At 55.7% G+C, this 56,320-nt stretch carries 61 protein-coding genes, 5 tRNA genes and 1 pseudogene (2 of these 67 running past the window's edge); 36 read left to right on the forward strand and 31 right to left on the reverse strand.

Translation table 11 applies throughout. From position 1 onward, the window contains the following. From W02_RS18675 to W02_RS18740, 14 genes are all read left to right on the forward strand, one after another. On the forward strand, positions 1-533 hold the 3' portion of the coding sequence (locus tag W02_RS18675) for an ABC transporter ATP-binding protein (protein ID WP_173050498.1). It extends 172 nt beyond the left edge of the window; the window shows 533 of its 705 coding nt (coding positions 173-705); its start codon lies off the left edge, out of view; its stop codon occupies positions 531-533. Continuing rightward, positions 505-1,674, forward strand: a complete 1,170-nt coding sequence (locus W02_RS18680) for an ABC transporter permease (RefSeq protein WP_173050500.1) — start codon at positions 505-507, stop codon at positions 1,672-1,674. The genes W02_RS18675 and W02_RS18680 overlap by 29 nt, the downstream gene beginning before the upstream one ends. An 11-nt stretch (positions 1,675-1,685) precedes the next feature. Further along, a complete protein-coding gene (locus W02_RS18685) occupies positions 1,686-2,858 on the forward strand; it encodes an ABC transporter permease (RefSeq protein ID WP_173050502.1) in 1,173 nt (390 codons plus the stop codon). Positions 2,859-3,290: 432 nt separating this feature from the next. After that, the gene (locus W02_RS18690; protein ID WP_173050504.1) at positions 3,291-3,521 is read left to right on the forward strand and encodes a hypothetical protein; all 231 of its coding nucleotides are present in this window, start codon (positions 3,291-3,293) and stop codon (positions 3,519-3,521) included. Positions 3,522-3,523: 2 nt separating this feature from the next. Next, on the forward strand, positions 3,524-4,594 hold the full coding sequence (locus W02_RS18695) for an energy transducer TonB (RefSeq protein WP_173050506.1): 1,071 nt from the start codon (positions 3,524-3,526) through the stop codon (positions 4,592-4,594). 17 nt (positions 4,595-4,611) lie between these two features. Further along, on the forward strand, positions 4,612-6,294 hold the full coding sequence (locus W02_RS18700) for a sirohydrochlorin chelatase (RefSeq protein WP_173050508.1): 1,683 nt from the start codon (positions 4,612-4,614) through the stop codon (positions 6,292-6,294). 67 nt (positions 6,295-6,361) lie between these two features. Then, positions 6,362-6,739: a VOC family protein gene (locus W02_RS18705; RefSeq protein ID WP_173050510.1), complete on the forward strand. Its 378-nt coding sequence runs from the start codon at positions 6,362-6,364 to the stop codon at positions 6,737-6,739. A 173-nt stretch (positions 6,740-6,912) separates the two neighbouring features. Beyond that, on the forward strand, positions 6,913-7,131 hold the full coding sequence (locus W02_RS18710; protein ID WP_173050512.1) for a hypothetical protein: 219 nt from the start codon (positions 6,913-6,915) through the stop codon (positions 7,129-7,131). Between the two features lie 131 nt (positions 7,132-7,262). Then, positions 7,263-7,982 carry a VPLPA-CTERM sorting domain-containing protein gene (locus tag W02_RS18715; RefSeq protein WP_173050514.1) on the forward strand — a complete coding sequence of 240 codons (720 nt, stop codon included), beginning with the start codon at positions 7,263-7,265 and terminating at the stop codon, positions 7,980-7,982. A gap of 135 nt (positions 7,983-8,117) precedes the next feature. Next, complete coding sequence (locus tag W02_RS18720) at positions 8,118-8,948, forward strand: VPLPA-CTERM sorting domain-containing protein (RefSeq protein ID WP_173050516.1); 831 nt, start codon at positions 8,118-8,120, stop codon at positions 8,946-8,948. 96 nt (positions 8,949-9,044) lie between these two features. After that, on the forward strand, positions 9,045-11,441 hold the full coding sequence (locus tag W02_RS18725; RefSeq protein WP_173050518.1) for a TonB-dependent receptor domain-containing protein: 2,397 nt from the start codon (positions 9,045-9,047) through the stop codon (positions 11,439-11,441). Positions 11,442-11,445: 4 nt separating this feature from the next. Continuing rightward, positions 11,446-12,774 (forward strand): response regulator transcription factor, encoded by a 1,329-nt coding sequence (locus W02_RS18730; RefSeq protein ID WP_173050520.1) that lies wholly within the window; start codon positions 11,446-11,448, stop codon positions 12,772-12,774. A 37-nt stretch (positions 12,775-12,811) separates the two neighbouring features. Then, positions 12,812-13,750 (forward strand): sirohydrochlorin chelatase, encoded by a 939-nt coding sequence (locus W02_RS18735; RefSeq protein ID WP_173050522.1) that lies wholly within the window; start codon positions 12,812-12,814, stop codon positions 13,748-13,750. A gap of 11 nt (positions 13,751-13,761) precedes the next feature. Continuing rightward, positions 13,762-14,346: a PepSY-associated TM helix domain-containing protein gene (locus W02_RS18740; protein WP_197742068.1), complete on the forward strand. Its 585-nt coding sequence runs from the start codon at positions 13,762-13,764 to the stop codon at positions 14,344-14,346. 469 nt (positions 14,347-14,815) lie between these two features. Here the strand turns inward: W02_RS18740 and W02_RS18745 are convergent. The 9 genes from W02_RS18745 to W02_RS18785 all read right to left on the reverse strand — a co-directional run bounded on the left by W02_RS18745 (position 14,816) and on the right by W02_RS18785 (position 19,105). Beyond that, positions 14,816-14,892, reverse strand: a tRNA-Arg gene (locus tag W02_RS18745). Continuing rightward, positions 14,854-16,002 (reverse strand): site-specific integrase, encoded by a 1,149-nt coding sequence (locus W02_RS22285; RefSeq protein ID WP_173051551.1) that lies wholly within the window; start codon positions 16,000-16,002, stop codon positions 14,854-14,856. The genes W02_RS18745 and W02_RS22285 overlap by 39 nt, the downstream gene beginning before the upstream one ends. Before the next feature lie 2 nt (positions 16,003-16,004). Continuing rightward, positions 16,005-16,265 (reverse strand): helix-turn-helix domain-containing protein, encoded by a 261-nt coding sequence (locus W02_RS18755; protein WP_173050527.1) that lies wholly within the window; start codon positions 16,263-16,265, stop codon positions 16,005-16,007. A gap of 14 nt (positions 16,266-16,279) precedes the next feature. Next, on the reverse strand, positions 16,280-16,546 hold the full coding sequence (locus W02_RS18760) for a hypothetical protein (protein ID WP_173050529.1): 267 nt from the start codon (positions 16,544-16,546) through the stop codon (positions 16,280-16,282). After that, on the reverse strand, positions 16,543-16,752 hold the full coding sequence (locus W02_RS18765) for a helix-turn-helix domain-containing protein (protein WP_173050531.1): 210 nt from the start codon (positions 16,750-16,752) through the stop codon (positions 16,543-16,545). Before W02_RS18765 ends, W02_RS18760 begins: the two co-directional genes overlap by 4 nt. A gap of 157 nt (positions 16,753-16,909) precedes the next feature. After that, positions 16,910-18,364 (reverse strand): tyrosine-type recombinase/integrase, encoded by a 1,455-nt coding sequence (locus W02_RS18770; RefSeq protein WP_173050533.1) that lies wholly within the window; start codon positions 18,362-18,364, stop codon positions 16,910-16,912. Positions 18,365-18,373: 9 nt separating this feature from the next. Continuing rightward, complete coding sequence (locus W02_RS18775) at positions 18,374-18,685, reverse strand: hypothetical protein (RefSeq protein WP_173050535.1); 312 nt, start codon at positions 18,683-18,685, stop codon at positions 18,374-18,376. Positions 18,686-18,687: 2 nt separating this feature from the next. Continuing rightward, entirely contained in the window at positions 18,688-18,948 is a 261-nt protein-coding gene (locus W02_RS18780; RefSeq protein WP_173050537.1) for a hypothetical protein, read from the reverse strand. 16 nt (positions 18,949-18,964) lie between these two features. Then, positions 18,965-19,105 carry a hypothetical protein gene (locus W02_RS18785; RefSeq protein ID WP_173050538.1) on the reverse strand — a complete coding sequence of 47 codons (141 nt, stop codon included), beginning with the start codon at positions 19,103-19,105 and terminating at the stop codon, positions 18,965-18,967. A gap of 95 nt (positions 19,106-19,200) precedes the next feature. Between W02_RS18785 and W02_RS18790 the strand changes: the two genes are divergently transcribed. Together W02_RS18790 and W02_RS18795 are read left to right on the forward strand one after the other, a co-directional pair. Then, complete coding sequence (locus W02_RS18790; protein ID WP_173050540.1) at positions 19,201-19,374, forward strand: hypothetical protein; 174 nt, start codon at positions 19,201-19,203, stop codon at positions 19,372-19,374. Between the two features lies 1 nt (position 19,375). After that, positions 19,376-19,651 (forward strand): hypothetical protein, encoded by a 276-nt coding sequence (locus tag W02_RS18795; protein WP_173050542.1) that lies wholly within the window; start codon positions 19,376-19,378, stop codon positions 19,649-19,651. A gap of 37 nt (positions 19,652-19,688) precedes the next feature. Here W02_RS18795 and W02_RS18800 read toward each other — a convergent pair whose 3' ends face one another. The 18 genes from W02_RS18800 to W02_RS18885 all read right to left on the reverse strand — a co-directional run bounded on the left by W02_RS18800 (position 19,689) and on the right by W02_RS18885 (position 35,041). Then, the gene (locus tag W02_RS18800) at positions 19,689-20,255 is read right to left on the reverse strand and encodes a hypothetical protein (RefSeq protein ID WP_173050544.1); all 567 of its coding nucleotides are present in this window, start codon (positions 20,253-20,255) and stop codon (positions 19,689-19,691) included. Between the two features lie 22 nt (positions 20,256-20,277). Then, a complete protein-coding gene (locus W02_RS18805) occupies positions 20,278-20,784 on the reverse strand; it encodes a hypothetical protein (RefSeq protein WP_173050546.1) in 507 nt (168 codons plus the stop codon). 11 nt (positions 20,785-20,795) lie between these two features. Next, entirely contained in the window at positions 20,796-20,987 is a 192-nt protein-coding gene (locus W02_RS18810) for a hypothetical protein (RefSeq protein WP_173050548.1), read from the reverse strand. A 30-nt stretch (positions 20,988-21,017) separates the two neighbouring features. After that, entirely contained in the window at positions 21,018-21,407 is a 390-nt protein-coding gene (locus W02_RS18815; RefSeq protein ID WP_173050550.1) for a hypothetical protein, read from the reverse strand. Continuing rightward, positions 21,404-21,607 (reverse strand): hypothetical protein, encoded by a 204-nt coding sequence (locus W02_RS18820; protein WP_173050553.1) that lies wholly within the window; start codon positions 21,605-21,607, stop codon positions 21,404-21,406. The genes W02_RS18815 and W02_RS18820 overlap by 4 nt, the downstream gene beginning before the upstream one ends. 12 nt (positions 21,608-21,619) lie before the next feature. Next, on the reverse strand, positions 21,620-23,239 hold the full coding sequence (locus W02_RS18825) for a hypothetical protein (protein WP_173050554.1): 1,620 nt from the start codon (positions 23,237-23,239) through the stop codon (positions 21,620-21,622). Further along, positions 23,229-23,687: a hypothetical protein gene (locus W02_RS18830; protein WP_173050556.1), complete on the reverse strand. Its 459-nt coding sequence runs from the start codon at positions 23,685-23,687 to the stop codon at positions 23,229-23,231. The genes W02_RS18825 and W02_RS18830 overlap by 11 nt, the downstream gene beginning before the upstream one ends. 130 nt (positions 23,688-23,817) lie before the next feature. After that, on the reverse strand, positions 23,818-24,231 hold the full coding sequence (locus W02_RS18835; RefSeq protein WP_173050558.1) for an AlpA family transcriptional regulator: 414 nt from the start codon (positions 24,229-24,231) through the stop codon (positions 23,818-23,820). 185 nt (positions 24,232-24,416) lie between these two features. After that, on the reverse strand, positions 24,417-25,736 hold the full coding sequence (locus W02_RS18840) for an AAA family ATPase (RefSeq protein WP_173050560.1): 1,320 nt from the start codon (positions 25,734-25,736) through the stop codon (positions 24,417-24,419). Further along, on the reverse strand, positions 25,733-26,206 hold the full coding sequence (locus tag W02_RS18845; protein WP_173050563.1) for a hypothetical protein: 474 nt from the start codon (positions 26,204-26,206) through the stop codon (positions 25,733-25,735). The genes W02_RS18840 and W02_RS18845 overlap by 4 nt, the downstream gene beginning before the upstream one ends. Next, positions 26,203-26,412, reverse strand: coding sequence for a hypothetical protein (locus tag W02_RS18850; protein WP_173050565.1), 210 nt, complete (start codon positions 26,410-26,412; stop codon positions 26,203-26,205). Before W02_RS18850 ends, W02_RS18845 begins: the two co-directional genes overlap by 4 nt. A gap of 68 nt (positions 26,413-26,480) precedes the next feature. Then, the gene (locus W02_RS18855; RefSeq protein WP_197742069.1) at positions 26,481-26,684 is read right to left on the reverse strand and encodes a MerR family transcriptional regulator; all 204 of its coding nucleotides are present in this window, start codon (positions 26,682-26,684) and stop codon (positions 26,481-26,483) included. Positions 26,685-27,617: 933 nt separating this feature from the next. Beyond that, a complete protein-coding gene (locus W02_RS18860) occupies positions 27,618-28,358 on the reverse strand; it encodes a hypothetical protein (protein WP_173050568.1) in 741 nt (246 codons plus the stop codon). Beyond that, positions 28,355-30,115: an ATP-dependent endonuclease gene (locus W02_RS18865; protein ID WP_173050570.1), complete on the reverse strand. Its 1,761-nt coding sequence runs from the start codon at positions 30,113-30,115 to the stop codon at positions 28,355-28,357. Before W02_RS18865 ends, W02_RS18860 begins: the two co-directional genes overlap by 4 nt. 260 nt (positions 30,116-30,375) lie before the next feature. Then, positions 30,376-31,749, reverse strand: a complete 1,374-nt coding sequence (locus W02_RS18870; RefSeq protein ID WP_173050572.1) for a DUF4340 domain-containing protein — start codon at positions 31,747-31,749, stop codon at positions 30,376-30,378. Between the two features lie 3 nt (positions 31,750-31,752). After that, positions 31,753-33,276, reverse strand: a complete 1,524-nt coding sequence (locus W02_RS18875; protein ID WP_173050574.1) for a GldG family protein — start codon at positions 33,274-33,276, stop codon at positions 31,753-31,755. Then, the gene (locus W02_RS18880; protein ID WP_173050576.1) at positions 33,273-34,043 is read right to left on the reverse strand and encodes an ABC transporter permease; all 771 of its coding nucleotides are present in this window, start codon (positions 34,041-34,043) and stop codon (positions 33,273-33,275) included. Before W02_RS18880 ends, W02_RS18875 begins: the two co-directional genes overlap by 4 nt. After that, positions 34,040-35,041, reverse strand: coding sequence for an ATP-binding cassette domain-containing protein (locus tag W02_RS18885; RefSeq protein ID WP_173050578.1), 1,002 nt, complete (start codon positions 35,039-35,041; stop codon positions 34,040-34,042). Before W02_RS18885 ends, W02_RS18880 begins: the two co-directional genes overlap by 4 nt. A gap of 281 nt (positions 35,042-35,322) precedes the next feature. On the opposite strand from W02_RS18885, the gene W02_RS18890 reads away from it, so the two are divergent. The 4 genes from W02_RS18890 (at position 35,323) to W02_RS18905 (ending at position 37,635) form a co-directional block, all read left to right on the forward strand. Further along, positions 35,323-35,631, forward strand: coding sequence for a hypothetical protein (locus W02_RS18890; RefSeq protein ID WP_173050581.1), 309 nt, complete (start codon positions 35,323-35,325; stop codon positions 35,629-35,631). Positions 35,632-35,800: 169 nt separating this feature from the next. After that, positions 35,801-36,433: a septal ring lytic transglycosylase RlpA family protein gene (locus W02_RS18895; RefSeq protein ID WP_173050583.1), complete on the forward strand. Its 633-nt coding sequence runs from the start codon at positions 35,801-35,803 to the stop codon at positions 36,431-36,433. Positions 36,434-36,532: 99 nt separating this feature from the next. After that, positions 36,533-36,748: a hypothetical protein gene (locus W02_RS18900; RefSeq protein WP_173050585.1), complete on the forward strand. Its 216-nt coding sequence runs from the start codon at positions 36,533-36,535 to the stop codon at positions 36,746-36,748. A 47-nt stretch (positions 36,749-36,795) separates the two neighbouring features. Beyond that, positions 36,796-37,635, forward strand: a complete 840-nt coding sequence (locus tag W02_RS18905) for a HEAT repeat domain-containing protein (protein ID WP_173050587.1) — start codon at positions 36,796-36,798, stop codon at positions 37,633-37,635. Between the two features lie 2 nt (positions 37,636-37,637). On the opposite strand, the gene W02_RS18910 is transcribed toward W02_RS18905, so the two are convergent. The 4 genes from W02_RS18910 to W02_RS18925 all read right to left on the reverse strand — a co-directional run bounded on the left by W02_RS18910 (position 37,638) and on the right by W02_RS18925 (position 42,586). Beyond that, on the reverse strand, positions 37,638-38,093 hold the full coding sequence (locus W02_RS18910; protein ID WP_173050589.1) for a hypothetical protein: 456 nt from the start codon (positions 38,091-38,093) through the stop codon (positions 37,638-37,640). A gap of 2 nt (positions 38,094-38,095) precedes the next feature. Continuing rightward, positions 38,096-39,457 carry a HEAT repeat domain-containing protein gene (locus W02_RS18915; RefSeq protein WP_173050591.1) on the reverse strand — a complete coding sequence of 454 codons (1,362 nt, stop codon included), beginning with the start codon at positions 39,455-39,457 and terminating at the stop codon, positions 38,096-38,098. 62 nt (positions 39,458-39,519) lie between these two features. Beyond that, a complete protein-coding gene (gene glgP, locus W02_RS18920; protein WP_173050593.1) occupies positions 39,520-41,670 on the reverse strand; it encodes an alpha-glucan family phosphorylase in 2,151 nt (716 codons plus the stop codon). 67 nt (positions 41,671-41,737) lie between these two features. After that, positions 41,738-42,586, reverse strand: a complete 849-nt coding sequence (locus W02_RS18925; protein ID WP_173050595.1) for a hypothetical protein — start codon at positions 42,584-42,586, stop codon at positions 41,738-41,740. Positions 42,587-42,734: 148 nt separating this feature from the next. On the opposite strand from W02_RS18925, the gene W02_RS18930 reads away from it, so the two are divergent. The 16 genes and pseudogenes from W02_RS18930 to rpoC form a co-directional block, all read left to right on the forward strand. Beyond that, the gene (locus W02_RS18930) at positions 42,735-44,759 is read left to right on the forward strand and encodes an ATP-dependent helicase (RefSeq protein ID WP_173050596.1); all 2,025 of its coding nucleotides are present in this window, start codon (positions 42,735-42,737) and stop codon (positions 44,757-44,759) included. An 18-nt stretch (positions 44,760-44,777) separates the two neighbouring features. Next, the gene (locus W02_RS18935) at positions 44,778-45,656 is read left to right on the forward strand and encodes a hypothetical protein (protein ID WP_173050599.1); all 879 of its coding nucleotides are present in this window, start codon (positions 44,778-44,780) and stop codon (positions 45,654-45,656) included. Positions 45,657-46,005: 349 nt separating this feature from the next. Then, positions 46,006-46,090 (forward strand) — tRNA-Tyr (locus tag W02_RS18940). Between the two features lie 124 nt (positions 46,091-46,214). Further along, positions 46,215-46,289, forward strand: a tRNA-Gly gene (locus W02_RS18945). 260 nt (positions 46,290-46,549) lie between these two features. Next, a tRNA-Thr gene (locus tag W02_RS18950) sits at positions 46,550-46,625 on the forward strand. Between the two features lie 136 nt (positions 46,626-46,761). After that, positions 46,762-47,967: an elongation factor Tu gene (tuf, locus tag W02_RS18955; RefSeq protein WP_173050601.1), complete on the forward strand. Its 1,206-nt coding sequence runs from the start codon at positions 46,762-46,764 to the stop codon at positions 47,965-47,967. A 73-nt stretch (positions 47,968-48,040) separates the two neighbouring features. Continuing rightward, entirely contained in the window at positions 48,041-48,190 is a 150-nt protein-coding gene (gene rpmG, locus W02_RS18960) for a 50S ribosomal protein L33 (RefSeq protein WP_173050603.1), read from the forward strand. 36 nt (positions 48,191-48,226) lie between these two features. Then, positions 48,227-48,301 (forward strand) — tRNA-Trp (locus W02_RS18965). 81 nt (positions 48,302-48,382) lie between these two features. Continuing rightward, positions 48,383-48,580 carry a preprotein translocase subunit SecE gene (secE, locus tag W02_RS18970; RefSeq protein ID WP_232068593.1) on the forward strand — a complete coding sequence of 66 codons (198 nt, stop codon included), beginning with the start codon at positions 48,383-48,385 and terminating at the stop codon, positions 48,578-48,580. A gap of 35 nt (positions 48,581-48,615) precedes the next feature. Then, a complete protein-coding gene (nusG, locus tag W02_RS18975) occupies positions 48,616-49,152 on the forward strand; it encodes a transcription termination/antitermination protein NusG (protein ID WP_173050605.1) in 537 nt (178 codons plus the stop codon). A gap of 34 nt (positions 49,153-49,186) precedes the next feature. Next, positions 49,187-49,612, forward strand: a complete 426-nt coding sequence (rplK, locus tag W02_RS18980) for a 50S ribosomal protein L11 (RefSeq protein ID WP_173050607.1) — start codon at positions 49,187-49,189, stop codon at positions 49,610-49,612. Positions 49,613-49,637: 25 nt separating this feature from the next. After that, positions 49,638-50,330, forward strand: a complete 693-nt coding sequence (gene rplA, locus W02_RS18985) for a 50S ribosomal protein L1 (protein ID WP_173050609.1) — start codon at positions 49,638-49,640, stop codon at positions 50,328-50,330. 41 nt (positions 50,331-50,371) lie between these two features. Then, positions 50,372-50,878, forward strand: a pseudogene (gene rplJ, locus W02_RS21675) (50S ribosomal protein L10); the annotation flags it as partial. Positions 50,879-50,926: 48 nt separating this feature from the next. Beyond that, positions 50,927-51,307 carry a 50S ribosomal protein L7/L12 gene (gene rplL / locus W02_RS21680; protein ID WP_370467990.1) on the forward strand — a complete coding sequence of 127 codons (381 nt, stop codon included), beginning with the start codon at positions 50,927-50,929 and terminating at the stop codon, positions 51,305-51,307. 74 nt (positions 51,308-51,381) lie between these two features. After that, a complete protein-coding gene (gene rpoB, locus W02_RS18995) occupies positions 51,382-55,338 on the forward strand; it encodes a DNA-directed RNA polymerase subunit beta (protein ID WP_173050613.1) in 3,957 nt (1,318 codons plus the stop codon). 44 nt (positions 55,339-55,382) lie between these two features. Then, positions 55,383-56,320, forward strand: partial view of a DNA-directed RNA polymerase subunit beta' gene (gene rpoC / locus W02_RS19000; protein ID WP_370467948.1) — the start only. Its footprint extends 3,244 nt past the window's final position; only the first 938 of its 4,182 coding nucleotides appear in the window; the start codon lies at positions 55,383-55,385; its stop codon lies off the right edge, out of view.

The following is a 56,320-nucleotide window of genomic DNA, read 5'->3' on the forward strand; positions in this document are numbered from 1 at the left end:
TAGACCGTCCGGATCTGGGGTCGATCCATGCCGCCGGAGTCACGGTTTCGACGCAACGTGAAGCGGACCTCGCCCGATGGCGCGCCCGCCATATCGGATTCGTGTTCCAATTTTACAACCTCATCCCGGTCTTGACGGCCGCGGAAAATGTGGAGCTTCCGCTCCTGCTCAGCAAGCTTTCCACGCGGGACCGGATCACGCACGTGCAGGCCGCGCTGGGGCTCGTCGGGCTGGGTGACCGGATGCATCATTATCCTCGCCAGTTGTCCGGAGGGCAGGAACAGCGTGTGTGTATTGCACGAGCCATCGTGAGCGACCCCACCATCATTCTCGCGGATGAACCGACCGGCAATCTCGACCGCAATTCTGCCGAAACCATCATGGGCCTGCTCACGCGCCTCCATCGAGAGCTGAAGAAAACAATCCTCATGGTCACGCACGATGCTCGCGCAGCCGGCTATGCGCAGGACATTCTCCATTTCGACAAAGGGAAGGAAGTCACGGATGACGCTCGGCACGTTGATCGCGCGTAATCTTCGAAGGCATCTCTCGCGCGTCTTGTTGACGGCTTTCGGCATTGCTACCGTTATTCTGGCGTTTAATCTCATCATCACGACCGTCCGAGCCTGGTATGGCGGCGTTGAAGCCTCTGCTCCCAATAGGTTGATCGTCCGCCATGCCGCGTCGCTCTCCATTCATCTTCCACTCGCCTATCGGGATCGTTTGGCATCAATGGAAGGAGTCACCGGTGTGGCATATGCCAATTGGTTCGGAGGTGTCTATCGGGAGGCCAGAGGATTCTTCCCCCAGTTCGCGATCGATCCGGTATCCTTCCTCGATCTCCATACGGAGATCTTGGTCACACCCGACGAGCAACGGGCATTTTTGAGCGATCGGAGAGGTTGTCTCATCGGCAGTCGTCTGGCGGAACAATACGGATGGCACATCGGGGATGTCATTCCCCTCAAGGGGACCCTCTATCCTGGAGACTGGGAATTTATCGTCCGGGGAATATATCGAGGAAGCGAGCCCACCACCGATGAATCATGGATGTTGGTCCGTTGGGATTATATGAACGAGCGGCGGCAGCAACAGGATCCGGATCGTGCCGGAACCGTAGGGTGGTACGTCATTCGCGTGGCGGATCCGGCGCGTGCCGGATCCATCGCAGGGGCGGTTGACGCCGCATTCGCCAACTCAATGGCCGAGACGAGGACGGAAACCGAGCAGGCCTTCCAGATGGGGTTTGTCGCGATGTCAGGAGCCATCATCAGCGCATTGAAGGTATTGGCGGTCGCGCTAAACGGCATCACGCTCCTGGTCCTGGCCAATACGCTTGTCATGACCGTACGAGAACGGACCAGAGAGCTGGCCGTGTTGCGAACGCTCGGGTTCCGTTCGTCTCATCTTGTGACCCTGGTCGTAGGGGAGGCGCTGTCCATCGCGGGGCTGGGATCAGTCCTTGGCATGGCGCTCACCATCCCGGCCAATCACCTCTATGCGAACTTTGTCGAAGCCAAACTGGGAAATTTGTTTCCACACCTGGACTGGCACCTCGGCGTCTTGATCTTGAGCGCTTCCGTCACATTGTTGGTTGCCGTGTGTGCCTCAACTATTCCCATCACCGCCGTGCTGCGGGCGAACGTGGCGCGAGATCTCCGCCATATCGGATAAGACCCCGATCGATGACTCTCTTATGGACATACAGCATCCGCAACGTGTGGGTTCGCAGCAGCACCACCGTCTTGGCCATCGCCGGATTGGCCCTGGTCAGTCTGGTCCTTCTGGCTGTCCTCATGATGGGAAATGGATTGGACCATGCGCTGATTGAAAGCGGTTCGGAGGACGATGTCCTGCTCATGCGAAAAGGCGCCACGACGGAAATCGCGAGTGGGATCTACCGCGACCAGGCCCACATCGTGCGCACGCTTCCCGGCATCGCGAAGACTCCTGCTGGACAACCGCTTGCCATCCCCGAACTGGTCGTCCTGGTTAGTCTTGCCAAACACGGTGCGGATACTCCCGCGAACGTCACCGTCCGAGGAACCCAACCGGAAGCATTCACCCTACGCCCTCAAGTCAGGCTCACACAGGGGCGTCAATGGCAACCAGGGACGGTCGAGATCGTTGTCGGCGCCCACATTGCCACTCGATTCCTCCCGAACGGGATTGGGTCGCACCTACGAATCGGCAAACGGGAATGGCTCGTCGTCGGCATTCTCGACGCACAGGGTACCGCCTTCGATTCCGAAATTTGGGGGGATGTCGATCAATTGATGGCGGCCTATGGGCGTGACTCCTACTCTTCGCTCACGCTTCAACTGTCTGAACAAGCCGCGTTTCGGCAGATCGAGGAAGCTATAGCGGCCGACACGCGGCTGCTGCTGCAGGTGAAACGCGAACGCGATTACTATCGTGAAAAGTCGGTGACGATGGCCACGTTCATTCGCCTGATCGGCCTGACCGTCACCTTCGTCTTTTCGCTGGGGGCGATTTTGGGAGGTGCAATGACGATGTACGGCGCGGTCGCTTCCCGCATCGGAGAAATCGGCATGCTCCGCACCCTGGGATTTACCCGCCGCACCATCCTCGCTGCGTTTCTTTTCGAATCCGTCCTTCTCGGCACCGTAGCCGGAGTGCTCGCCATCGGAAGCGGCACGGCATTGCAATTCATCACGCTCTCCACCATGAACTGGAGTACGTTCTCCGAACTAGCCTTTCGGCTGACGTTGACGCCTGCCTCCGCCCTCCTCACCATGTGCTTTGCAATCGCCATCAGCCTGCTGGGGGGACTGCCTCCGGCATGTCGGGCCGCCAAGATCACGATTACCTCCGCGCTGCGCGCTCAGGGCCGGTGAGCGCCGACTCCTAAGATCGTTCCCCTCGTCGGCCATCCGGAAACAAAACAAATCGATCGGGTGCACGAACATATACAGGATCGTTCAATGACAGGTATATGATTTTGAGAAGGCATATCAATATAGATTCGGTCAAGCGCAGTCCCGTGATCCGGAACACACTTCGCGCTTTACCGCATGGCAAGTTCGACGGTGTATCGAACGAATGACCACACAATTCATGATCAACGATGTGGCACATGAGGGGCGAGTCATGAACGCGGACAGGCGGTTGAACCTTCGAGTCGTTTCAGAGCTGATATTTATTTTGACGAAATATTTACCTTCCGAAGTCCGGATGCTGCCTGGTGCGTTGCGGCTGTGTTACTCGCTCCCGCGGCTCCGGAAGCGGTCCTCCGCCTTGAGGCCGAGAGGGTCCCGGTGAGAGGCGTCATGTGCGAAATACGCGCGGCTTTTACCATGTTATGGGCTGTCCGGTTTGACGCGCAGCGTATAGCCTCGCAGGCACCCAATGAAACGTCACCTGTTGTCGCGCGCACCGGGCAAGTCGACTATCACAGATCACAGGCCGTAGATACCCTCTCCGGTATCGCCCACGATCTGCCGACGAAACATGCCGATCCGGTCAACTGGTCGTCGCAACAGGTCCAGCGACACGGATAAAGGTGATCGTGAATATCGCGGGCGTACCATCACATCGTTTCCCTCTCAGAGCATGGACCATTTCGTTCTGCATTCATGCTGTAGCCATGGTCTGCGCCATCGTGCTCCTCCGCGACTTACACGCGCATGTCAAACCTCCTCCGCTCCCCCTCGACTTTCTCTTGGTCGAATCGGAGCCGTCTTCTCCCTCCACGTCGGGGCAGGCATCCGAAAACGAATCCCCTGACTCTGAACTGGCCGAACCGGAGTTTTCTTCTCAACTCGCACAGAACAATGCGGCTGAGCAGCCGCTAGACACTCTCATGCCGGCCGTCCAACCGCTCGACGCCAATCCGATAGCCGCGGACCCGCCACAGGAGATCGCCCGGCCGATGACGAGATCCCGAACAGCTGAGATGCCTAAACCGGTGATGCCATCTCAGCCACGCACGGAACCAGATCGCGAAGGTATTTACCCGACGGTCTCGACACCGATTGATACGCAGAGTCCGCCGCCTCCCTATCAAACCGTGCAAGAGCAGACCGTTACCGACACCACCGACGAGCTTACCGGCGATACGCCGGCGAATCCCTCGCCACCCACACTCGAAACTGCAAGCTCCGATCAGGCGGCGACAGAGCAACAGGCTTCTCCAATTCCTCCTCCGTCGACACAATCCAGCGCCCATGCGTCCGATTCAAGCAGTCTTTCGCAAAACGAGGCAGCCGAATCCCTGAATGCACAGAGTGCTACCGCCGCCGGCAATCAACAGTCAGCTATGACACGAACCTCTTCGTCGCGATCGGACTATAGCTGGCTGACCGCTACGCTGCGACGGCGTGTCGAAAGTCTGAAAACCTATCCGCATCTAGCCCGCGTGCAGGGTTGGGGGGGGCGCGTGGTCGTCCGAGCCACGATCAAGGACGATGGCAGCTTGCTGGATGCACGGGTGGTCGAAAGTTCCGGATACGAAATCCTCGATAACGAAGCGATCCAATTGATGCACCGAGCCTTCCCGATTCACCTGCAGCGCGACATCGGGAAGCCCCAAGTGGCGGTGATGGTGCCCATTCAGTATCGATCCGAACGCTGACGAAAGGAAGGTACCTCATGATGCTTCTAGGCTTGCTGTTCACACCGCTGGTGTTCTTTGCCGGCTGGGTTCCAACTGCCGTTGCAGCGCCGGCAAAGGTCGGATTTATCGTGGTCGCGCCCGACCGCGGCTTTCTTGGAAATCAGGAAGTCCGATCGCTCGTGGAAGAATTCAAGCAATCATATCCGGCTGCGCTCGGATTAGTCGGGCGAGAGTACACCGGAGTAGAGGGTGAATATGCCGTCTACCTGACCAGAGCGGTTCAGGAGCTGAAGCAGGCCGGCGCCACCGAGATCATAGCGATCCCTTTGTTTCTCTCCGAGGCCGATCCGCTCCTTAACCGTGTCAAGCCCTTGATGCCCGTCTATGCTGGTGGCCTTCCCATACGGTGGGCTCCGGCCATGGGGCAGGACTACCTCATCGGTCAGATTATCCTGGATCGAGTCGATGCCCTGAGCGAGCATCCCGAGTCGGAGCGGTTGATTCTCGTCGGAACCGGCGCGACAGATGACGCCAACGACAAAGCATTGAAAGCCGATTTGGACAAGCTCCTGGCATATGTCAAGCGCTATAAAAATTTTCGAGAGGCGGAAACGGTCGTGTATTACGACCGTGAAGCGCCGAACGCAGAACACAAAAACAAGGACATCAAAGATCATATGTTCGCCCAGATGGCCAAGCACGGGCGGACCCTCCTTGTTCCTGCCTTTATCGGACCCAAATTCGATCATTCCATGTCGCTCACCACGTGGCTCGATGCCCAGTTCAAGAACACGCATGTCGTCTATAAGCCGGTTGAATTGCTGCCACATCCGAATGCGCTGTTGTGGCTGAAGAAAACTGCGAACAAGGAAACTCCGGCGGCGGCAAACAAGATCGGGGTCGTCATCATGCCGCACGGGTCCACGCAGCCATGGAATGACGCGGTCGAAGCAACGATCAAACCGCTCATGTCCAAATATCCCATCGAAATGGCGTATGGCATGGCCGACCCGCAGATTATTCAGGAAGCCGTCTCACGGCTGGAACAGCGCGGTATGACGCGCATCGTATTCGTCCGGATGTATGCCCTGGATCACCACATGAAATCGCTCACGGACTACATTCTCGGCCTCAGCCACCATCCCCAGTCGGGCGGCCACGGCGGGCACGATCACCACGCCGCCCCTCCGCATCAAGTGAGAACCGCGGCGCTCTTCTCCACCTTCGGCGGATATGAGCAGAACCCGGACATCGCTCTCATCCTCCACAAACGAATCGCCGAGGTGAGCACAGACCCCGCTAAGGAAACCGTGTTGCTCGTGGCGCACGGCGAGGGCACCGACGAAGGTAACGACAAATGGCTCGCCGTGATGAATCAGAACATCGAACGCCTGCGACAGGATCCTCATTGCGCACAACTCAGGGCCGTCAAAGCATTGACCGTCCGTGAGGACTGGCCCAAACAACGGGAGAAAGCGGTCGCTGAAGTACGCGCAGTGATCGAAGAAGCCGGCAAACAGGGGCGGGTCCTCGTCATTGCCAACCGGCTCTACGGATCCGGTCCCTATAAGAAGATGCTCAACGGGTTGACCTACGAAATCAACGAGAAGGGACTAGTCGATCCCATCATGACCCGCTGGCTGGAGGACGGTCTGACACGCGTGACGGCTGAATTGACCCATTCCAAGAATGAACAATCCGCCTCTGCGCAGCCCTAGACGTCATTACTCATGCCGTATCGAAGTTCGCAGGCATGACCGCTGTAAGCGAAGGAAGACACTTGTCATGTTACCAGTAAGCGCAGTGCTGTTCGCGAAGGATCACCGTATTGTCGCCGAGTTCTACACTCGAGTCCTTGACGCGTCTGTAGCGAATCAAGATGCCTGCCACACACATCTGAACTGCGCGGGCTTCAGCGTGGTGATTCATCAGATACCCGCCGAGACGGCCACTTTGATGGCAATCGCCGCTCCTCCGCACCGGAGAGAGTCCGGTGCCATACGTCTGAACTTCGCGGTTCGGAATATTGCAGAGCGTCGGAACGTCGCGAGGCAGCTCGGCGGACAGATCGATGAGCGTCCACCGTCGTGGGCTGGAGAGGATTCAACATTCTTCCTCGGTTATGACCCGGAAGGAAACGTCATTGGATGTAATGCCTGCTGACAGATGGCTCATAAGCCACCGTACACACGTGACTGACCCTTCCTCGCTCAACTCTGCGGAATGAGCGGAGATATGTACGGATGTCGGCGAGGGCAAATGGGGGGCTGCCGGAATACGACTGGCCGTATTGGTCATCAATATTGTTCGAGGCACGCAAGGGATAAAAACAACATATGTCGGCACGCGTAGATAACACAGACGTCAAGGCGCGCCTCTTTGCGCTCTACGACGAGCTCATTACACATGACGGGTACGCGGAGATGCGGGTGGAGATCCGTCTCCTCAAGCGCGGACAGAAGGAGATCATCATTCATTGTGGCAAACAGTATCGCTTCGTGGTCGACTGCCCTGGCGTTCCGGAGGCAGCAATAAATGAGGAAACGATGGTCTAGCAAGCCCGCATGTTCGTGACGTACAGGCAGGCGGTGCGGGACCGCTGCTTGATGCATTGAATAGATACCGGCTTTCTCCGGCCTCTTTGGGTGAGGCGGTGCGGGCTAACCCAGTGAAAGGGGTATTTGCAATGAATCGTATGAAGTCAACATTTACAGGCTGCATGCTCGGCCTGGGGCTCGTGCTGACCGCCGGCCAATCGGCGTATGCCGCGGCGGGCGTGTGGGACAATACCTTCACACCATCGAGCTGGACGCGGCAAAGTACGCCCGGCAGTCTGTACGCCGAGTGGAACACATTTGGTCCGCAGACACCTGCTCCTCTTCCGGCCCTCACCAATCCTGATGTCGCCAATTTCGGCGGCGGCTCCTACAGCCTGCTGGAAACAACCGGTGCCGGGAGCATCTTCAGCAGCGGCAACATCAGCAGGAGTGGGGCTTCCGGCCCCGGGACGGCGTTCGAATGGACCGTCGGCAATGTGGCCGGTGGACCGCGTGACGTCTATATGCGCATCGGATCGCTGGGCGCCTTCGACACCACGCTCAATCAAAGTTTTACCAACTTCACACTGAATGGCGTAACCGGCACCTATCAGGAGCTGTTCAACGGACCCGCCACGGGCGGCGCGGGTAGCAGGGAAGTGGAAGCGCTTATTTCCTGGCTGAACGTCCCGGACGCCTCCTCGTTTCTGTTGACGTGGAATGCCATCGGCGTCAATGCGAGCTTGGACCAACTCTCTCTCGACGTGGGTCCATTGGCTCCAGTGCCATTGCCCGCAGCAGTCTACTTGATGGCATCGGGACTTATGGGGATCGCAGCGATGGCTCGGCGTCAACAGCGAGCCGTCTGAAGTTCCAGGGACGAGCCTGCATCGGCGGCCTCCTCGCCACGAGGGACCATGCCGGAGTGCATATCTATCGGCTGCCCCGGCGTCCGGGGGGCAATAGAGAAAGGAGGAACAGAAGGACTTGTTCACGAGAAACACATGGCAGGCGGTGCGGGACCGCTGCTTGATGCATTGAATAGATACCGGCTTTCTCCGACCTCTTTGGGTGAGGCGGTGCGGGCTAACCCAGTGAAAGGGGTATTTGCAATGAATCGTATGAAGTCAACATTTACAGGCTGCATGCTCGGCCTGGGGCTCGTGCTGACCGCCGGCCAATCGGCGTATGCCGCGGCGGGCGTGTGGGACAATACCTTCACACCATCGAGCTGGACGCGGCAAAGTACGCCCGGCAGTCTGTACGCTGAGTGGAACTCGTTCAGCAACGACGCGGGGACCGCGGCTAACATTGTCGCTACCAATCCTGACGTCGCCAACTTCGGCGGCGGCACCTACAACCTGTCGGAAAATGGTTCAGGTGGCACCGCGTTCATCGTCGGCGGCACGGCGGGCAATATCTACAGCTTTGCCGCGCCGACGGCGTTCGATTTCACCGTCGGTAATGTGGCCGGTGGACCGCGTGACGTCTATATGCGCATTGGATCGGTGGGCAACTTCGACACCACGCTCAATCGCAGTTTCACCAACTTCACACTGAACGGCGTAGCCGGCACCTATCAGGAGCTGTTCAACCAGGCAGCCGGTGGTGCCATGGGTGGAAACGAGGTGGAGGCCGTGGTGTCCTGGCTGAACGTGGCTCCAGCATCATCGTTCCTGCTGAACTGGAACGCCATCGGTTCCAGTGTGAGCCTGGACCAGCTGTCCCTTGATGTGGGTCCGACTCCCGTGCCATTGCCCGCAGCAATCTACCTGATGGGTTCAGGACTGGTGGGAATAGCAGCGATGGCCCGGCGCAGGCTGCAAGGCGCCTAAGATTCAAAGCGCAGTCCGCATTGGCATGGCCCCCTGAAAAGGGCGGCCATGCGCATGCGTGTATGCGGAATGAGCTACAAATCATGGGGACGTGCGATGGTATTCATCGCACTGCTGCCCGTATGGCTGATTCATGAAGGAGCGGGCTGGACGGCGGACCTACGTCCGCTGCCCTCGCCGCAACTTTCGGCTTCACAGAGGCAAGGCATGAACATCGCGGCAAACAGCAGTAGGGCAGACGTTCTGGGAGGATCCGTGACCGGAGAGCAGAATATTGGAGAGCGGCAACCACGCACCGTGGAGGCTCCCGGAACAGGCACGAGGAATCAACCCAGCGATGCACCGGACATGGATCCAGGGGACACGCTGGTGATGGCAGATGTCGAAGTGACGGGAAGATATGAGGGCTTCGAGGTCGATCCAACGCGGTCGCGCACCACGGTGACGGCTAAGGAGCTGGAGCGCCGGCAAGCGGACAACGTCTTCACTGTGTTGCAGGACGTTCCCGGTGTCGCCGTCGATGGCGGGCCGCTCGCCAGCGGCATGAAATTCAACATCCGCGGCTTCAGCGACAATGAAGACGTGCTGATGAAGATCGACGGGGCCATGCGCAATTTCGAGAAGTACCGCTTCGGCAGCGGCGTGTTCGTCGAGCCTGAATTGTTGAAAGCCGTCGAGGTGACGCGCGGGCCGGCGGGTGCGCTGCAAGGCTCCGGCGCCATCGGCGGCGTGGTGGAGATGCGGACCAAGGACGCCGCCGACTTCCTGCGGCCCGGAGAGCGCGTAGGCGCGCGCCTCAAGTCAGGGTGGTCCACCAACAATGAGGAACTCATGGGATCGGCGAGCGCCTATGGTGTGGCGTTCGACTCGATCGACCTGCTCGCCAGCGGCACGTGGCGTGACTCCGGCGACATCACGACAGCGAGTGGCACGAAGTTGCAGAACACCAGAGCCAACCGCCTGAGCGGATTGGGCAAGGTCTCGTACCGCCCGCGGCCCGGCGCCGGCATCACCTTCGGGCATACGTATTTCCAGGAAGACGTCTTGCAGCCCTTCGACGCCACGATCGGTGTACCGGGCGTGTTCGGCTTCGTGCGGCGCGACATGACAGACAGCACCTCTACCAGTAATTTCGAATACGCGCCGACTTCGCAATCCCTCACGCCTTGGATCGCTCTGAAAGGGGCGTTCGGCTACACCGACACCAGCGTCACCGATTCCGACCGGCAGAGTGCGAACGGCGTGCTCGTCCCGAACGCCCCCACGAATTTCTTCGACTACAAGATCGCGACGTTCGATCTGACGAACACCACCGCGCTGCGCTTCGGCCCCGTGCGCAATGCGCTCACGTACGGCGTCCAGTACAACCACAATGACCGCACGTCCACGATCAATCAGTTCAATCCCAGGACAGCCGCGTGGAGTACGGTGGACAACCTCAGTCAGCCGTCAGGTACCAAATCCTTTTTTGCGTACATGCTCGAGGATCGTATCAACATCGGCCATGTGAGTCTCACCGGCAGCCTCCGTCACGACACCTACAAGGTCGAAGTCACCGCGCAAGAGACACGCGATGCATTGCAGGCCGAAGGCAGAAGCCCAATCATCGAGTTCTCGAAAACCATGCCCAGCGCCGGCATCGCCTGGAACGTGATGGGCGGTCCGGTAACCCTCTTCTACAACTACGCCAAAGCATTCCGGCCGCCGCTCGTCGATGAATACTTCACGCAGGGCGCGTTCAGCCGCTGCTCCCTTTTGTTCTTCGGCGCGCTCACCCCCCCATCCGGCGTCTGCGGCAATCTCTACGTGCCGGAGTCCTCGACCAACCATGAGATCGGCGTGTCGTTGAACTACCCCGGACTGTTCAAGGGCATCGATATGTTCACGGCCAAGCTGGTGTTGTACCGCAACGACGTGACACACACCCTCGAGTCGCTTTCGGCGCGCACGGCAAGCGGAGCGCTCTGCCGGCCGCTCCGCCCGCCCACGGGGAACAACGACCTATGCACGAACGTGACGCAAGACGGCAAGGAGCATCGGGAAGGCGTGGAGTTCGAGGTGGGGCTCCGGACTGAACACTGGTTCAGCAACCTGAACATCTCCGCCATACGCGGCAAGCAGGTGTGCGACGGCGAGCGTCCTTTGTTCGACATTCCCGGCAATTCGCTGGTGTTCTCATTGGGCCATAACGTTCTCAACAATCGGCTCGAGTACGGGTATCGCTTTCGAGCCGTGGACCACCGCCTGGTGATCACCGGCACTGCCGAGCAAGTCGTCACACCCTGCAACACCGGCCTCGGCGTCGGCACGCAGGCGGGGTACGTCTTGCACAACCTGTTCGCGTCATACCAGCCGATTCCCATGCTCAGCTTCAATCTGGCCGTCGACAATTTGACCAACACCAAATACTTCCTCAACAACGGCTTTGGCGGCGGTATCGGCCAAGAAGGAATGGGGTACAACGTGCGATTTTTCATGTCGATGTCGTTCTAATTGTATGTGGCAACAGACAGCCAATCATCTCTCAGTGGCATGCATGCTCGTCCTGTTCGGCATAACGAGCAGCGAGGCGAACACGTCCAGGATGCCCTTGGCTGGAGACGAAAATAGATCGGCGATCATCGCCTCTCCCGAGATCGGGACGTGGAATATCGGTCATTGCGCGTACGAAGCCATCGGGAAGCCCCATATCAACCTCTCGCGTCCTGAATGTCCTGACCGAATCAGGCGCGTCATGGCGGCCTTGCCCGCTGCCCCTTTCGAGGCCACCCTGTCGCCAGATTCGTTGCATTTCAGTCCGTCGCAGTGGCACGACGATGGCGCCGATCTGGAAAGCCGGCCTCAAGTGGTCCCGATTCCTTCTCCTCCAGCGTCGGGGCCCCTCTTCATGACCGCGTTGGTTGGGATGTTGGTAACCCCTCTGCTGAAAGATTCACGTCGCAAGCAATCCTGTGATCCGAACGGGTGCCAAGCGCATCGGCCAGGGTCCGCACGTTTGGTGGTTTTGCTGTCAGCCGACGCGACTTTTGCCGAAACGCTTGAAAAGCATTTGCATCGTGCGGGCTATGCCATCCGAACAGTAAGCACCACGAGTGAGATATTCGCCATCATGGACCCGGCGTCGCTCGTATTGATCCTGGTGGATCACCGTATTCACGATTGGGATATGCTTCGGACAGATCCCTCGCTTCGGCATGTACTGCTGATGGGAGTGGTCCCGTTCGGCTCTCTCTATACCGAGAACCACTGTGTGGCGGACCTGGAACGTGGCTTGGACGGGATCCACGACTTGCGGGACGGACATCGTCTTTTGGTTACCAAAGTCCGTGCGTATCTTCGGCGTGACGGGTGCGGGCACGTACGTCGAGGGATTTACCAGGTGGGGGCGATCGAACTGGATGACGATGCTCATGAGGTGACAATTGCCGGACGACAGGTAAAGCTCTCCACCAAACCCTTCACAATCCTTCGACTCCTCATGAGCAAACCTTCCGAGGTATGCAGCCGAAGCGAACTGGTCCATTTTATCTGGGGACCCAATTTTGCGATCGGTGAACATGCCTTGGACGTTCACGTCTACGCCCTTCGACAGCAGCTTGATCGCGCGCCCAACTCTCTATGCAAACTCATTACCATCAAGGGTGTCGGCTTCAAACTGAAGCCCCTCTCCTCAACCGGAACGATTCAAACAAGAACGCGCTCATCCAAAATCCAACTCGATCTCCGGATTGCACAGAAGCTCAAGGACGATGCGGAGGTCTGCATCGGCTCAGATCCGCAGCTCAAGTCGCCGGCGCACCTGTGCAGTACGCCGGCATGCGGATGACGATTTATGCGCTCATCATTCATACAGGAGGTGGCATATGGCAGTTGCGATGATTGTTTTATTATCCGCGCTTTTTACGGCCGTCATTCCGTATCCAGCTCATGCGACCAACGATTCCTTGCCTCCTACCGATACGGGAAAGATCGGGATCCTTCTCGTCAATCACGGATCTCGATCCGCCACGTGGCGTCAATCGCTTTTGGACCTCGAAACCCAGGTCGCCGGGCCGATACTTGCTCATTCGACCGTCAAGAGCATCAGGACGGCGTTCATGGAGTACACGGAACCCTCGATCGCCACGCGCATGAAGGAATTTGACCGAGAAGGATTTACGGACGTCATCATCGTGCCGGTGTTTCTGACGGTCAGCCCCCACACGTTCGACGACATCCCGACGATCGTGGGGTTGAAAGAAGATCCGCACTCCATGCAGCAGCTGAAGATCGAGAAGATCGAGCGTTACACGCCGAACGCGAAACCCCACATCACCCCGCCACTCGATTTCACCGATATTCTTCAGAAGAATCTGCTCAGGCGAGTGAGCGCACTTTCGCGGGATCCGGCTCATGAGGGTCTGGTGCTCATCGGTTACGGCGACGAAACGTACGACAAGGAGTGGGTCGAGCTGTTCGACAAAGTCGCGGGGTTCGTCAGAATGCAGACAGGGATCGCAGGGTATTCCTATGGTTGGTGCGGCCACATCGCGAACTACAAGCCGGAGGAAACGACCGCCGCGATCAATACGGTACTCAAGAGCGCGCGGACGGCCCTCGTCATCCCCGTGTTGGTCGCCCACGATGAGATGTTCCAAATCAAAATCATCGGCGACGGCATCGCCAAAGTGCCCGACAACAAGCAGCGCGTCATTTATAAGCCGGATTCCATCCTGCCGGACGTGAACGTCGAGCGATGGGTCATCAGCGTCACCGAAGAATACGTCAACAAGATTCAGATCAAAGTCTCACAAGCACACTGATGTGGGCTCGGGTGAGACACCGGCTTCGGTGGCCGGAACGCGAGACACTCGCGCGGCTCAACCTGGCTGTCCATCGAGACATCGGGTACGCCTGCGCCTCCCTGATTCTCGCCTATTGCCTGTCCGGCATCGCGCTCAACCATATCGGTGATTGGAATCCCGACTTCGTCATTTCAAGACAGACCGTGTCGCTCCCTCACGCGTACGACAGAAAAGAGATTACGAAAGAACGGATCGCGCAGTTTGGACGACTGGTGCAGGAGGAGAGCTATAAAATATATGATTTCCCGACATCCGATCAGGTGAAGATTTACTATGACAACGCCTCCCTGCACCTCAATTTTTCCACTGGCCACGGTACCTACGAAAAAGTTTCAAGGAGGCCCCTTCTATACCAGGCGAATGCGTTGCACCTCAATCGCCTGCAAGGATGGAAGTGGGCTTCCGATGTCTTCGCGCTCATCCTCATTCTCCTCAGTCTGACCGGACTGTTCGTTCTACGGGGTAGATATGGACTTGCTCGGCGGGGGAAATGGCTGATTCTCGTCGGCCTACTTCCCCCTGTACTCGCCCTGCTCATCTTCGAACTGAAATAGACAGGGACCACTGTATGTATTTATCGTGTCATGGTAGCTGCGGAATGCCACAAAGTCGAAAACTTTGTGGTGATGCCTTGTCAGGACTGAAATGTTTTCAGTTCGAAACGCCTGCTCCATGCGTTCAAGTGCACTAGGACACAGCTCGATTGAACTCACTGTATCGACCCATGAAAAGTGGCTGAGGAAGACAGCCCATGGTGGTTTGATCGACTCGATGGAATGACGATGTCTAACCAGCGGGAGTTACCGTCTGTGAAGACAGGGTGAGAGCAAGGTCCTGCGAAGCAGGACGAGCCCCGCTCGTAAGCATTAAGGACCCCGCCTGTAAAGGCGGGGGAGTCTATCGAAAATATGCAGCCTCTGTGCGTGTAGTCTCTGGCGGTAGCAAATGGTAACAGAGCATATTACGAACAGTCTCACCAAGCAGGCAAGGACATGCAAGCTCGCGAATTAGTTCATGAGATTTTGGTGCCCCCGACACGAATTGAACGTGCGACCCGCGGTTTAGGAAACCGCTGCTCTATCCAACTGAGCTACGGGGGCATGGCTGGAATTTAGCGTACTTACGCGAGGCGTGTCTACCTGAGATGAGGGGACTGTGCCCAAATTGTGCCCGTGAAGCTTTTTCGCAGCTTCGCGAAGGTCTCCGTCATTCACAATGTTATAGCGATCGAAGACCGAGCGCGTCTTGTGCCCGGTGATTTTCATCGCCACGGTTTCCGGTACTCCACTGCGGACAAGGTTCCTCACCGCGCTACGTCTGAAATCGTGCCGGATCATGCCTATCAAGCCGACCTTTGCACAGGCGGTCGTCCAGGCCTTTCGAAAGTCTCGAAGCCGGTTCCCTTGCCAGCGTCCTTGACGAGGGTTTGGAAAGAGGGGAATGATGACACGATCGAGCTTACGAGACAGAGCCTTGACCCGCTCAACCTGCTCGGCAAGTACTCCCGCGACGGCCGGGGTGAGATACACAACTCTTCCTTCACCGTTCTTCGTCATGCCCGGATCTAGCCGCAGGGTGCCGGCGTTGAGGTCCACATGCCCGAGGTCCAGCTGCAGCACTTCGCTTTGCATCCGCCAGCCATAGGTATAGGCAATCGTCACTGCCGCCTGAAGATCGGGCCGCTTCTTCAATGCTCTGCAGACTCGCTCAAAATCCGCCCGCTCAAAGAATCCCGAACGGGGAGCGGATTCTTGCAAGAGGTGAATGCGTGGCATTCTCAACAGTTGCCCGCGTTCATGCGCGAGTCGAAGCGCTTTCCCAAGCACACTGAGTTCTCGGTTAATTGTGGCGTTTGAAACCTCTTCCGTCTGACGCTGATGAACATATCGCGTGATGTTCGCTTGATCGACGGCTTGTAGGCGATACTGCCCAAAGAAGGCTTTGACAGGTTTCATTTTGCTGGCTGCATCCTTGAGCTGCCGTGAGCCCGTCACTTGATAGTGTTCGGTGAGGGCATCGGCGGCCTCACGAAATAGAATTCTCTCATTTCGGGGCAGGGCAGGGGCACCCATGACAGCCCGCCCTTCTCGGTCCTTCAAGAACCGTTCGGCTGCCTTGAGCATATCGGTCCTGGTACTCTCTCGCACCGGTCGGCCGTTTACATAGTATTTGATCCAAAACACGTTACCTCGCTTATAAATCATTCCCATCTTTATACCCCCTTTGTTAGGTTTTTTATCTTTGTATTTAATGCTTGAGATATGGGCGTGAGTTCATCTGCAGTGGGGTGGCTAAGACCATTTAGAATGTCTTCAATCCGATCGAGACTAAGTTTCGCCCTGCGCGCAAAAACCTCCTTAGTCATCCCTTGATCTCTCATGAGCTTGGCGACGTTCGCTAAAAACGGATGGCGATTGCAGGCTATTACAAACGCTGCATGGTTAGCCGGCGAAACTTGTTTCTTGCCCCTCATTGCACTTTCCTTCCTCAGTGCGGGCATGGCCTCACATTCGAATCTCGCAATTGCTGCTCTAAATTGTTCAGGTGGTTGAAATAGTGCTGGCTGCTGTTGCCATCGCTATAGATCCATCCTGACTGCCCGGTGTTCGGGTTGTTGTAGAACGTCGGCCCGAGACTATTGCCTTCATACAGCCACGTCGCCCCGTGCTGGTTATCCAGAATCATGTCGAGTGAATAGGTGTTCGAGGCCGTGGCGAGGAGCACGCCGAGAAGAAAACCAAGCAAGAGTTTCATGGGAGCCTCCGTTTGTTCATCTTCTTGAGGATCGATTGACGGCAGATACGAAAGAAATAGCGCGGGCCCAATCCATGAAGTTCTCCTGTTTCCAGATATCGATAGACCGTTGCCTTATTGACGCCGAGAATCTCTGCTGCTTCACGCACAGTGAAAGAGGGTTCATCGGGAATGCCTGCCATCGGGGGGTTGGATGCTTCGGGCATCGGCTAACAACTTCTCCAGCCGGTCTAGGCTAATGGCTCTGCCGAGCTTCGACTGTAACCGGAAACCTCTGCCTCCGACAATCCGCCCGTTCACGATCGCGGTTCGAGCATGCCCGTTCGCTGGCCTGCGGAATTGCTTGAAGTTCATGATGTCATCTCAGCCTGGAAAGTCCTGCCAGCAGTCCTCGTGCGACGTGGATGGTACGGGCGCAACCGCGACTGGGTCCGGGGTCGGCATGCGTGATACGTCAACGGATGAATGCACTGCGGAAGAGATAGGAGAGCCGAGTGCACGAGGAGGCGTCTTAAACGGCGGCTTCATCACGGCCTGTCTCGGCTCTGCCACATTCAACAGTCTGGCTTCGTGTTGCCGATACATTGAGGCCGTCGAACTATCCATGGCCTGCACGTAAATACTCGTGGTTTTAAAGTTGGTGTGCCCGAGCCCCTTCTTCGAGACGGTCACGAGATCCTTTGAGGTGTCAACCGCCCAGGTCGAGCCGGTCCGACGCAGGTCATGACGGGTGATACGATCCACGCCAGCCCGTTTTCGGATGTCATGCCAGAGCTGCGTCCACCGCGAGACGCTGAGCGGCTTATTTCCACGGCCGGGGAAGAGAAAAGTGGAGGGCTTCGGTCTCGATCGGATGTAGGTGACGAGGAGACTTGCCAGGACGGGTGGCAGGTCGATCGGGTCAATCTTCTGCGTCTTGCTATCGACCTTGTGCCACATGCCGACCGTTTCTCCGTGCTCATCGGTCCAGAATTGCAGATGGCTCACCAACAGCTCCGCCGCTTCTCCTGGTCTCGGGAACAACGTCAGCATGAACATGAAGAAGCACCGTTCCCGAAGTGGCTGACGTTTGAGGATGTCCAGCAAGGTCGGCATTTCATGCTCACGAACAAATTCCTTCCGCTTGCCCGCCGTCCCAATGGGCACCTTCATCGCTCGGTTCTTCCCGTCGTAGCATTCCAGTTGCTCGGCCCAGTTATAGAGATGACGGAGTTTCTTCACCAGGAAGATCGCCATGCTGGGAATGTTCGCACGAATCGGATTGATCCATTCGGTAATCTGCGCCACGGTCAAGGATTCCAGCGTGTACGGCTTCAGCGGGCCAAAATGTTTTTCCATATTCGTCATGATCCCGCGTCCACCGCCCTTGAGCGTGGAGATATGCAACCGATAGTACTGCTCCAATAATTCCCCAATGGTCATGCCAGGCCGGAGGGATGTCGAGGGTGCGGGGAGGGGGGCAACGGTGACGCGGGTCAGCGCGGTCGCGGTCCCCTCACGGTAGGCCGGGTTCAGACCATGATATCGCCCCCATTCCAGACACTTGTTGTAGAGCAAATGTAAGTGTTTGAGACAGGCACAGGCTTGTGACGAGGAATGCGCATTGATCTGATCGAACCACTGCTTGATGAGTGGCCGCGTGAGGGTGTCGAGCGTATAGGGGTGTAAGGGCGGAAAGTACATGGCGATCCGGCTGCGCGTCGAGTGTGGATACTTCAACGTGGCGAGGTGTCGCCGGTCGAACTCGAGCAGAAGCTCGCCGATCGTCTGAGGACTAGGGGGCGTTCCAGTGGGAAACACGGTGAAGTTGGGAGCCATACGAACCTCCTAGTGCGTGGAGCGGCCATTCCTCAGATGGGGCTGAAGGGGAAAGTGTGGGCTGTACGAGCCTTGATCGATCCAGTTCACTACCCGTGCAAGATCCTCCGAGAGGGCGAGCAGTTCATTACGGAACGGGAGAGGGTGAGCGGCTCGGAATCGTTCGATCGCGTGCGCGAGCATATGGAGGGAGCCGAGCTCATAGGCAGGCATCGTTCCCTCCCACGCGCACCATTGATTGACTTTCGCTTCTCGTCGCTGCTCGTCGTTCTCAAAACAATCCGGCCCGGTGGCATACGGCGGAATGCAATCGTCCTCCATGGTCACCGTCCTTTCTCAAGGAGTGGATCGCGACCGAAGGGAGCTTCATCGCGGTCGCACTTCGCAATGAGGGCTTGTAGCTCCTTTGGGTCCTCCATCTTGGCTAAGAAGATATCGAGCGCCTCTATGAGCAGATCCCAGATGGGAATGCCGGTGTGTTCTGAAAGCTCTTCATACTGCGCTTTCAACGCTGGATTCATGCGGTGCCACACACGCACGATTTTCTCCTCCAGAGTCAACCCAGCGTCAGGATCAAAGAGCATTGCCGCCTCCTTTTGGTTACGCCGCCTTCTTGCCTCTGAAATGCTGTTCGAGTAAGTGGCGAATGAATCCGCTTGCCGTATAGCCCTTCGTTTTCATCGCGTCGAGTTGTGTTTTGAGCTTCGGTGGGAGCTGGATATTAAGACGTTGCATTCTCATCTCGTCCTCCAGTGTTTAAACGTTAACATGTTAAGTTGTGTGGTGTCAACCGATGGTCCTTGACACCAATTCACCCTTTGGCTAGGTTCTCTCCCGTGACTGATAGCGAAGATTCGGAAAAGGTCCAAATAGGTCCACGAATTAAGAAGCATCTCATTGATGAGATTCGCATTCTTGCCATTCGTCAGAACCGCCGCTTTACCGAGATGATCGAAGAAGGGCTCGCGGACTTGTTGAAGAAGTACAGGGACAAAGGGAAAGGTAAATGACATGATCTCCAAGCCCAGCAATCCCCGCTTTACCATCCAGACCGGCTATCGCGGCACAGGCAAACCCCTCTATTCCTACATGGAGGGGTTTCGCGAGATCATTACGCCGCGCCTGAATCCTGGGCTCGGCGTTACCCACTCCAACTGCATTAGCGAGACGTACCTGCATGCCCTCGCGTACTGTATGGATATGGCCGATGAATATTACAGCCGGGGCTACGGCATCTCGGATATTAGGATCGAGCCATTCAAAGGGATGGTCGGCGAGTTGACCTGACCCCACTCGCGCCGACGCTACAGCGCGAATTCCTTCGCTATACCTCAAACGCCGTCTCCACCTTGAGCGGTTCCGCGTCCTGCTGGAACGGGGCTGCCGGAACCGTCGGCGCCGGTTGATGGCCGCTCGGCCAATTGCATTCTTCGAGAATCCGCTCGACGGAGCCGCGATTCATTGCGATCGTGCCCGCCATGCCGTCCCAACTCTGCAACGACGCCGAGATGGTATGGATGAGAGAGGCGCGGGCCTCGAGGTAGATCGATCGGCCGTCTTTCCACACGATCTGCTGGAACTTCAGACCCTCATAGGCCGCGATCCCTTCGCGCACCTGGCGAGGGCAGTTCTCGCATACGGTTGCGATCTCTTTGAGGTGGGGTTCCACCATGCGTGGCAATGGGACACGAGACTTTGACGCGAGCGTCAGGAGTTCGTGCATCCAGGCTTGCGTCCCTTTCACCAACTTGAGGATCTCGGGAAGTTTGCGTTGCGCCGTGTCGTACTTCCCCCGCATTTCGCTTTTCATCGCGTCCACGGCCTGGGCCTGTTCGTTCAGAATGCCTGCGTTGGCGTGCTCGATTCGTTCCGACATCGCTGTGAAATCCATGAGGTGCCTCCTTTATAGGTGGTTACAGATTGATTCGACTCTTGATGATCCGCAGCACGCGCAACGCCACGCCATCGCCGAGGCGACGGGAGATGAGTCCATACAACTCAGGATCAGCGCTTGCGATGAGTTCGGCTAATGGCCGGACTTCTTCAATGCCCTGCTCCAAGGTAATGCCGTCATTGGCCCAGTGTTGTTTCGTGTCGTCCATCTCCATCCGCTCCTGTTCATCGAGCTGCGCTTGCTCGGATTGCGGATCGGTGGACGTGGGTACCGGGTCGCCGAGCTGCTCTGACGGAGGGGAGGAGGCAATCAGTCCGCCCCCGATCTCGATCATCCGGTTACCCGGATAGGCTTTTCGGTACAAGCTATCGACATAATCGAGGGCGGCTTTCTCGCCGCGTTGATACCCGGCATAGTGCTGATGGGTTTTATCCATCATCACCTTCGCGTGCTCTTCTCGGCATGCAATTGCGGCCGGTGTTTCGGCTGCCGCCTGGTCAAACTCCGATAACGATGATTCGATCATGGGGTCTCCTCCTAGGTCGTGGCGTTGTCTGTCGTTTCGACCCATGCGCCTTCGCCTGGCGCGGATGGGCTCATGAACCGTTGAAACCGCGCCACGATGTGCCCGGTGACATTGCGGGCCACATGGGCATTGACCCATGTCCCTGCCGCGACCATCTGCCGGCAGCGGCTTTCGGCTTCCGTCGTGGTTGAAAAGGCTGCCATGACCGTCTCCTTTCTCTTTCCAACGTGCGTTTACAGTTCCAATGCCGCGAACTTATCCCGGAGCGCGCGCAACCGGGCCTCTTCCTTGTCGGCCGCTTCTTTTGCCGTCTCGGCGCGTGCCTCATCGGCTTCAATCTGCAGCCGGAGTGTGTCGAGCCGGCCTTCGAGCTCGGCCCGCTGCCGGGCTTCCTCGCTTGCCAGCCGTTCGCCGACGTTGAAGGACACGCGAGACAGCTCGGCGTTCTTGAGTTCTACCGCCCGATCGACGGCAACCGCCGCTTGCTCTCGAATCGTGACCAGTTCCTCTCGCCGTTCAACGTCCCTCACCCGTTGGGGATGATCCTTGAGGTAGGGAAAGAGCCCGAAGAACGTGTTTTGCAAATTGGTGATGTCTTGTTCCGCTTGGCCGCTCGTCGTCATGGTTGCGTCTCCTTGGTGGGTGAATGTTCGGCCGCATGCTCGTCCGCTCGCCAGGCTGCGGCCTGAAGTATTAGAAACCTGGCGAGCGATTCCAACTCGTCGACTGTCACCTGTGCAAAGACTCCAATGATTTGGCTTTGCGCCGTCAGGGTGCCCGTCTTACTGCAGACTGTGATTTCGAGTCCATTGCCGACATTCATGTGCACCTCCGGTTAGAACGTGAAATGCGTTTCGACCTTCAGCGGACCAGTCGGGATGGTCATGAGATCATCACCATGCAGCCAGCTCAGCAGATACGCGGCTGCATCAGACACATCTGCCCATGGACTGTTTGGCTTTTTTGGCCCAGTGCGATCGACTTGACCGTTAGGCAGGACTGGATAGAACCAGCGGCCAGAAAAGGCTTCGACCAGTAAGCGCGTATCATCGCCGGGCGCGATCAACAACGGAGTCCGCCCCTGTTCATGCCGGGCGCCCAAGCCTCGTAGGATGGCTTCGCGCCGTGGGGCCCATCGGACTGGCCCGTGTACGATCCGCCCGCCCAGCTTTTCACGGATCACCTTTTCAGCCGTCTCGGTAATCGTGGCCTGTCCGGGCGTGGCCATGTTCGGGTCGATGATATGCACGAGCTGCGCGCCGTAGTGGGTGAGTGCCCAGGGGGCATGCGCCTGCAGCCAGGGCAACACCTGACGCTCGATCAGTTCCAGCACCCCGACTTTCATATCATTCAATGACGCGTAGATCCTGGCTTGTCCGCTGAGGTTCTGGCCCATGACTGCGCTTGGACTGTGTCCTCCGTCCCAGCCGATCGCAAACAACAGCATGGGAGAGGGGACGAGTGGATACGGTGAGACATGCACGTCCGGGTTAAACCCCTCGGCGACCGCCGCCCCTTGTTCCGCCATGACCCATTCACCTTTGGCCAAGCGCTTCTGGAGGGTCGGACTATTCGCAAAGGTCTGCTCCAGCGCCTGCCGCTCTTCCTGAGTTAGGCGATCATCCACCGAGATTTGAATCGGAAGGGATTTTGTTGACCCGTGAAAGAATCGTCTGTGTGGCCAGGTGTCGGGACTTCCGGGATTGGTCGCGAGCATGGATACGCGCCGGCGAGTGGGCAAACGGAGTGTCGAGGATCGAGCCAGATCGTATTGCTGTTCTGTAATGCCAAGTCCGTCCGTCAGGGAGGCGATCGGTTCCTCCCCTATGACCGTGTTAGCACTCATCCGGAGCCGTTCGGCTGAGCTTTGATCCTGGCAGCCTACGAAATCACCGACGACCATCTGTTTGCCGCCGACGGAGAACACGGCTAGCTTTCGGTCATCCTTCAGACTCCACGTGTTCCCCCACATGGGAAGCTCGAGGGATCGCGCTGTTTTCGCCGAGGCGGATAGTAGGGTGTCATGCAACCACAACACTCGATACGGTCCCGGATAGCCAGCCCGCAGATCCAGTTCCGCATTGATCACGGCTGCCGCGGCGAGGGCGTGCGTTTTTCCTGTCCCGCGCGGGCCATGAACCAGAATTTCCTCTGCCGAGCCGTCAACCGCTTCAGCAATCGCCCGGCTGGCCGATGGGGCGAAGGCAATCGGGTGTACCAGATCGGGACAGCCGCCCACCGCGAGATAGTCGAGGACCAGCTTTGAAACTTCTTCCGCCTCCGGTCCGGATCCCAAGAGGTGACGTCCGATGAGGACGATTGTCCGCCCTTCAATGTCTGTCCCGTCGGCCCAGCTTGGGGTGATATCCAGGCGTAGCAGGATGGCCGCGAGTGGCGTGCCCAAGCCGGCAAACTTCTCAAGCAGGAACTTATTGATCTTGTCCTCACTGGCCACGGGTCCCTCCGGGTTTCATGTCGACCACTTCCGCCAGTGGCCGGATGTTGCGATTGTTGCGGAGCTGCTCCAGGATCTGGACTGCTTTGCCGCCATGCTCCAGGCGTAAAAGCGTGTTATTCAGTTCCCGAGTCGCCGACGCCTGCCGAAGCCCGACCGCCACGTTGCAGCATTGCCGGACTTCCGCCAGCCGCTTCAGGTTCGCATTGCGGATTTTGGCCGCCGACTCGCTGATGCCCTGCAGGGTCTTGGCAATGCCTTCCTCCGTCGTGAGATCGCCGATCTGCAGATCCGGAATCGTCGTTGCCTCCTGGCTGGCTATGGCGCCTTTCAGCTGAAACCGCCGGGCCACCGAGGGGTCTGACCCGTGATGGGGGCACTCCGCCCCCTCACCAAGCCGATACGCACAAGGGGAACCGTCTTTTCGAGGCTGTCCGCAGAGTCTCAAGGGCACCTCCATCGCCAAACCATGAGCCTTGTTGATGTGTGGGGATCTGAAAAAATGCAGAGGAATACCCACGCGGGCTGCCGCTGGGGAGCAAAAAGCCTCTGCCGGGGGGTGGTTTTTTCCAACCGGCTCATGCTTTCTCCTTCCATGCATCGATCAGCCGATCCAGGTCTGACCGGTCGAACAAGAGCTTCCGCACTTCGCCAGCATTGGGGCCTGGAATGCGTAACCGGGGCAATGTGCCCGCCGCTTCCAGCTCTCTAACCGTCCATTCTGAAAGGCCGAGATAGGCAGCGGTGCTGTGGAGGTCGAGGACGCGAGGACCGATAGGAACGACGGTTAGTGTAACCAGCGCTCTCTTAGGATCTCCGCTGCTAGACGCTGTTTCCATCGTCGCTGTGCCCGCAGTGTGCCCAGAACGGAAGATGCCCGGATCGCCAGATTTCGGCCGGCCGGGCTTCCCGCGGCGTGAACCAGGCACGGGCAAGGCTTCTTGAACCATTGGTGAGGAATTTCCCGCGTCCTGGTGAATGCCCTTTCTCATCACTTCTTTCTCTTCTCCCGCCAGAAATAGGACGGCAAATAGGATAGCCCTCCTCTTATAGAGGAGGGGGCATCCGTCCTATTTGGGTTTCCTATTTGAATAGGATGACTATTTCTTAATGTTTCCATGACTTAGATATCCTGGCCTATTTGTCCTATTTAGCCGTGTCAAAAGGGCGTCCTATTTCAGTTTCCTATTTCATTTCTGGCGTTCAGCACGGTCCATTTCGTCGTCATACCGGGCCCGCCGATCATCTGCCACTTATGGCCTTTGTGCTTTCTGAGGGTCCGCTGAATGGTCGATAAGGCAACGTCCAACTCATAGGCGATGTCCTGAGGGGTGCGCATGATCCCGTCCTCAAGGAGGTTTCGAATACGAGAGGCGACCGGGAGTGCGTTCGCTAATTCGGCCGTCTCGCGGAGGTCGCAGGCTTCGAAGCGGATGACCGAGCACGCCTCGTCCTGCGTCATGGTGAGCCCAATTGGATGATGACGCCGGGTATGGTTCGACTTGCGATGAAAGAGGCCGATGACGGCGGTATCTGCGCCGAGTTCCTGTTCACGCTTGAATTCCCACGTACTGCGCGCCCGGTTCTTGTTGAACACGCTGCCGTACACGCTCTGGGCCTCCTGGCCTTCCGCGAGGGTCTTCGGCACATGACCAAGTAAGAGGGTTTCGGTTTTGAGCAGCCGCACGGCATCGAAGAATTTCGAGACGGTCTCGGAGGAGGCATCCCCGCCACTGGCGGCCATCAATGAATCGATGACCACGAACGTGATGCCATCGGCCTGGATCCGCCTCACCAGCGGATAGATCATCCGGACGAGCGGTTCCTCGCAGGGCAGATAATCAATCTCCGCATCCGATAGTTCGGGATGGCCGGCAATGAGGGCCTGCAGGCGCCTCGCGTGCACTTCCTCGTCATCTTCCCAATCGAGAAAGAGCGAACGGCCTTGTAGCGCCCGGATGCCCGCGATGGTTTGCCCGGTTGAGACCATGGCGGCGAGAAGAAGAGCAAACGAGCTTTTGCCCTGGCCGCCGTCCCCGTAGATGATCACGGGCTTGCGTCTGACGATCAGGGGATTAACGGAGTAGGTGAACGGCTCAACTTGCGTGAAGCGGGTCAGTTTGACGGCCGGTCGACCGGTGCGCTTGCTCTGCAGAACCATGGCGCAGGCATTCTGCAGCAGGTCTTTCCATGGTACGGACGGGATGGACTCGGTGAGGGCCTTGGCGATTTGCTTCTGCGTCCCTTCAGAGGTGAGGCCGATCGCCTTGCAGGGCATGACGGGCTCGCCGAGGAGGAACACTGAGAGTTCTGCCTTCTCAGATCCATACTTCTCAGACAGCCGATCGAACGTGAAGCGCGCGCCCCATTTGAACGAGGACACGTTATAGAGACCAGCCGCTTCAGAGAGGGTCAAGTCTGGCCGCTCATGGCCGTTCACCTGTGAGGAGACTAAGGGTTGTCGGGCAAGGGCTTCGGCTTCCTCGATCACCTTCATGCGCGGCCTCGCAGTTCATCGGCCAGTTGCTCATGGAGGTGTGCCAGGTCGAGGTCTTCATAGGCCGAGGCCGCGGTACTCAACAACCGGTCAAGGTCGTCGTCTGAGACCGGGGCAAGATCGAGGTCGGAAAGCCTGTTGAGCACGGCGCCCGCACGAGTGCGGCGATCAAACGCGCTGAGTTCAAATTGAAAGGCCAGAGCCGCATGATTGACCCTCGGCACGGGTCTGATAGGTCGGATGTCTCGGGGAAGTCCCGCATCATAGAAAAGGTCCGCCAGGCGTAGGCCCAGGCTGCCGCAGACTTCCGCCGTGGTACAGCCGGCCCAGCATTTCACCAGGAGGCCAGAATCGCCTGGACTCACCTGTAAACTCGGGGAGCGATCGGCGTGAGCAGGGCAGAGCGCCACATGGCGAGATCCACGAAGGATGACCCCTTCGAGCCGTCCTAGGAAGGCTTCGAGTGTCATTCGCAACACTCCGCGAGTCGTGCAAAATCAATGTGTGCCATGCGCAAGTGCTGCACGATGCTGACGTCGACATCATCGCCGGCTGCCTTCCGTTTCTGCAGGGTCGCATATTCATGTTCGATCAAGCTGATGATCGGCCTTACATTCGCGGTGAATCGTTCCGAAAGGGGATTGCAGTGTTGGGAGGGACTCGGTATTCTATTCATCGCTGTCTCCTTCGTGTCTTTGCCGCTGCGCCTGCATCCCGTCGAAAGGGCAGGCCAGCGGCTTTTAACTACACTCCTATCACCGCTTCTAGTCCCTTCGATCCGTCGAGTTCCTTTTTCAGTTTCATGACGTCCTCCTCTTTGAACAGTCTGGTCCCATCCGCCGTTCTCTGTGCAGGAAGGCGGCCGATTCGTTCGTAATATCTGACGGTCGGTCCAGCCCTTTCCAAGAGCCGTGCGGCATCATTGGTCATCAGCAACCGGTCGCTCATAAATGCCTCCTCCAAGCCTAGAACGCGTTTGCAGCTTGTTTTCGCCGACAGCCTACAGCTTGTAATTGTACCCGTCTATGGTAATATTCATAGGGTCAGTTAATTGTCATGGTTAGGTTTGTTGTTGAGAGATAATTTAGAGGGTACAAATGGAAGAAACTTTCTACTTCGATATTTTGAAAAGGATCGGCAGTACCTCAAGAGACCAACTTGCGTGGTTGATAGGAGTACTTGAGGGTCCAGTACTTCAGACCCCGGAAGATTGGGTAAGCTTGCGTCGAGGTCTCCTCGTCTTTGCCATGCATGCAGCCGGCGCACCATCGTACGGCCTTACTGCTTCCGATATTGACTTCAAGCCGCTGACGATTCCGATCGTGACAAGTAGTAAAACTATGAGGGAAGCTCTCAAGAAGGCTCAGTGGGGTGTCATGTGGGCTGTACTGGATATGCTAGAAAGAGTAGCGAGCCGCCAGACGTTTGTATCTCCGCAGCAAGAAACGCGAGTTCAGTGGAGTGAAGGGAAGCGACGATATGTTTCTGTCATTGATCCCGCGAGAGACAGCTTTCGTAAAGCGATTATTCGGGGTCTAACAAAATGTGTTTTCGACAATGGCCGGCTAGTAAAGGAATGCCAGGCACCGGGCAAAGTCAAAACAGGAAGAAAGCGAAAAGGGGAATCAGAGCCTATGCCCTCAGTTTGTGGAAAGTTGTTCGTTGGTAGAAAGGAAAATCAGCTATATTGTTCAGGAGCCTGCCTTAGCCGGACGTTGACGAGAAAAAAACGAGCTAGCAAAAAGACGCGAGGTCGGAAAATAGGAGGAAGAAAACAGGCCAGGCCCATAATTTAACGAAGTCGAGATCAGTCGATACATAGCCAGCGATGTTGTGTTCGAGTTTTTTCTCGGCGAGAATAGAGTGCAAGGCGAAATTCGTCTATGAATCTTTGCCCCACAGTCGTTCAGAAACATCTCCTTCGAGTTTCTTGATCAAAGCTCCCCCCTGCTCGTCAAATAGCTTTTGTTTATCACGCGCCTCTGGTTTGATATCGTATGTTTTGTTAGACCTACTCTCACTAACTGCGAACCAGATCAAATCAGACAGACTCGAGAACTGCGTTCGTATATCCTTTGGCAGAAAAATTCCATTTTTGAGTATAAAAATATGAGCATCCCTGATTTTCTTTACCGCGTCATCAAGCCTAAACCAGAATATATGCTGCACATAAAATGTATTACGTTCCTGCCCTGCTTTTTCCTTCAAGTCATCCTTCATCCATGGATCCAGACGACATGATTCTACAAATTCGACAAAATGCTGGGGAGACATTCGAGCGAGATCTGGATACGTTTGGAATGGCGAGAGAAATGCCACGGCTTCCCAATATGCATCACTAAGCTTTGACCAAGCTTCCGGCAGTACCTCAAATTCGCGTTGATGAAGCTTTGTAGTTCTGTCTAAAAGGGCGTTGATCTTAAACCGGAGATGTTCTATTTCCTTATGCTGTTCGTGCCTCGCTATTTCTAGCTGCGATTCAAATTTGTTTTCGATCCATTTTTCTCCGAATCGTTTGAATAGTATATATGCACCGGCCACGCTTGCGCCGACGATGATTCCAAGTAGTCCTAGCAGATTTCCAAGATGGGCTAACCATGTCATAAATGTTTCGAAGGTCATGTTTTGTCGTTCAGCTCTGTTTGCAGTACGTTAGCTACAGAAAGATCGTTCGCAGCACAGATAAACTTTACGAGCGATTGTATTTTCTCTTCGAGGTCCAGCATCAATAGATCAGCCGATTTCTGCGCAATGGCATGAGCTACTTTTACTTTGTCATAGTGTTCGCAAAGTCGATGAGAGTATTTATTCCTCCCGCGTAGTATCGCCTTAGACCCATATAACCCCTTAACAGCATCCTCTAAGGTCGTAGCTTTAATGTAGTTCTCTATCTCTCTGCCGGCTGTTATCCAGGAAAACCCGGGCCCACTATCAAATTCTGCCTGCACACGACGTTTTGTAGCATTTATGGCGGCCTTGGAATTCTTCTTATCACTATCAATGACGATTGATAGCCAACGATTTAACCTTCGTAGAGAAATAAAATCCTCTATCTCTTTGTCGTCAGCAGAGAGATGACTTAATAAGCGACCTCCGTAAAACATTATTGAGTAATGCAATCCTTCAAGCAGTGTTGGTGCGATCGAGTTAATCCAGTGTTGTAGATAGATGCGATCGGAGGGACCTTCCACCCAGATAACAGAGTTTGCCTGCATCAGATCTGATGCGCGATGTCCTAAATCCCCACAGATCATCGACTTACTGCAATCGGTCTCAGCGAGTTCACCTTTGGAAAATCCATTTTCTTGTCGTATATGGAATATCGAAGCATTGGGAGCATCGAGAAAATGCGGCGAGTGTGTAGTTATAAAATATTGGTTGGACGTGTTTTCAAGCAAGTATCTAATTAGGAGCTTTTGCAATGATGGATGCAGGTGTAATTCTGGTTCTTCTATGCATACAATCTGGTTTTGAAGAATAGTGGCTGCTGCTGCCAGAATAATAACTTCGTGGATGCCGGTCCCTAAAGAGATCAGTGGCAAAGTTTTCCCATTCATCTCGACGAGAATCGTATCTCTTTCATAAGGGATCGTGATTCTTGCTTGATCATTTTTTGTCACTGTACGGAAGAAGCGTACGATCTCATCAAACAACGCGCGCTTGTTCTGATGCATTAGGCCAGGACTTTCAAGCCGAGCAAGCCTGTCGATTATCCCATGACCACTAAAATTATTAGCTTGTTCAGTGTTGGCCTCGCCAATACTTCGAATGGCAGATATCAATTCAATGGGGGGATGTGGATTCTGTATCGGGCTCAATTCGTGGAGAACTTGCGGAATGCATATCGTCCGAATGTCGCCAGGAGTTCCTCCGCTGTGAAATAAAGACCAGAGAGCGGCCCATTCATGGTGATTAACATCAGTAGCGGCGCGAGCAGCCTCAATCAGTTGAGGGGATATTTGCGGTGTATAACTGCTCTCCGCATACCAGAACCACGCAGTTTTTTGATCGCGGCAAAGGCAACTCGATCGGAGAATCTTATCGATCAATACCGCCGCTCGTTCAGGCTGAACAGGACGACTTCTTTTGATGATCTTTTCGGGGGTATCTGCACCGAGTGTGATAGCAAACCCAACACGTAGGGGACCTTTCCCATTTGCGGGAAAATCTAGAACGGGGTCCCTCTGAAACCTAAGGCTATGATTGCTCTGTAAATGTTTTGCGCTCTCCTTATAGAACCTTGTTAAGAAGGTGAGGATGTTGGACTTGCCTGCGTTGTTCTGGCCAATGAAGACATTTAACTTTCTGAGTGGAGAGAACTGCTGCGGCGCTTCTTCAAAACTTTTGTAATTGCAGAAGCCGAATCCGTCAATAAACATATTAGCTGTGCCCGTAACTGTGCCCGCGAGCGCCCATATAGCACCCTTCGGGACCCTCCGGCAACCAATGAGACAAAGAAAAACCCCTTGTAATCCGCGAGAATCACAAGGGGTTCAACTACTTAGGAAGGTTTAGGAAACCGCTGCTCTATCCAACTGAGCTACGGGGGCATTCAATAGAGCCGTACCTTACACGACCTCAATGGTAGGCTCAAGTACAGCGGTCAAAGGATGGCTGGCTGATGTGGGTAGAACTGCTTTTAAGGAGCAGAACCCGACGAATTTTGGCTAGGCAGGACCAGTTCCTTCTTTGGGGGAATCTGCTGGAGCAGATCGGCACGGATTTGATAGAGCCCTTGAAGTCGCTGTCCCGTCGCGTATACCAATCCGCCCGATTGGCTTCCGAGGGAAAGCTTGCCTGCGATTTTGCCATCCCGCCCTGTGGCGACGAACTGCGCGCTCGGCGCAACCAGACCATAGGGCGCCAGAGGGCCTGATTGTTTCATGACCCGCTGTTCAGCCGGAACATTGGCGACCCGGCTCACAAATAATTCAGCCACCTGCTGATCCACTTTCTCTGTCGGGCGATCCTCCAAAACCCATTCCCCATTTTGATTGATCAGTGTGAAGTGTTCAGCTGGGGTTGTGACGCTCAGCATGGCGATCTCTGCCGAGTCGACACCGAGCAATCGCTTGTCCTGCAGAACGAACAGTTCTTTGGTCAGGTCCCGAATCGCCGTAGGGGCGACTTTGTATAATGGTGAATCGGGAGCCGTCTCAGCGATCGCTTCGCCGCTCGCAGGATCCGGCTGGTACAGCTTGACGACTTGATCTCCATCAGTCGAATGCACGGTCACTTTGACTTTGGGAGCGCCGAGGGTCCTGGCTAGCTGATCTCTCTCTGGTCCCGGATCGATGATGCGGAGGGCCTTTAAGTCTTCAAGCCGGAACAGAATCATACGTACTTCGGTCGCATCGGCTTCAGCTTCGATCGGGTAGCGAATCTTCCACTTGCCTTTCGGCTTTTCGTTGACGTGGTACAGCACAATCTCGGTAGTGGGATAGGTAAGCCGTAAGCGCTCGACCTCTCCCTGCGCAACATGAAGGATATCTTTTCGGCGGAAGGTCATCAGGGTTTTGTTCACAAAATCTTTCGGTGCCATGTCGGTCAGCAGCAGCTTGTGATCCGATGCTCGCAGGACATAGAGCGTCGATGAAAGCGGTCCGGTGTCGCCGATGGAGAATGTTTCTTCGGACGTCGTGGATTTGACCGTGACGGTTGCCACCGGATGATCGAGACCGAACGGCCCCAGGGCGGTAGGGGTGTCCTCTACGACACGATGGATGGATCCTGTGACGAGGGATCGGATCAATGCTTGAACCTCGCGTTGGTCCGCCTCGGTTTGAATCGGGGAGGAGAGCATCCACCCTTTGTCCGTTCGGTCGATCTGCACCTCGTCCCTTTCTGTCTTGAATCGCACCGTTTCGATATGTTGCTGTTCAATAGATAAAACTTTCTTCTCCGTGATTTCGGCACGTTCTTGAGATTCTTTGGCGGGAAACTCGATGAAGTATACATACAGGCCGAGTCCCGTCAGAACGAGAGCCATAAGGACGGTGGGCCAATATCGCATGAGCTATAACCGGCGGCGCTTGCGCCAGACGACGACGCCTACGATACACATGGCGGCGGGTAACAAGACGACTTGGATGTAGAGAAGCGCCCGTTCTTGCAGAGGGTTGGGGATGAACGGTCGTAAAACCTGATCACGCGGGCCGATTGCAATCATATCTCTGTCCTCGGCCAGCCACGCGGCCGTATGTAGAAAGAAATCCGTATTGCCAGGAAAGTTAATGAAAGCATTGGTGGCGAAGACCGAATTGCCGATCAGAACCATGGCCGGCCTTGGTTTGCCCTCGGCTGGAGGTGTCTTCGGCGCCAAGGCTGCGGCGATGGGCAACGGACCTTTGATATCTTCCTTTTCATTCAGACTGACGACTCGTCCTTTCAGATCGGTTTCTGCCCAACTGTTCGGCGATGTACGCGCCAGCGGTACATAGTCCCATTCCTTCCCTGCTTGTTCGTCAAAGGTGATATGTCGGGCAAGCGGAAATAAAACTGCTGCGGTGAGATCCTGTGTGATTTCGTGCTCTGTGAAGGTGCGAATCAGCAGGGCCGTGAGATCTCCTTGTGCCAACCGGTCTTGTAGATCGACGAGCACACCCGGCCCCATGCCAACCCCCCATTTTGAGAGCAGCGAAGCGACATCTGCCTGCGTATCGGGATCGAGCATGAGGAGCAGGTGACCGCCCTTCTCAACATATGCATGGATCCGAGTCAATTCGTCGTTGGTGATGGGTTTGCGAGGGCCTGCGACAACCAGGATCGACGCATTGTCTGGTACGGCCGGCTGAGCGAGCAAACTGACTCGGTCGACCTCATAGCCTTGTTTGATCAGAATCTCTTTGGCGTTGGAAAATCCCGTGCGCTCGCGATCGTCGAGGCTGTGTTCACCATGACCTTCGAGAAACAAAATGCGCTTCTTGTCATCTTTGGAGACGCGCATCAATGCGCCCGTCAGTTCGGCTTCGGAGGGGTTGGTGATCCGAATCGTTTGTGTCCCACTCTCGAAAATCGCCGTGTCGCTCCTGGTAATACCGTAAGCTTGCGCGAGTTTCGGCTGACGCTCGGGATCGATGAATTCCACGGCGATCTTTGAACTCGCTTGCCGGTAGCTGTCCAGTCGTTCCTTATACGACTGATAGCCGGGATCTTTCTCTCGAGTAAACACGGTGATCTTGACCTCGCGTGGCAAGGTGCGGAGTACCCGGTGGGTCTGTGGAGCGAGAGAGAAGTTCTGATTTTCAGAAAGGTCCCAGCGAAGAGAGTGCCGCGCACCCAGGAAATTGATGATGCTCACGATGCCTATGAACATCACAACCATCAGGAGGCTATTCGCCCCCATTCTGGTTGTCCGGCGCGACGAGAACGATTTGAGCGAATCGAAGCGGAGTGCGAGCGTGGCAATGAAACAGGCCAGTGCAAGGCCTTCTACGGGCGTCACCAGCCACATTGAGTCTGGCACCAGGCTATAGGCGACGAGGCCCGAAATAGCCAGTGCAATGCCGATGAGTCCAAAAGGAAGACGGGTCAAGATCATTGCCAGCGCGATGAATGGACGACTCGGTGAGTCAAAAAAAGCATCAAGCCTGAGGCGGTGATGAAATAGATCAAATCTTTGGTATCGATCAGGCCGCGCACGAGGTGATCGTAATGTTCCATGAATGAGGCGTACGAGATGATGTATCCGGGGAGAGTGTCTCCGAGCAACGATCCGAGTCCGGCAAGCAACCAGACCAAAAGCAAGAAACCGAAGCTTACGAAGGCGGCCACGATCTGATTTTCCGTCAAGGCAGAGGCCAGCAGTCCCACGGATAGAAACAGACTTCCAAGGAGTGCGAGCCCAAGATAGCCAGTAAGTATCGGGTACCAATCGAAATCGCTGAAGAGTGACAGCGTGACAGGAATGAAGCCGGTCAGTCCGAGCAGGCCTAGAAAAATTACAAGGACGCTCACGAATTTTCCTGTCACGATTTCATTGAGGCCGATCGGGGAGGTCAAAAGGAATTCAAAGGTGCGAAGTTTCCTTTCTTCCGAAAAGAGCCGCATGGTGAGAATAGGGAGAATGATCAACAGGACGAAGCGCACGCTGGTGAACAGATTTCTGAATACCAAATCGTTCAAGTTGATCTGTGCCTGGCCGCCCTGCATCTGCATCAATTGAATCGCCTGAGCGCCCGCAAAAACGATGTACAGGTATGCGAGCAGACCGACGATCAATAAGAAGACAGCGCCGACCACATACACGACCGGTGAGACAAAATACGAGCGAAGCTCCTTCCTCACCAAGGCTCCGACCGGTGTCATGGACGGCCCTCCGATGACATCGCAGTCACGGTCAAGGCCGGATTTGCCTGAATGTTCTCACCGTGGCCGACTCCTTCTTCATGCCGTGTGAGTTGGAGGAAGACATCTTCGAGCGTCATCGAGACAGTATTCAATTCGAGCAACCCCCATCCTTTTTCGACGACGAAGCGAGCGGCGTCTTCCCGGACGTCATGACCCAACGCGCATTCGAGCAGGAACCCGTTGTCTCGTCCGCTGGGAAAGACGTGCTGGACCCCATCGATATGACGAAGCTTCTCCTGTGCATCAGCGGGCGGCCGTTTCAACAGTAGCGAGATTTTTTCGGAATGCCGAAGCCTCGCGGACAATTGGTCAGGTGTGTCTTCGGCCATGATACGGCCGGAGCTGATAATCACCACTCGCTGGCAGACGGCCGTCGCCTCTGGCAGGATGTGCGTACTCAAAATGACTGAGTGCGAACCGGCCAAACTTTTAATCAGTTCCCGAATTTCTATGATCTGTTTCGGGTCGAGGCCGACGGTGGGTTCATCGAGAATCAAAACAGGCGGATCGTGAAGCAATGCTTGAGCAAGTCCCACGCGTTGCCGATATCCGCGGGATAAATTCCCAATCACGCGATGCCGAACCGCGCCCAAACCCAGCCGGTCGACTTCACGGCCGATGGCAGACGTCATGACCTGTCCCGAGAGGCCGCGTAGGCGGCCGACGAACTGAAGATATTCCGCTACCGTCAACTCCTGATAGACAGGTGGAGTTTCAGGAAGATATCCGATTCGCCGTTTGACCTCCATGGGATGATCCAGGCAATCGAAGCCTGCGACAGTCGCCGTGCCTTCGCTTGCGGGCATGAAACACGTCAAAATGCGCATGGTCGTTGTCTTGCCGGCGCCATTGGGACCGAGAAAGGCCAATATCTCTCCTTTGGCTACCGAAAACGTCACGCGGTCGATCGCGGTGTGGTGGCCGTATCGCTTCGTAACCTGATGGACGTCAATCATATGCGGTAGCGTGCACGATTCTCGAATGGTAGCGTTGGAATTTAGGCGGGCCGACAGGTCATGGCTCAGCAATCCATAAGACGATGCATCTTACTCATACGACTCAGGTCAGTCAATATCGAGGGCGACTCATGAGATCGACAAGCTCGGAGCGATACTTCGGAGACGGCCGCAACTTTACACCCATGTCACGTCCTGCTACAGTCCGTTCACTTTTCAGAGTCGGCTGAATGGAACGCGAGATTGTCACAGGTGCTCGGAGTTGGTGTCGGGCGGCGTGTGTGACGGTTCTGATCGGATTCGTGCTCTCCGGCGTTGATGTTCTTGAGGCCACTGAAGGGCATACATATAAAGTGAAGGGGATCGTCGTTGCGGTTACTGTCAATCAAACGCCTCCTCTCATCGTGGTCAATACTCCGATTAGTCCGAAAAACCATATGACAGTAGGAGCCACTGTTACGTCGCAAACCAAAATCGTCCGCGGAGAAAAACGTATCACGCTTCACGCGATCAAGGTTGGTGACACGGTCTGGCTGACTTACATGAAGACGACCAATGGCTTATACGCCAGAACCATTAAAGTAAAGTGAAAGGCGGATACACCTGTCTGGGGGAGGTCCTTTCCTTTATGCAAAGGTAGGGGGGGAAGGGGCTACTTGTGTTGGTATTGATGGACTGTCACACTGCCGTTAGTCTGGTCTCAATGAACGAACGGTTTCGGATCACTCAAAGTGTCGAGATGTATTGGCAGGTGAACCGATGAGCGCAAAAGGTTTCAGAACTATTAGTTCCATCATCTGGGTCATGGCAGTGAGTCCAGGCATCCTTGGTGGGTGCTCTTGGATCCCCAAGGGTGAGACACAGTTTGATGTCGGCATTAAGGATCGTGGAGTCGCATCATGGTACGGAAGTCAGTTCCACGGTCGCCAAGCAGCCAATGGCGCCATGTACGACATGGAAGGCTTGACTGCCGCTCATCGCACGATTCCTCTCGGAAGTATCCTACGAGTTGTCAACCTCACAAACGGCAAGTACCTCCATGTACAGGTTACTGATCGAGGTCCTTATGCCCAGGGACGCATTCTTGACTTGTCTCATGCCGCTGCCGTCCGTTTGGAAATGGAGACATCCGGGATCACCATCGTCCAGATTGAGGTGGTAGGTGAACGGCGTCCTGACCTCTTGATCTCGTCGGATAGCCTGCCACATGCGTATCCGCTGCACGTATTGGGGAATATCTTGCCGGAGCTATCGCCTACGGCTGTTTTGAGATACCCGTCAAGGACGCTTCACAGCGATCTTTGGATTCGCCGCGGCATGCGTCGGGTGCCGGCATTGTTGGAGACGGGCTATACCGCTCACACCGGGGCGGCAACGCTGGTCCTCAGCTAGCTCTCCTTCTGGTTGACACTGTCCGAAGCTCTCCACTAGACTGTTGAGTTATTCACGTCCAACGTCATGTGTGGTGAGACCATGGGAGGTTAGGTTTCGATGGGTAAAAAGAAAGCTGAAGATTCCGAGGAGACAACGCTGAAGAAGAAGGTCGCGTCAAAACTGACTGGACACGAGAATCCCGAAGGAGACCCGGCGCTCCGCTCTCTCCGTAAGCGGTTGAAACGTGAACAACGAAGACGGCGCTCGCTGGCCCTGCGGAAGAAGAATGCGGCCGGAAGCAAGCCCGCGGAAGCCGCAAGCCTCGCCTCGTGAAACTGTAGGGTCGCATCGGCGGCCACGCTGGCCAAAAGGAATACGATATGGAACAGCACAAGAACGAATCGGACGAGTTTTTCCCAGCCGATCCCGAATCGGCAAGTGACGAATTGACGGATCGCGTCGCCGCCGAGTTGACCGGAGAACAGCCGGTTGCAGCTGAAGGTGGGGGCGGTCCGACGGAACAGAGCGCACTGGAAGAAGAAAAAGTTAAGGATGAAATCGATATCCAAATTGACCTTCTTAAAGATCCGGATTGGGTCGTCCGGCGTGAAGCCGCAATCACGTTGGGGGAAATGGGAGATGAGCGTTGCGTCGAGCCCTTATGCGCCGCTCTGCACGATGGTGATTGGCAGGTACGTGAGGTGGCGATCGATTCGCTTGGGCAGATCGGGTCTCCTGCCGTGGAACAATTGCTCAAACTGTTACGAGTCTGGGATGTCCGCAAGTATGTACTCTCGGCCTTAGGCCGAATCCGAGATGAACGCGTGCTCGATCCGCTGATGCAGCAGTTGCATAACGATGAGTTCAAAGACGATGCGACGAACGCGTTGGTCCAACTGGGTGAACCTGCTCTTCCTCGATTGGTCGGTGCCCTCAAGCACAAAGACGAAATGGTTCGCAAACAAGCGGTCTTGGCGCTCGGGCGCATCAAGCACACCGACGCGATTGATCCATTGATCGAGATGTTGGCCGATAAGGACTGGTTTACGCGCTTAACCGCAGCCGCAGCGCTCGAGGCCATTGGCGATGAAAGGGGGCGTGCCGCGATTAAACCGTTGACGAAAGATCCCGATCAAGTGGTGCGCATGCGGGTGGAGAGGATTTTGGTCAAATGGAAGAAGCAGTCCCAGGACTCACCTGCGACCGCGACAACTCATTGACGTCATTTATTTAATTGACGGTCGATGTCCTGCTGAATTTCACCGAGCTTTTTTGCGGCGATGGGTTTCCCCATCGACAACTCCAATCTGATCTCCTGTAGCTTGCCGACGAGGGCACGCACATCCTGAGTGGCGTGGTCGGATTTTGCTCCTTTAATCGCGCCTTCCAGTCCAGCGACGCCGTCGGCGAGCTGCTTTGCCGCCTCCCCAAAATTCTTATCAAGTAATTCTGATTTTGCCTGGACCACCTTGGATTTTGTCTCCAACAACGCCTGCCTTCTGCGAAGATCCTGTTCGATGCCCATTGTGGTGTCAATCACGTTACGGGACATCTCCTTGACTGATTGACGAAGGTCGGAGACCGTGTCTTGCAGGGTCCCGACAGGGCGCTGACCAAAATAGAATCCCAGCGCGAATGACGTCATGATCAGGACAAAGACACCTATGAATTTCCACATGGTTACCCTTTCCGTCTACGCGGTGGTGCAGACTTCGTCAGGCGGTCGGCCTGATGCAAAAGGCTTCCGGCGGCAGTAATGCGGACAGCGACATCAGTATCGTGCAGTCCTTTCTTCAACAGCGGTGTGACAGGGACGGAAGTTTTTCCCAGCGCTTTGGCGGCGTACAAACGAGGCTGGGGCTGTTGATCTTGCAAGAGCGCCTGCAGAATGCTGGTCGCCTGTTTGTCGCTTGAGGCTCCGAGTGCCTGGGCCGTGGCAGCCCGGATGGAAGGGTCCGGATGACGGGCCAGATCCGTCGCGGCTAAAACCGCCGAAGCATCTCCCAACCGGAGGAGCCCTTCGACTGCACTCGCACGGACCTGCATAGAAGCGTCTCGGGTGAGAGCCTGCAGCAGCGGACGATTTTCTGCAATGCCCAGTTTTCCAAGACTGACCGCTGCGATGCCTCGTACTCGAGCATGTTCGTCTCCCAGTGCGTGAGTGAGCGGCGCTACGCCTCCGGGTTGCCCAAATTCTCCGAGGGCGCCGGCGGCAAACGCCCGCACGGGCGCTTCCGGATCGTAGACACCCTGACTCAAGACCGCGAGGCTTGACGGTTGCCTCAGCCTGCCCAATGCCCCGAATGCGGCCATGCGGGATTCCGGATCGGGGAGCGTGGCGGCGTTCTGAATATCCACGAGCATGTCGCGCTTACCCAGTTTGAACAGCGCGGCATAGGCAAAGACGGCCTCTGGTCCGTCTTCCGTTCTGGCAACTTCAATCAGTCCGGGTATGACGTCTCGAACATCTGCTTCACCGAGGGCGTTCATCGCCGCGATTCTTACGGCCGGCATGTCATCCCGCAAGGCCCGGCGCACGGCTCCCGACTGTGCCGCCAGACGCGCATGACCAAGCCCTTCGATTGCCCGCGCTCGTACCAATGGTGACGCATCCAGTAATCCGTCCTCCAAGAGCGATCGAGTCTCGGGAAGCCCCAGTTCTGCGAGAGAGCTATAGGCCGCGATCCGTATATGCTCCTTTGAGTCCCGCACATGTGAGGAGATCATTCCGAGGGCAATCTTACGGAGCAAAGGTAGATCATCCCGCTGATCTGCGGGGACCAGCCGATCATACAGACCGAGTGCGTCATCGGGCCGTCCTAGCTTAAGGGCACTTTCGAGAGCGGCTCGAATGAACGATTTCGAGGGCGTCGTGTCCGTCGGAAATGACTGCCAAAGACGAAAGACTCGGTCGTATTCCAATTTCTGAAATGCATCGGCCGCTTCGCGTTCATGCTCTTTCGCGGTGGAGGCGCTCGCGTAGGACAGGCCGTTGTCCAATTGAATGACGCAACAGAAAATAACCAGGACGGCCTTGAGCATCTGGCCCGATATGAATCGATGGTGGGGCTGTGGAGCAGGAGTCGATTGGAAGTCCAAGCCGCTCACCAGGAAGACGGAGCATGGACCATGGCCGGCGTATAAAGGATCTCCACATAATCTTTGACCATGCGTTTGGTGCAAAACGTTGGAGCCACCGTGCGGATACTTTCTTTCACAAGCTGGAGCCATCCGCGGGGTATGCCGTCGAGGTCTCGCTGATAGAAGAGTGGTACGACTTCGTGTTCTAGGATGCGATACAACTGCTCGGCATCATGTTGATCTTGGGCCTGCACATCCGGATTATCGATCAAAGGTTGGATACCCCACCCATTGGCACCGTTATAGCCTTCCTGCCACCAGCCATCCAGGATGCTGAGATTGACGGCTCCATTGAGCGCGGCCTTCATCCCGCTTGTTCCGCTGGCCTCCATCGGATACCGTGGCGTGTTCAACCAGACGTCTACTCCTTGAACCAGATACTTCGCCATGTGCATTTCATAGTCTTCGAGAAAAGCGATTTGTCCGCCCAGCTTGTGATCGTGGCAGAAATTGAGCACTTCATGGATAAAGAAACGGCCCGGTTCGTCGGCCGGATGAGCTTTGCCGGCAAAAATCAGCTGAACGGGTCTCCAGGTATCTTGCAGCAGTCTTTTTAATCGCTCAAGGTCTCGAAACAACAACGTCGCCCGTTTGTACGTGGCAAAGCGTCTGGCAAACCCTATGGTGAGTGCTTCCGGATCGAGAAGAGTACCGCGAGTCAGCACTTGTGAGGGTTGAAGGGCACCGCTGATCCAACCGCTCCGCGCGCGTTCTCTGACGAACCCCATGAGTTTTCGCTTCATCGTTTGACGCATCGCCCAAAGTTCGTCGTCTGGAATGTCCATGACCCGCTGCCACAGGGCAGGGTCATCGCAGCTCTCGCTCCACGTGGGACTGAGCGATTTACAATACAAGCGGTTAAGCTCTGGTGAAATCCACGTCGGGGCGTGGACACCGTTCGTAATACTTCGAATGGGTACTTCTTCTGTCGGTAGACCTGGCCAGAAGTGCTCCCACATGGAGCGGCTGACACGGCCATGTTCACGACTCACTCCGTTGATGTGGGCGGAGAGGCGGATCACAAGTGCCGTCATGTTGAAGCCGTTCCCGCTGGATTCCGGTGTCTCGCCGAGGCGAAGGAATTCTTCCCTTGACAAACCGATCAGATCCCAAAATCCGTCAAAATACCGATCCATCAGATGGTGAGGGAATACGTCGTGGCCTGCGGGTACCGGTGTGTGCGTAGTAAATACAGTGCTCATGCGCACCTGTTCGCTTGCTTCCGCGTGCGAACAGCCCTTCTCAACGAATTCACGAAGCCGTTCCAGGGTGAGGAAGGCTGAATGGCCTTCATTGGCGTGCCAGACCGACGGATCAATTCCAAGTGCTCGGAGAACACGGACTCCACCGATCCCCAACAATATTTCCTGACACAGCCGCATTTCCTGATCTCCGCCGTATAAGCGAGCAGAGAGTGCCCGGTTTTCCGGGCTGTTTTCCGGAACATCCGTGTCGATGAGGTAGAGCGGGACTCGGCCGACTTGAACCTTCCACACGACTGCTGCGACGATCCTCCCTCCCATTTCCACTGTAATCCGGCAAGGCTCTCCCGACGGAGTCAGCGCGGGATGGATGGGAGAATCTTCACGATTGAAAGCAGAATAGGCCGCTTCCTGCCATCCTTCCGCCGTGATACGCTGCCTGAAATAACCCTGTGGATACATGAACCCAATGCCGACCAGAGGGATGCCCAGATCACTGGCTTCTTTGCAGTGGTCACCCGCAAGGATGCCCAATCCGCCGCTGTAAATCGGAATTGAGGTATGGAGGCCGAACTCCGCTGAAAAGTATGCAATCGTGTTGTGAAGCGATGGCTTGTGCTGTGTGCCGAACCAGCTCCTGCCGTTTGCGCGGTATTCATCGAACAATTTAATCACCGCAGAGTACTGTCGGAGGTATGAAGGGTCGTCTCCTAGTTTGATCAAACGTTCCGGCTTGACATCCGACAGCATCTTTACTGGATTGTGCTGAGTGAGGTACCAAAGAGTCGGATCAATCGCTTCAAACAGCTGCCGGGCTTCTACCGTCCAACTCCACCACAGATTTTGTGAAAGTTCCGTTAACCGGGCGAGGCTGCGCGGAATCATCGGCGGAGAACCCTGTGAGGCGTTCATTGCGTCTCCTTCGTCAGTGGGAGCCGAGAAATCGTGAGGGGACAAATGTACCCCGAGACGAGATCAATCAGGCGTGGCCGGCCTTATGCCAGGAGGTCCATTCGTTCGAGAATGCCACGGTTGCGTAGCGTTCGCCAAGGATTTTTGCAACTCGGTTCATCAGCTTGGTGAGTTGCTGGAGTTCGTCTGAGGTCAAGTCTTGACGGAACCGAGGATGAAGGCCCCAGCGAGTTTCGACTTCTTCTCCGCTGACATTCGACATGACACTGATCAACTTGATTTCATTGCCAGTCTGCGTCTTTGTCATCGAGGCGCTGTCGCCGGTCACTGTGGCTATCTCGCCAGGCGAGGACTTCGATGGTGAATCGGGAGGGGTCTGACCTTGAAGAATTGCACTGATAGCCGGCACGACTGCCGTCGCACAGAGCGTTGCGGCGGAAGTGATTTCCCGATTCCCCGACACACCGAGCGTGTCTGCTATCCGTCCGCCGAATGCGTCGAACATGGCATTCTTAGACTTGCTGTCTTCATTGATCGAAAACCGATATTGCTCGTACAGCTCACGGCTTTCGGCGACCGCACCTCCGACCGTCATCATGATCTCCGTTTGATCGAGACTGGAGCCGAACGCCGGTTCGAGGGCCGTTTTCAAATGCGAGGTGACGGCATCTTCCAATCCGTTCATGAATTCGGGTTGATCTTTGATCGGAATGTGAAAGGCCGAGAGGCGGTCGGTCAAATTGAACATGACCTTGATAAACTCCAGGTACAGGCCCCATTCGTCCTGGCGTTTAAGCTTCATCGCCTGCTGCGGCGCATTTTTCTTCATGACGGTCACCGACTCGCCAGCCACCGCCAGCATCAATTCGGCGAGGGTGCGGAGTTGCTGATGGTATGAACCCTTGAACGTGGTCATGTGCCTCGATGATTCGAAGTAGATATGTGGCGCCATTATAACTGACCGTTCGTCACGCTCCAAGGGGGCGGACGTCGATCGTACCAAGCATCGTTGAAACCCGTGCGCTGCTAATGCTATACACCCATTTACACGTCTTCACTCCTCCATGAATCGGGACGTCACGCCGTATATTTTAAAGCGGTCGGCCGACGACGCGACTCCGCGTCGGCTATCAATTGACTACGCGCGTCTTCTGAACGCACAGCAACTGGCAGCTGTCACCGCGGGAGATGGGCCTTCTCTGGTTATCGCGGGGGCGGGAAGCGGAAAGACCCGCACGCTGGTGTATCGTGTCGCATATCTCATCGATTCGGGAGTCGATCCATCCAATATTCTTCTATTGACCTTTACGAGAAAATCGGCTCAAGAGATGTTGGATCGGGCAGGAGAATTGATTGGAGGCAGGAGCGCGAACGTGTGTGGCGGAACATTTCATTCCGTCGCAAATATGTTATTGCGTCGATATGGCCGCGCCATAGGGTTGGTGCCGGGATTTACCATATTGGATCGTGGCGATGCCGAGGATTTGATCGCCATGGTCAGATCTCAATTGGGGCTGAACGAAAAGGACAAGCGCTTTCCCCGTAAGGGCACCATTGCGGAAATGTTCAGTAAAAGCGAAAACACGCTGCGCACGCTTGATGACATCGTCATTGAAGAGTTCAGTCATTTCGCCGACCATCTGGATGCGTTGGCTCAATTGCAGCAAGGGTATCGACTTGCGAAACAGCAACGGCAGTTGGTGGATTATGACGATCTCTTAGTCGCATTGCGCCGGTTATTGACGGAAGACCAGGCGTCGCGCCAATCGATCTCCCGACTGTTTCGATATATTCTCGTCGACGAATATCAGGATACGAATCGTTTGCAGGCCGACGTGATCAGGAATCTGGCGGCGACTCACCAGAATGTCATGGTTGTGGGCGATGACAGCCAGTCGATCTATGCATTCCGCGGCGCCACCTTCAAGAATATTATGGAGTTCCCGAACCTGTTTCCCGGCACGACTATTTATAAGCTGGAAGAGAATTATCGAAGCACGCAACCGATTCTAAACTTGGCGAACTGTATCATTGAGCAAGCGGTCGAGAAATACACTAAACAGTTGTTTACCAGGAAGCTCGACGGTCCTCTTCCCACCTTGGCAGAAGCGGCCGGAGAAAATGCGCAATCACGATTCATTGCACAGAAAATCCTGGAACTGCGGGACGAAGGCGTGCCGCTCAGCGAGGTCGCGGTGCTCTTCCGGTCGAGCTTCCATTCATTTGACCTGGAAATCCAATTGTCACGTCAGGGATTGCCGTTCACGAAACGGGGCGGGGTCAAGTTCATTGAAACGGCGCACGTGAAGGATGTGCTTGCCCATTTACGGGTTGCGGCAAACTCCCTCGATTCGGTGAGTTGGCATCGGGTTTTGATGCTGGTCGAGGGTATCGGACCCAAGAAGGCCCAGGATCTGCTGGGAGCCGTCCTGAACTCGAACCGGGGGTATCAGATACTGCGTGAGGTGAGCGGTCGATCAGCGGTCGGCTTGAAAAATCTGGCCACCATGCTCGAAGGTCTTTCCGGGTCGAACCTGGAGACGGCCGAGCAAGTCAGTCATGCGTATGAATATTACCTTCCCATTCTCAAAGAGCAATACGACGACTATCCAAAGCGGATCCGAGACCTGGATCATCTTCACACGATCGCCGAGGGGTATCCGGATGTTACCCGATTTCTAGCCGATCTCGCGCTTGAGCCGCCGGATGGAAGCGAAATTGGAGTGGACGCCACGGATCGTGATGACGAACGGATGGTGCTGTCGACAATTCATTCGGCTAAAGGGCTGGAATGGCAGTGTGTGTTTGTCATTTGGGTCGTTGACGGAAGGTTCCCCTCGGTGTACTCCTTTGTGACTGATGAGGAACTGGAAGAGGAACGCAGATTATTTTATGTCGCGGTGACTCGCGCAAAGCGATATTTATATCTCACGTATCCCATCAATATATTCGACAAAAACAGCGGCATGCTCCTTTCAAAGCCCACGCGTTTTCTCGACCATGTCTCTCCCGCCCTCTTCGATCAACTGGCGTTGATTGAAGAGGGAAGTCATGGCGACTGGTCAGGATATCAAGAAGATCACTTCTAATTCATCACGGCACAAGACATGACGTTGAGCTTTCGCCTCATGGTTGTTGCCGCGTGTGCGCCGACGGCTCTTACATTGTGCCTCTGGGATATTGCCTTACCGGCGGAGGAATCTTCGGTATCTGGTCATATCTGGACGCAGCTTGTGAAGGAATCCGCATCTCTGGGGCTGCCGACCAGATTCCTCCGCGAGGTTCCATCGCAATTCGTAAAATTCGAGTTCGATGATCTTCAGGCATTTGCTGCTGAATATCATCCTGGTGAGCATCGAATGGTCCTCAACCGTTCGCTCTCATTTAATGCGGCGGGAGGGACGTTGCGACCACTTAATCGGCTCACCCATACCGAAATTGAAACGCTGTACCATGAACTGTTTCATGCATTCATGGACTATGCGGCGACTAGACAAGAAGGAGCAGGAACCTCGCTCGAAGTTTTTGCGCGGAAACAACAACGATGCCGTTATAGTGTGGTCCTCATCACACCTGTGGTTCAGCGCCCGGCTGAAACGGAAGAGCGATTCTTAAGCGATCAAGAGTCTTGGGAAGCATTAAACGAAGCTTGGGCTGTATTCATTGGATGGGCGGTATGGAGTCAATTGGAGTCTGGTCATGGATCGGGACGGGCTATTGGGAAGCCGGGAAAAAGTCGCGAGGCCTGGCTGCAGCGTCTTTCTACTGCTGATCAAGAGGGCAAGATCCGCGGCTATTACGAGCCTTCGAACCCCGAGGAACGGTTAATAGCCAGGAAACGGTATCTTGCCGGCGCTTCTCGGGTATCTTCAGAAGAAATCTCCTATTTAATGCAAAATGCTCTAGGTTATCCTCTAGATCTCGTTCATCAGGCGCAAAAGGCATTGCACCCGACAGTGCCGGCCTCAGATCTGTCCTGCGGATAGTAAGAATGTAGCCCCAAACCTTTCGTATCGTAAGTTTCTTCTGTAACGTATCGGTCATTTGTCGGTTCAAGCGCGATGTTTTGTCTGGAGAAGTATGAATATCTCTCACCGAAGCTCATCCTCAGCGCAAGTTTTTTTCAGATTCACGACTATAGGGCTTGACTTCGCAGTACTTCATCAATAGAATCGAGCGTTTCTTGAACAAGGCTGTGTCCGTTGCGCATCTCTTCATCCTTAATAGGCTAAGGACGAGGGAGCTGTGCGTGGACTAGCCTACTCTTGTTTCTCGTGGATGAAACGTCAAAAACAACGATGACTTTTCAATGCAGTAATTGGAGTTTGCTAGATCGGGCAGGTACCCAAGTGGCCAAAGGGGGCAGACTGTAAATCTGTTGCCATCGGCTTCCAAGGTTCGAATCCTTGCCTGCCCACCATAGCAGAGCTCGTCGACCGGAAGCCGTCTCACGAATTATGGTGGGCTGCGGCGCCTTTTGCATTATGGCAGTTATGATCGAAACAACTCCTCTCTGGATTCAGTGACCATATTCATGATTTCAGGCGGGCGTAGCTCAGCGGTAGAGTCCCAGCCTTCCAAGCTGGCTGTCGTGGGTTCAACTCCCACCGCCCGCTCCAAAATGGCTTGGCAATCTGAACCCACGACAGTGGGGATTTCGAAAGGGGTGGACCTCTTTCGTGGGGAGGGCGCGAGGGGGCTGGCCTCCTCAGCGGGAGTCGGCGAAGCAAGTTTCAGGGCTGAGCTGACGACGGAGTGCGGTTCAACTCCCACCGCCCGCTCCATAAGGAGCGATGCATCGTCGCCTGTGTCGGTATGCTCATTCGCGCATAGTGACGGTCAGTACAAAATCATCGGTGAGAGATCATGCGCGATAAAGGCCCACGTAGCTCAGTTGGTAGAGCACGTCCTTGGTAAGGACGAGGTCACGCGTTCGATCCGCGTCGTGGGCTCCACCGCCACATGCGACCTGACTGAGAGACGACGGACATTCGTCAACGGTTCGACTGAACGGACGTCCAGCATGGCGGATGTTTGGCCCCGATAAGAGAACCATGACACCTTCAAAGGTTTTCAGAAAAGGAGTGATGTATGGCGAAGGCGAAATTTGAGCGGAAGAAGCCGCATGTGAATATCGGGACGATCGGGCACGTGGACCACGGAAAGACGACGTTGACAGCGGCCTTAACGAAGGTGTGTGCGGACAAGGGGATGGCGAAGTTCATCAGCTATGACGAAGTGGCGAAGGCGTCGGAGAGCCAGGGCCGGCGGGACGCGACGAAGATCATGACGATCGCCATCAGTCACGTGGAGTACGAGACGGACAAGCGGCACTATGCGCATGTGGACTGTCCGGGGCACGCCGACTACGTGAAGAATATGATCACGGGAGCGGCCCAGATGGACGGGGCGATCCTGGTGGTCAGTGCGGCGGACGGGCCGATGCCGCAGACGCGGGAGCACATCTTATTGGCGCGCCAAGTCGGGGTGCCCTACATCGTGGTGTTCTTGAACAAGGCGGACAAGGTCGATGACAAGGAGTTGTTGGACCTGGTGGAATTGGAAGTGCGGGAGTTGCTCTCGAAGTATGATTTTCCGGGCGAGAAGACGCCGATCATCCAGGGGAGCGCCTTGAAGGCGATGGAAGGCGACGGGGGTCCGCTGGGGGTGCCGGCGATCATGAAATTGCTCGATTCGGTGGACAGCTATATTCCGACGCCGCAACGGCCGATCGACAAGCCGTTTTTGATGCCGATCGAAGACGTGTTTACGATCAGCGGCCGGGGCACGGTGGTGACGGGCCGCTGTGAGCGGGGCATCGTGAAGGTGGGGGATGAAATCGAGATCGTGGGGTTGAAGCCGACGCAGAGCACGGTGGTGACGGGGGTGGAGATGTTCCGCAAGGTGCTCGACGAGGGGCAGGCGGGCGACAACATCGGGGTGCTGCTGCGGGGGACGAAGAAAGAGGACGTGGAGCGGGGGATGGTGCTCTCGAAGCCGAAGAGTATTACGCCGCATACGAAGTTCAAGGCGGAGATTTATGTGCTGACGAAGGAAGAAGGGGGACGGCATACGCCGTTCTTCAACGGGTACCGGCCGCAGTTTTACTTCCGGACGACGGATGTGACGGGGATCGTGTCGTTGAATCCGGGGGTGGAGATGGTGATGCCGGGGGACAATGTGAGCGTGTCGGCGGAGTTGATCAGCCCGATTGCGATGGATCAGGGGTTGCGCTTTGCCGTGCGTGAGGGCGGCAAGACCGTCGGCTCCGGCGTCGTCACCGAAATCCTGGCGTAAACCACAACGAGACCCGCTCCGAATGCGCAATCGAGAATGTGAGCGCGGAGATTGACGAAGAACGGGGGTTGCGATGCGAGAAATTATCGACTTAGCCTGTACGGCCTGCAAGCAGCGGAATTATTCGACCAATAAGAACAAGAAGAACGATCCCGATCGGTTGGAGCGAAATAAGTTCTGCAAGTTTTGCCGAAAGCACACGGCTCACAAAGAAGTGAAATAACTCGATGGCGTGCACGGGAAGGGTTGAGCTGTCGTTAGGGGCATGGTGTTAATGGCAGCACATCGGTCTCCAAAACCGAGAGTCTGGGTTCAAATCCTAGTGCCCCTGCCACGATATGTTCAATCGTGCCGGCCGCCGTGCGATGGTTCCAAGTGCCGTGCAGCGGGTTCACATAGTTCAGTGTAAGGACACATGATGTTTAAGCGGATGATTGATTCAGTAAAGGGATTTCTTTCCGATGTACGAACGGAGTTGAAGAAAGTTTCGTTTCCGACAAAGGCTGAGACCATTGGGTCCACGACAGTCGTCATCGTGTTTTGTGTGCTGATGTCGGTCTATTTATCGGTCATTGATTCATTTCTGGTGTGGCTGGTCGGAAAGATTCTCTAGCAATCGTGCTTCAACCAAACGATCGAGGGCAGGGCATGGACAAGAACTGGTATGTGATTCACACCTACGCGGGTTTTGAAGGACGAGTCAAAACCAGTTTACTCGAGCGAGCCAATCAAATGAATTTATCTGAAAAGCTCGGGCAGGTCCTTGTCCCCACTGAAGATGTGATTGAAATCAAGGACGGGAAAAGGCGGACATCGCGGAGGAAGTTCTTCCCCGGATATGTCCTCGTCGAACTTGAAACGCCTCTGACGAATGAAACGCTGCAGATGATCAAGGAAACACCGAAAGTGACGGGATTCGTTGGCGGTGGGGCGCAACCCACGCCCTTAACGAACGATGAGGTCGCGGAACTTCTCAAGCAAGTCGACGCCGGCAGTGCCGGTCCTCGTGAACAGGTAAAGTTCATCAAGAGCGACAATGTGCGAATCGTCGACGGTCCGTTCCTCGGTTTCAACGGCATGGTGGATGAGGTGGATCAAGACCACAGCCGGCTCAAGGTCATGGTCAGCATTTTTGGTCGCTCAACGCCCGTTGAGCTTGGATTTTTACAGGTGGAACGCATTTAGCGCGTTTGTTGTTCGAACCAGCAGGAGTGAGGCTATGGCGAAGGAAGTGTCAGCGCAGATTAAGTTGCAGATTCCGGCCGGTAAAGCGAATCCCGCTCCTCCGGTGGGACCGTCCTTGGGTCAGCACGGCGTGAATATCATGGAGTTTTGCAAGCAGTTCAACGCCAAAACCCAGAAAGAGGGTGACAGTATCATTCCGGTGATCATCACCGTCTATAAGGACCGGACGTTCACATTTGTGATGAAGACACCCCCGGCCTCCGATTTGCTGAAAAAGGCGGCCGGAATCATCAAAGGGTCCGGAGTTCCTCAAAAGGACAAAGTCGGGAAGATTACGCGCAAGCAGCTGGACGAGATCGCGCAAAAGAAAATGGCCGATCTCAATGCGGCCGACTTGGAAGGCGCAGTGAAGATTATCGAAGGAACCGCACGGAGCATGGGTGTCGTGATTCAAGGGTAATGTCGAGGCAGAAGGAGCGATGGGTATGGGAAAGAAAATGAAAAGTGCGATGGAAAAGGTCGAGGAACGCCAGTACCCGCTGCGCGAAGCGGTTGACCTGGTCAAATCGTCGGCTTATGCCAAATTCGATGAATCGGTTGATTTGGCGATCCGCCTCGGAGTGGATCCGAAACGCTCGGATCAGATGGTGCGCGGGACGACCTCTTTGCCTCACGGAACGGGGAAAAAACTTCGTGTCCTGGTGTTCGCCAAGGGAGAGAAGGAACAGGAAGCACGCCAGGCCGGCGCTGATTATGTAGGTTCTGATGACCTGATGGAGAAAATCAAAGGCGGGTGGATGGATTTCGATTGTGCCATCTCGACTCCGGATCTTATGGCCGCCGTGGGCAAGCTCGGGAAGGTTCTGGGGCCTCGCGGCCTGATGCCCAATCCGAAAACGGGTACCGTCACGTTCGAAGTGGGAAAGGCCGTGGGCGAGATCCGAAAGGGCCGTGTCGAGTACAAGGTCGAAAAGGCCGGTATCGTTCAGGTTCCGGTGGGAAAAGTGTCTTTCAAGGCGGAGCAGCTGTTCGACAATGCCTCGGCTATTCTCGAGGCGGTCGTCAAAGCAAAACCGTCTTCTTGTAAGGGCCGGTATCTCAAGAGCGTGACTCTTTCAAGCACGATGGGGCCTGGAGTGAGATTGGATGCCGTTGCGCTGACGAAGCAGTGGAGTTAATCGACCGGACAGGTATCTAGGGGGAAGGGGAAGGTTCCATCATGAAGAAGGATGAGAAAGCCACAGCGGTAGCGGAGTTGACGGAGAAGTTCGGCCGCGCACGATTGGCGATTCTGACAGAATGCGCAGGGCTTCCTGTCAACCAAGTGACGGAGCTTCGCAAGCAACTGCGTGGTGCCAAAGCCGAATACAAGGTGGTCAAGAATACACTGGCGTCGCGGGCTGCGGAGGGAACAGTCCTTTCCGGATTAAGGACCCATCTGAAGGGACCGACCGGCGTCGTCATCGGATACGACGATCCGGTATTGCCCACCAAAATCCTTCGCGATTTTATCGCAGCAGAAAAGCGTGAAGAGAAGATCCGCATTACCCTCGGTGTGTTGGAAGGAAAAGTCGTTCAGCCTGCAGAACTCGCCGCCGTGGCGAAGTTGCCTAAGAAGGAAGTACTCATCGCCATGTTGCTATCGGCCATGCAAGGCCCGATTCGCGGGGTGGTGTACACCCTCAACGCGGTGTTGTCGAAATTCGTAAGAGTCATTGTTGCCATTCAGGATAAACGGAAAGGAGAAGGGGACATGCCAGCTACAGAGGGAAAGTTGTCGCAAGAGGAATTGATCAAGGCGATTGAGAGCATGAGCGTGCTCGATCTCGCAGAATTGGTCAAAGGTCTGGAAGATCGCTTTGGAGTCACGGCCGCGGCTCCAATGGCCATGGCCGCAGCGCCTGCCGCCGGTGGTGCCGCTGCCGCTCCCGCAGAAGAAAAGACGGCGTTCGACGTCATTCTGGCTTCCGCTCCGGCCGATAAGAAAATCCAAGTCATCAAGGTTGTTCGTGAGCTGACCAGCCTGGGATTGAAGGAGGCCAAAGATCTGGTCGAAGGCGCTCCGAAGCCTGTCAAGACCGGTGTGGCGAAGGAAGAAGCCGATACGATGAAGAAGAAGCTTGAGGAGAGCGGCGCGAAAGTCGAGATCAAGTAGTCTCGGTCGCATGCATCTCGCGGGCGCTCGTATCTGCGGGCGCCCAACCCAACTATTGGAGTGGAGGACTGGGAATGCCCGAAACGACTCTACAAGAGTTCGTCGAGCGGAAAGACTTTTCTCGCATTCGTACGAGCATCGATATCCCTGACTTGATCGAGATTCAAAAGCGGTCGTACGAGGAGTTCCTTCAATTCGAAGCGGAGTCCGAGCGGCGCAAAGATCATGGTTTGCAGGCCGCGCTGGCGAGTGTCTTTCCGATTCCTGACTATAACAACACGGCCGTCCTGGAGTTCACGAGTTATACCCTTGGGACGCCCAAATATGACGAGCGGGAATGCCTTGAGCAGGGTATGACGTTTGCGGTGCCGTTGAAACTGCGGGTTCGCCTTGTGGTGTTCGACAAGGAAGACAAAGGACCAAAGAAGAATGTTCTGGATGTCCGTGAACAGGAGGTCTACGTCGGAGAATTGCCGCTGATGACCGAACGCGGAACGTTCATCGTCAATGGCACTGAACGAGTGGTGGTCAGCCAGTTACATCGGTCTCCCGGTGCTTCGTTCACGCATGATAAGGGTCGCACGCATGCAAGCGGGAAGGTTTTATATTCGGCTCGGATCATCCCATACCGCGGGTCCTGGTTGGATTTTGAATTTGACGCCCGCGATATCCTGTATGTGAGGATCGACCGACGGCGCAAGATGCCGGCCACGATATTGCTCAAAGCGTTCGGCTATTCGGGCGACGATTTGCTGAAAATGTATTACCCCGTCGAGGAAATTCGGGTGGTCAAGGGCAAGTTGATGCGCAAGCTCGATCCCGAGATTCACCAGGGACTCCGCTGTTCTATGGAACTGACGGAAAAGGGCAGCAAAGAACCGTTGGTGCGGGAAGGGGCGAAGCTGACGAAGGGCGTGATTGCGAAACTTAAGGCCGCTGGCGTGAAGGAAATCCCGCTTTCGCCGACAGAATTGGTCGGACGCGCGGTCCTGACCGAATTAGTAGACAGTAAGAAAAACAAGTTGGCGGAGAAGAATCAGCGGCTCACCGCAGAAATCGTGGAACGTCTCCTCGAGACCGATATCGAGGAATTCAAGGTCATCTATTTTGACACGGCCACGGCAACGCCGGTGATCCTCGACACGTTGGAAATGGAGCGGACGGGGTCGAAGGAAGAGGCGATGGTTGAAATCTATCGCCGTCTTCGTCCCGGAGAAACGCCGTCCGTCGAAACGGCACGCGCCCTGTTCGACAATCTCTTTTTGAACTCCAAGCGGTATGATCTTTCTCCCGTCGGTCGATTGAAGTTGAACAAGAAACTTGGGCTGGATTTGCAGTTGGAGCAGCGAACGCTGACATCCCAAGACATCGTCGAAGTCATTCGTTATCTGGTCAATCTCAAGATGGGGAAGGGCGAGATCGATGACATCGACCATTTGGGAAATCGTCGGGTCCGCTCGGTAGGAGAATTACTGGAAAATCAATTCCGTCTCGGGCTGGTCCGTATGGAGCGGAGCATCAAGGAGCGGATGAATCTCCTGGATATGGAGACCGTGCTGCCGCATGACTTGATCAATGCGAAGCCGGTTGTCGCCGCAGTGAAGGAATTCTTCAGCAGCAGCCAGCTCTCGCAGTTCATGGATCAAACAAACCCTCTGGCCGAGATCACCCATAAACGGAGGCTGTCTGCCCTGGGTCCCGGCGGGTTGACTCGTGAACGAGCGGGATTTGAAGTGCGCGACGTGCATCCATCCCATTACAGCCGTATCTGTCCGATCGAAACGCCGGAAGGTCCGAACATCGGGTTGATCACGTCACTGGCCACCTATGCGCGGATTAACCAATTCGGCTTCATCGAAGCGCCGTATCGTCGGGTGGAGAAGGGGCGGGTGACGGACCAGATCGAGTTTCTTTCCGCCATCGAAGGCGACAAATATATGATCGCCCAGGCCAACTCTAAAGTGGATGGAGGCGGACGGTTGGTTTCTGAAACCGTCTCGGCGCGGTCTGGAGGCGATTTCGTGACTGCCACCCCTGACAAGATTGAATATATGGACGTATCGCCGAAACAGGTCGTCAGCGTAGCAACCGCATTGGTTCCGTTCCTAGAGCACGACGATGCCAATCGCGCTCTGATGGGGTCGAACATGCAGCGGCAGGCAGTGCCACTGCTCAAGGCGGAATCTCCGCTCGTTGGCACCGGCATGGAGGCGGTTGTCGCACGTGATTCCGGATACGTGGTCCAGGCGAAGCGCCCCGGTGTGGTTGAAAGCGTGGACGCCACCCGCATCGTCGTTCGATCGGACTCGAAAGAGGGTCGAAAGCGCAATGATACGGGATTGGACGTGTATGAATTGATCAAGTTCCAGCGATCAAATCAGAATACATGCATCACGCAGACACCGGTCGTTCGTATCGGGCAGCCCGTCAAAAAAGGACAGGTATTGGCGGATGGTCCGGCCATCGATCAAGGTGAGCTTGCTCTGGGGAAAAATGTGCTGGTGGCGTTCATGCCTTGGGGTGGATACAACTTCGAGGACGCGATTCTGCTCAGTGAAAAGCTCGTGCGCGAGGATGCGTTCACGTCCATTCATATCGAGGAGTTCGAGGTAGAAGCCCGCGATACGAAGTTGGGCAAGGAAGACATTACGCGCGACATTCCCAATGTTGGGGAAGAAGCGTTGCGCAATCTCGATGAAAGCGGAATCATCCGCATAGGTGCCGAAGTGAAGCCCGGGGACATTCTGGTGGGCAAGGTGACGCCGAAAGGCGAGACTCAGTTGACGCCGGAAGAAAAGCTCTTGCGTGCGATTTTCGGTGAAAAGGCAGGAGACGTCAAGGATACATCCCTGACGGTTCCACCGGGTGTGGAAGGAATCATCGTCGACGTCAAGATTTTTTCCCGCAAGGGTCTCGACAAGGACGAACGTTCCAAGAGCATTGAAAGCGAAGATGCGATGAAGCTGCAGCGCGACCATCATGAAGAGCTGCGAATCATCGAGGAAGAAAAAAACAAGAAAATCAGGAAGTTGCTCTTAGGCAAAGTCGTGGGCCGTGATCTGATGGACCCCGAGAGCGGCGATGTCATTCTGAAAAAGAAGGGCAAGCTGACGGCCGAAATCCTCAAACGGCTTCCGGATGAGACGGTTCGCTACATCATTCTCAGCGATCCCGATGAGCAAAAAGAGTTGGAGGATGTGGATCGGAGAGCGAAGGAACAGATCGAAATTCTACAGACGCTGTACGATGAGAAAGTCGGAAGGCTGAAGCGGGGCGACGAACTGCCTCCTGGGGTCATCAAGCTCGTCAAAGTCTACATCTCGATGAAGCGCAAGATTCAGGTTGGCGACAAGATGGCCGGCCGACATGGAAATAAGGGTGTGGTTTCGCGTGTCTTGCCGGAAGAGGACATGCCATACCTTCCTGACGGAACTCCGGTCGAAATCGTTTTGAATCCGCTCGGCGTTCCATCGCGTATGAATGTCGGGCAGATTCTCGAAACCCACCTCGGCTGGGCCGCGAGAGCCTTGGGGATCAAGGTCGCAAGTCCGGTCTTCGACGGGGCGTCTGAAAAGGAAATCAAGGATTTGCTGAAGCGCGCCAAACTGCCGTCCAGCGGGCAAACGGTGTTAATGGATGGCCGGACCGGGGAAGCGTTCGGCAGTCCCGTGACCGTGGGCTATATGTATGTGTTGAAGCTCCACCATTTGGTCGATGACAAGATTCACGCGCGATCGATCGGGCCATACTCGCTCGTGACGCAACAACCATTGGGCGGTAAGGCTCAATTCGGCGGTCAGCGGTTGGGAGAAATGGAAGTCTGGGCCTTACAGGCTTACGGAGCGGCGTCCACGCTGCAGGAGTTTCTGACCGTGAAGTCCGACGACGTTCCGGGCCGATCTCGAATGTATGAAGCCGTCGTGAAAGGCGAACCGTTCCTAGAGCCGGGGTTGCCCGAGTCGTTCAACGTCCTGGTCAAGGAACTGCAAAGCCTAGGACTCGACGTGGAATTGGTCAAAACGCAAGACTAACTACTTTGTGCCGGCTGATGCCGGCATCGGAGGAGGTCACTACCTTGGAAGGCGTATACACATTATTTGAGAAGCCCAGGGATTCGGTGTCGTTCGATTCGATGCGGATTCGCATCGCATCGCCCGAAAAGATCCGGTCCTGGTCGTACGGCGAAGTCAAAAAGCCGGAAACGATCAATTACCGGTCGTTCAAGCCGGAAAAAGACGGGCTCTTCTGCGCGAAGATCTTTGGTCCGATCAAGGATTGGGAATGTAATTGCGGCAAGTACAAGCGCATGAAGCATCGGGGCATCGTGTGCGACAAATGCGGCGTCGAGGTCATCCAGTCGAAGGTCCGCCGTGAACGCATGGGGCACATCGAGCTTGCTGCACCGGTCGCGCATATCTGGTTTCTCAAGGGTGTCCCAAGCCGGATCGGCACGCTGCTCGACATGAGCCTAAAGCAACTGGAAAAAATCCTCTATTTCGAGAGTTACGTCTGCGTCGATGCCGGTCAAACCGACATGACGGAGAAAGAGCTCGTCACGGAGGAGAAGCTACGCACGTTGCAATCCGAATTTGCCCCGAACGCCTACAAGGTGGGCATCGGTGCCGAAGCAATCCGGGATTTGCTGCGGAAGATCGACATTAATGCCAAGTGGGATGAGATCAAGGCCAAGTCCAAGACCTCCACGTCCGCGGCCATGAAAAAGAAGCACGCGAAGCAGCTGAAGGTCATCGAAGCCTTCCGCAAATCCGGGAACAAACCGGAATGGATGATCATGGATGTGATTCCGGTACTGCCGCCTGAGTTGCGTCCGCTTGTGCCGCTGGACGGCGGCCGTTTCGCCACGTCCGACCTGAACGATCTCTATCGACGCGTCATCAACCGGAATAACCGTTTAAAGCGGTTGATGGAACTGAAGGCGCCGGGAGTCATCATCCGAAACGAAATGCGTATGCTGCAGGAGGCGGTCGACGCGTTGTTCGATAACGGGCGTCG

The sequence above is a fragment of the Nitrospira sp. KM1 genome, assembly GCF_011405515.1.
In the GTDB taxonomy this organism is placed as follows: Bacteria; Nitrospirota; Nitrospiria; order Nitrospirales; family Nitrospiraceae; genus Nitrospira_C.

Bases quoted from the DNA above. Each gene is read 5' to 3' on its own strand.
- W02_RS18680 (WP_173050500.1), top strand. From the start codon at position 505: ATGACGCTCGGCACGTTGATCGCGCGTAATCTTCGAAGGCATCTCTCG.
- W02_RS18685 (WP_173050502.1), top strand. From the start codon at position 1,686: ATGACTCTCTTATGGACATACAGCATCCGCAACGTGTGGGTTCGCAGC.
- W02_RS18690 (WP_173050504.1), top strand. From the start codon at position 3,291: ATGTGCGAAATACGCGCGGCTTTTACCATGTTATGGGCTGTCCGGTTT.
- W02_RS18700 (WP_173050508.1), top strand. From the start codon at position 4,612: ATGATGCTTCTAGGCTTGCTGTTCACACCGCTGGTGTTCTTTGCCGGC.
- W02_RS18705 (WP_173050510.1), top strand. From the start codon at position 6,362: ATGTTACCAGTAAGCGCAGTGCTGTTCGCGAAGGATCACCGTATTGTC.
- W02_RS18710 (WP_173050512.1), top strand. From the start codon at position 6,913: ATGTCGGCACGCGTAGATAACACAGACGTCAAGGCGCGCCTCTTTGCG.
- W02_RS18715 (WP_173050514.1), top strand. From the start codon at position 7,263: ATGAATCGTATGAAGTCAACATTTACAGGCTGCATGCTCGGCCTGGGG.
- W02_RS18720 (WP_173050516.1), top strand. From the start codon at position 8,118: ATGGCAGGCGGTGCGGGACCGCTGCTTGATGCATTGAATAGATACCGG.
- W02_RS18725 (WP_173050518.1), top strand. From the start codon at position 9,045: ATGGTATTCATCGCACTGCTGCCCGTATGGCTGATTCATGAAGGAGCG.
- W02_RS18730 (WP_173050520.1), top strand. From the start codon at position 11,446: ATGTGGCAACAGACAGCCAATCATCTCTCAGTGGCATGCATGCTCGTC.
- W02_RS18735 (WP_173050522.1), top strand. From the start codon at position 12,812: ATGGCAGTTGCGATGATTGTTTTATTATCCGCGCTTTTTACGGCCGTC.
- W02_RS22285 (WP_173051551.1), bottom strand. From the start codon at position 16,002: ATGGGAATGATTTATAAGCGAGGTAACGTGTTTTGGATCAAATACTAT.
- W02_RS18755 (WP_173050527.1), bottom strand. From the start codon at position 16,265: ATGAGGGGCAAGAAACAAGTTTCGCCGGCTAACCATGCAGCGTTTGTA.
- W02_RS18760 (WP_173050529.1), bottom strand. From the start codon at position 16,546: ATGAAACTCTTGCTTGGTTTTCTTCTCGGCGTGCTCCTCGCCACGGCC.
- W02_RS18765 (WP_173050531.1), bottom strand. From the start codon at position 16,752: ATGCCCGAAGCATCCAACCCCCCGATGGCAGGCATTCCCGATGAACCC.
- W02_RS18770 (WP_173050533.1), bottom strand. From the start codon at position 18,364: ATGGCTCCCAACTTCACCGTGTTTCCCACTGGAACGCCCCCTAGTCCT.
- W02_RS18775 (WP_173050535.1), bottom strand. From the start codon at position 18,685: ATGGAGGACGATTGCATTCCGCCGTATGCCACCGGGCCGGATTGTTTT.
- W02_RS18780 (WP_173050537.1), bottom strand. From the start codon at position 18,948: ATGCTCTTTGATCCTGACGCTGGGTTGACTCTGGAGGAGAAAATCGTG.
- W02_RS18785 (WP_173050538.1), bottom strand. From the start codon at position 19,105: ATGAGAATGCAACGTCTTAATATCCAGCTCCCACCGAAGCTCAAAACA.
- W02_RS18795 (WP_173050542.1), top strand. From the start codon at position 19,376: ATGATCTCCAAGCCCAGCAATCCCCGCTTTACCATCCAGACCGGCTAT.
- W02_RS18800 (WP_173050544.1), bottom strand. From the start codon at position 20,255: ATGGATTTCACAGCGATGTCGGAACGAATCGAGCACGCCAACGCAGGC.
- W02_RS18805 (WP_173050546.1), bottom strand. From the start codon at position 20,784: ATGATCGAATCATCGTTATCGGAGTTTGACCAGGCGGCAGCCGAAACA.
- W02_RS18810 (WP_173050548.1), bottom strand. From the start codon at position 20,987: ATGGCAGCCTTTTCAACCACGACGGAAGCCGAAAGCCGCTGCCGGCAG.
- W02_RS18815 (WP_173050550.1), bottom strand. From the start codon at position 21,407: ATGACGACGAGCGGCCAAGCGGAACAAGACATCACCAATTTGCAAAAC.
- W02_RS18820 (WP_173050553.1), bottom strand. From the start codon at position 21,607: ATGAATGTCGGCAATGGACTCGAAATCACAGTCTGCAGTAAGACGGGC.
- W02_RS18835 (WP_173050558.1), bottom strand. From the start codon at position 24,231: ATGAGAAAGGGCATTCACCAGGACGCGGGAAATTCCTCACCAATGGTT.
- W02_RS18840 (WP_173050560.1), bottom strand. From the start codon at position 25,736: ATGAAGGTGATCGAGGAAGCCGAAGCCCTTGCCCGACAACCCTTAGTC.
- W02_RS18845 (WP_173050563.1), bottom strand. From the start codon at position 26,206: ATGACACTCGAAGCCTTCCTAGGACGGCTCGAAGGGGTCATCCTTCGT.
- W02_RS18850 (WP_173050565.1), bottom strand. From the start codon at position 26,412: ATGAATAGAATACCGAGTCCCTCCCAACACTGCAATCCCCTTTCGGAA.
- W02_RS18855 (WP_197742069.1), bottom strand. From the start codon at position 26,684: ATGAGCGACCGGTTGCTGATGACCAATGATGCCGCACGGCTCTTGGAA.
- W02_RS18860 (WP_173050568.1), bottom strand. From the start codon at position 28,358: ATGACCTTCGAAACATTTATGACATGGTTAGCCCATCTTGGAAATCTG.
- W02_RS18865 (WP_173050570.1), bottom strand. From the start codon at position 30,115: ATGTTTATTGACGGATTCGGCTTCTGCAATTACAAAAGTTTTGAAGAA.
- W02_RS18870 (WP_173050572.1), bottom strand. From the start codon at position 31,749: ATGCGATATTGGCCCACCGTCCTTATGGCTCTCGTTCTGACGGGACTC.
- W02_RS18875 (WP_173050574.1), bottom strand. From the start codon at position 33,276: ATGATCTTGACCCGTCTTCCTTTTGGACTCATCGGCATTGCACTGGCT.
- W02_RS18880 (WP_173050576.1), bottom strand. From the start codon at position 34,043: ATGACACCGGTCGGAGCCTTGGTGAGGAAGGAGCTTCGCTCGTATTTT.
- W02_RS18885 (WP_173050578.1), bottom strand. From the start codon at position 35,041: ATGATTGACGTCCATCAGGTTACGAAGCGATACGGCCACCACACCGCG.
- W02_RS18895 (WP_173050583.1), top strand. From the start codon at position 35,801: ATGAGCGCAAAAGGTTTCAGAACTATTAGTTCCATCATCTGGGTCATG.
- W02_RS18900 (WP_173050585.1), top strand. From the start codon at position 36,533: ATGGGTAAAAAGAAAGCTGAAGATTCCGAGGAGACAACGCTGAAGAAG.
- W02_RS18905 (WP_173050587.1), top strand. From the start codon at position 36,796: ATGGAACAGCACAAGAACGAATCGGACGAGTTTTTCCCAGCCGATCCC.
- W02_RS18910 (WP_173050589.1), bottom strand. From the start codon at position 38,093: ATGTGGAAATTCATAGGTGTCTTTGTCCTGATCATGACGTCATTCGCG.
- W02_RS18915 (WP_173050591.1), bottom strand. From the start codon at position 39,457: ATGCTCAAGGCCGTCCTGGTTATTTTCTGTTGCGTCATTCAATTGGAC.
- glgP (WP_173050593.1), bottom strand. From the start codon at position 41,670: ATGAACGCCTCACAGGGTTCTCCGCCGATGATTCCGCGCAGCCTCGCC.
- W02_RS18925 (WP_173050595.1), bottom strand. From the start codon at position 42,586: ATGACCACGTTCAAGGGTTCATACCATCAGCAACTCCGCACCCTCGCC.
- W02_RS18930 (WP_173050596.1), top strand. From the start codon at position 42,735: ATGAATCGGGACGTCACGCCGTATATTTTAAAGCGGTCGGCCGACGAC.
- W02_RS18935 (WP_173050599.1), top strand. From the start codon at position 44,778: ATGACGTTGAGCTTTCGCCTCATGGTTGTTGCCGCGTGTGCGCCGACG.
- tuf (WP_173050601.1), top strand. From the start codon at position 46,762: ATGGCGAAGGCGAAATTTGAGCGGAAGAAGCCGCATGTGAATATCGGG.
- rpmG (WP_173050603.1), top strand. From the start codon at position 48,041: ATGCGAGAAATTATCGACTTAGCCTGTACGGCCTGCAAGCAGCGGAAT.
- secE (WP_232068593.1), top strand. From the start codon at position 48,383: ATGATGTTTAAGCGGATGATTGATTCAGTAAAGGGATTTCTTTCCGAT.
- nusG (WP_173050605.1), top strand. From the start codon at position 48,616: ATGGACAAGAACTGGTATGTGATTCACACCTACGCGGGTTTTGAAGGA.
- rplK (WP_173050607.1), top strand. From the start codon at position 49,187: ATGGCGAAGGAAGTGTCAGCGCAGATTAAGTTGCAGATTCCGGCCGGT.
- rplA (WP_173050609.1), top strand. From the start codon at position 49,638: ATGGGAAAGAAAATGAAAAGTGCGATGGAAAAGGTCGAGGAACGCCAG.
- rpoB (WP_173050613.1), top strand. From the start codon at position 51,382: ATGCCCGAAACGACTCTACAAGAGTTCGTCGAGCGGAAAGACTTTTCT.